At 51.1% G+C, this 57,671-nt stretch carries 53 protein-coding genes, 1 tRNA gene, 1 other RNA gene and 5 pseudogenes (1 of these 60 running past the window's edge); 41 read left to right on the plus strand and 19 right to left on the minus strand.

The genetic code is table 11. The features are described from left to right. Window positions 1–25: 25 nt before the first annotated feature. Both BS639_RS10590 and BS639_RS10595 read left to right on the plus strand, forming a co-directional pair. Window positions 26–577, plus strand: coding sequence for a GNAT family N-acetyltransferase (locus BS639_RS10590; protein ID WP_084983069.1), 552 nt, complete (start codon window positions 26–28; stop codon window positions 575–577). Window positions 578–1,067: 490 nt separating this feature from the next. Then, window positions 1,068–1,307, plus strand: a pseudogene (locus BS639_RS10595) (ArdC-like ssDNA-binding domain-containing protein); the annotation flags it as partial. A 16-nt stretch (window positions 1,308–1,323) separates the two neighbouring features. Here the strand turns inward: BS639_RS10595 and BS639_RS10600 are convergent. After that, a pseudogene (locus BS639_RS10600) lies at window positions 1,324–1,635 on the minus strand (Tn3 family transposase); the annotation flags it as partial. 119 nt (window positions 1,636–1,754) lie between these two features. Continuing rightward, a complete protein-coding gene (locus tag BS639_RS10605; protein ID WP_084983071.1) occupies window positions 1,755–3,380 on the minus strand; it encodes an ABC-F family ATP-binding cassette domain-containing protein in 1,626 nt (541 codons plus the stop codon). A gap of 205 nt (window positions 3,381–3,585) precedes the next feature. Here BS639_RS10605 and BS639_RS10610 point away from each other — a divergent pair. From BS639_RS10610 to BS639_RS10635, 6 genes and pseudogenes are all read left to right on the plus strand, one after another. Next, a pseudogene (locus tag BS639_RS10610) lies at window positions 3,586–4,266 on the plus strand (Tn3 family transposase); the annotation flags it as partial. A gap of 499 nt (window positions 4,267–4,765) precedes the next feature. Next, window positions 4,766–5,008 carry a type II toxin-antitoxin system ParD family antitoxin gene (locus tag BS639_RS10615; RefSeq protein ID WP_008815935.1) on the plus strand — a complete coding sequence of 81 codons (243 nt, stop codon included), beginning with the start codon at window positions 4,766–4,768 and terminating at the stop codon, window positions 5,006–5,008. Further along, window positions 5,001–5,285 carry a type II toxin-antitoxin system RelE/ParE family toxin gene (locus BS639_RS10620; RefSeq protein ID WP_040118335.1) on the plus strand — a complete coding sequence of 95 codons (285 nt, stop codon included), beginning with the start codon at window positions 5,001–5,003 and terminating at the stop codon, window positions 5,283–5,285. Before BS639_RS10615 ends, BS639_RS10620 begins: the two co-directional genes overlap by 8 nt. Window positions 5,286–5,682: 397 nt before the next feature. Then, window positions 5,683–6,336 carry a division plane positioning ATPase MipZ gene (locus tag BS639_RS10625; RefSeq protein ID WP_040118334.1) on the plus strand — a complete coding sequence of 218 codons (654 nt, stop codon included), beginning with the start codon at window positions 5,683–5,685 and terminating at the stop codon, window positions 6,334–6,336. 82 nt (window positions 6,337–6,418) lie between these two features. Then, the gene (locus BS639_RS10630) at window positions 6,419–6,664 is read left to right on the plus strand and encodes a hypothetical protein (RefSeq protein ID WP_040118333.1); all 246 of its coding nucleotides are present in this window, start codon (window positions 6,419–6,421) and stop codon (window positions 6,662–6,664) included. Window positions 6,665–6,848: 184 nt separating this feature from the next. Continuing rightward, a complete protein-coding gene (locus BS639_RS10635; protein ID WP_051918080.1) occupies window positions 6,849–7,721 on the plus strand; it encodes a restriction endonuclease in 873 nt (290 codons plus the stop codon). Between the two features lie 399 nt (window positions 7,722–8,120). Here BS639_RS10635 and BS639_RS10645 read toward each other — a convergent pair. Then, window positions 8,121–8,309, minus strand: a pseudogene (locus BS639_RS10645) (IS630 family transposase); the annotation flags it as partial. A gap of 300 nt (window positions 8,310–8,609) precedes the next feature. On the opposite strand from BS639_RS10645, the gene BS639_RS10650 reads away from it, so the two are divergent. From BS639_RS10650 to BS639_RS10660, 3 genes are read left to right on the plus strand one after another with little or no spacing between them, the layout of a single operon-like run. Then, on the plus strand, window positions 8,610–10,094 hold the full coding sequence (locus tag BS639_RS10650) for an efflux transporter outer membrane subunit (protein ID WP_084983073.1): 1,485 nt from the start codon (window positions 8,610–8,612) through the stop codon (window positions 10,092–10,094). Window positions 10,095–10,096: 2 nt separating this feature from the next. Further along, a complete protein-coding gene (locus BS639_RS10655) occupies window positions 10,097–11,215 on the plus strand; it encodes an HlyD family secretion protein (protein WP_084983074.1) in 1,119 nt (372 codons plus the stop codon). Then, a complete protein-coding gene (locus BS639_RS10660; RefSeq protein ID WP_084983075.1) occupies window positions 11,208–12,794 on the plus strand; it encodes a DHA2 family efflux MFS transporter permease subunit in 1,587 nt (528 codons plus the stop codon). Before BS639_RS10655 ends, BS639_RS10660 begins: the two co-directional genes overlap by 8 nt. 3 nt (window positions 12,795–12,797) lie before the next feature. Here BS639_RS10660 and BS639_RS10665 read toward each other — a convergent pair whose 3' ends face one another. The 7 genes and pseudogenes from BS639_RS10665 to BS639_RS10700 form a co-directional block, all read right to left on the minus strand. Beyond that, entirely contained in the window at window positions 12,798–13,565 is a 768-nt protein-coding gene (locus BS639_RS10665; RefSeq protein ID WP_084983076.1) for an AraC family transcriptional regulator, read from the minus strand. 404 nt (window positions 13,566–13,969) lie between these two features. Continuing rightward, window positions 13,970–14,332, minus strand: a complete 363-nt coding sequence (locus tag BS639_RS10675) for a cupin domain-containing protein (RefSeq protein ID WP_084983077.1) — start codon at window positions 14,330–14,332, stop codon at window positions 13,970–13,972. A gap of 78 nt (window positions 14,333–14,410) precedes the next feature. Next, window positions 14,411–15,226: an AraC family transcriptional regulator gene (locus BS639_RS10680; protein ID WP_084983078.1), complete on the minus strand. Its 816-nt coding sequence runs from the start codon at window positions 15,224–15,226 to the stop codon at window positions 14,411–14,413. 116 nt (window positions 15,227–15,342) lie between these two features. Next, window positions 15,343–16,230: pseudogene (locus BS639_RS10685) on the minus strand (transposase); the annotation flags it as partial. A gap of 122 nt (window positions 16,231–16,352) precedes the next feature. Further along, window positions 16,353–17,612 carry a tyrosine-type recombinase/integrase gene (locus BS639_RS10690; RefSeq protein WP_084983079.1) on the minus strand — a complete coding sequence of 420 codons (1,260 nt, stop codon included), beginning with the start codon at window positions 17,610–17,612 and terminating at the stop codon, window positions 16,353–16,355. Between the two features lie 198 nt (window positions 17,613–17,810). Continuing rightward, a tRNA-Leu gene (locus BS639_RS10695) sits at window positions 17,811–17,895 on the minus strand. A gap of 241 nt (window positions 17,896–18,136) precedes the next feature. Further along, window positions 18,137–19,276 carry a porin gene (locus tag BS639_RS10700; RefSeq protein ID WP_055774600.1) on the minus strand — a complete coding sequence of 380 codons (1,140 nt, stop codon included), beginning with the start codon at window positions 19,274–19,276 and terminating at the stop codon, window positions 18,137–18,139. 567 nt (window positions 19,277–19,843) lie between these two features. On the opposite strand from BS639_RS10700, the gene ampH reads away from it, so the two are divergent. Next, window positions 19,844–20,992, plus strand: coding sequence for a D-alanyl-D-alanine-carboxypeptidase/endopeptidase AmpH (ampH, locus tag BS639_RS10705; protein WP_055774596.1), 1,149 nt, complete (start codon window positions 19,844–19,846; stop codon window positions 20,990–20,992). A gap of 72 nt (window positions 20,993–21,064) precedes the next feature. On the opposite strand, the gene lptG is transcribed toward ampH, so the two are convergent. Together lptG and lptF are read right to left on the minus strand one after the other, a co-directional pair. Continuing rightward, window positions 21,065–22,135, minus strand: a complete 1,071-nt coding sequence (lptG, locus tag BS639_RS10710; RefSeq protein ID WP_055774593.1) for an LPS export ABC transporter permease LptG — start codon at window positions 22,133–22,135, stop codon at window positions 21,065–21,067. Continuing rightward, window positions 22,135–23,229 carry an LPS export ABC transporter permease LptF gene (lptF, locus tag BS639_RS10715; RefSeq protein WP_084983080.1) on the minus strand — a complete coding sequence of 365 codons (1,095 nt, stop codon included), beginning with the start codon at window positions 23,227–23,229 and terminating at the stop codon, window positions 22,135–22,137. Before lptF ends, lptG begins: the two co-directional genes overlap by 1 nt. A 278-nt stretch (window positions 23,230–23,507) precedes the next feature. Between lptF and pepA the strand changes: the two genes are divergently transcribed. From pepA to BS639_RS10735, 4 genes are all read left to right on the plus strand, one after another. Further along, window positions 23,508–25,019: a leucyl aminopeptidase gene (pepA, locus tag BS639_RS10720; RefSeq protein WP_055774588.1), complete on the plus strand. Its 1,512-nt coding sequence runs from the start codon at window positions 23,508–23,510 to the stop codon at window positions 25,017–25,019. 66 nt (window positions 25,020–25,085) lie between these two features. Further along, window positions 25,086–25,553 (plus strand): DNA polymerase III subunit chi, encoded by a 468-nt coding sequence (locus BS639_RS10725; protein WP_055774586.1) that lies wholly within the window; start codon window positions 25,086–25,088, stop codon window positions 25,551–25,553. Between the two features lie 9 nt (window positions 25,554–25,562). Continuing rightward, a complete protein-coding gene (locus tag BS639_RS10730) occupies window positions 25,563–28,418 on the plus strand; it encodes a valine--tRNA ligase (RefSeq protein WP_055774582.1) in 2,856 nt (951 codons plus the stop codon). A 162-nt stretch (window positions 28,419–28,580) separates the two neighbouring features. After that, window positions 28,581–29,096 carry a GNAT family N-acetyltransferase gene (locus tag BS639_RS10735; RefSeq protein ID WP_055774579.1) on the plus strand — a complete coding sequence of 172 codons (516 nt, stop codon included), beginning with the start codon at window positions 28,581–28,583 and terminating at the stop codon, window positions 29,094–29,096. 145 nt (window positions 29,097–29,241) lie between these two features. Here the strand turns inward: BS639_RS10735 and rraB are convergent, their stop codons facing one another. Further along, window positions 29,242–29,703 (minus strand): ribonuclease E inhibitor RraB, encoded by a 462-nt coding sequence (rraB, locus tag BS639_RS10740; protein ID WP_055774575.1) that lies wholly within the window; start codon window positions 29,701–29,703, stop codon window positions 29,242–29,244. 160 nt (window positions 29,704–29,863) lie between these two features. Here rraB and argF point away from each other — a divergent pair, with 160 nt between their 5' ends. The 10 genes from argF to BS639_RS10785 all read left to right on the plus strand — a co-directional run bounded on the left by argF (window position 29,864) and on the right by BS639_RS10785 (window position 39,191). Then, window positions 29,864–30,871 carry an ornithine carbamoyltransferase gene (gene argF / locus BS639_RS10745; protein WP_084983081.1) on the plus strand — a complete coding sequence of 336 codons (1,008 nt, stop codon included), beginning with the start codon at window positions 29,864–29,866 and terminating at the stop codon, window positions 30,869–30,871. 155 nt (window positions 30,872–31,026) lie between these two features. Further along, entirely contained in the window at window positions 31,027–32,847 is a 1,821-nt protein-coding gene (locus BS639_RS10750) for an alpha-amylase family glycosyl hydrolase (RefSeq protein WP_084983082.1), read from the plus strand. A 64-nt stretch (window positions 32,848–32,911) separates the two neighbouring features. Continuing rightward, window positions 32,912–33,055 carry a hypothetical protein gene (locus BS639_RS24920; RefSeq protein WP_158086933.1) on the plus strand — a complete coding sequence of 48 codons (144 nt, stop codon included), beginning with the start codon at window positions 32,912–32,914 and terminating at the stop codon, window positions 33,053–33,055. 39 nt (window positions 33,056–33,094) lie between these two features. Further along, complete coding sequence (gene pyrB / locus BS639_RS10755) at window positions 33,095–34,030, plus strand: aspartate carbamoyltransferase (protein ID WP_084983083.1); 936 nt, start codon at window positions 33,095–33,097, stop codon at window positions 34,028–34,030. A 10-nt stretch (window positions 34,031–34,040) separates the two neighbouring features. After that, window positions 34,041–34,505 (plus strand): aspartate carbamoyltransferase regulatory subunit, encoded by a 465-nt coding sequence (pyrI, locus tag BS639_RS10760; RefSeq protein ID WP_084983084.1) that lies wholly within the window; start codon window positions 34,041–34,043, stop codon window positions 34,503–34,505. Window positions 34,506–34,584: 79 nt separating this feature from the next. Beyond that, window positions 34,585–34,971 (plus strand): 2-iminobutanoate/2-iminopropanoate deaminase, encoded by a 387-nt coding sequence (ridA, locus tag BS639_RS10765; protein ID WP_055774547.1) that lies wholly within the window; start codon window positions 34,585–34,587, stop codon window positions 34,969–34,971. 313 nt (window positions 34,972–35,284) lie between these two features. After that, the gene (locus BS639_RS10770) at window positions 35,285–36,721 is read left to right on the plus strand and encodes a circularly permuted type 2 ATP-grasp protein (protein ID WP_084983085.1); all 1,437 of its coding nucleotides are present in this window, start codon (window positions 35,285–35,287) and stop codon (window positions 36,719–36,721) included. Then, window positions 36,715–37,641: an alpha-E domain-containing protein gene (locus BS639_RS10775; protein ID WP_055774541.1), complete on the plus strand. Its 927-nt coding sequence runs from the start codon at window positions 36,715–36,717 to the stop codon at window positions 37,639–37,641. Before BS639_RS10770 ends, BS639_RS10775 begins: the two co-directional genes overlap by 7 nt. Then, entirely contained in the window at window positions 37,638–38,432 is a 795-nt protein-coding gene (locus BS639_RS10780; protein WP_055774538.1) for a transglutaminase family protein, read from the plus strand. The genes BS639_RS10775 and BS639_RS10780 overlap by 4 nt, the downstream gene beginning before the upstream one ends. Before the next feature lie 27 nt (window positions 38,433–38,459). After that, a complete protein-coding gene (locus BS639_RS10785) occupies window positions 38,460–39,191 on the plus strand; it encodes a proteasome-type protease (RefSeq protein ID WP_055774535.1) in 732 nt (243 codons plus the stop codon). Between the two features lie 37 nt (window positions 39,192–39,228). Here the strand turns inward: BS639_RS10785 and BS639_RS10790 are convergent, their stop codons facing one another. The 3 genes from BS639_RS10790 to uxaC form a co-directional block, all read right to left on the minus strand. Further along, window positions 39,229–39,789, minus strand: coding sequence for a YgjV family protein (locus tag BS639_RS10790; protein ID WP_055774532.1), 561 nt, complete (start codon window positions 39,787–39,789; stop codon window positions 39,229–39,231). A gap of 127 nt (window positions 39,790–39,916) precedes the next feature. Beyond that, complete coding sequence (locus BS639_RS10795; RefSeq protein WP_084983086.1) at window positions 39,917–41,407, minus strand: UxaA family hydrolase; 1,491 nt, start codon at window positions 41,405–41,407, stop codon at window positions 39,917–39,919. An 89-nt stretch (window positions 41,408–41,496) separates the two neighbouring features. Next, entirely contained in the window at window positions 41,497–42,909 is a 1,413-nt protein-coding gene (uxaC, locus tag BS639_RS10800; protein ID WP_084983087.1) for a glucuronate isomerase, read from the minus strand. A gap of 425 nt (window positions 42,910–43,334) precedes the next feature. Here uxaC and BS639_RS10805 point away from each other — a divergent pair, with 425 nt between their 5' ends. From BS639_RS10805 to BS639_RS10850, 10 genes are all read left to right on the plus strand, one after another. Then, window positions 43,335–44,627, plus strand: coding sequence for an MFS transporter (locus tag BS639_RS10805; RefSeq protein ID WP_055774521.1), 1,293 nt, complete (start codon window positions 43,335–43,337; stop codon window positions 44,625–44,627). Window positions 44,628–44,794: 167 nt separating this feature from the next. After that, window positions 44,795–45,577 carry a transcriptional regulator ExuR gene (exuR, locus tag BS639_RS10810; protein WP_084983088.1) on the plus strand — a complete coding sequence of 261 codons (783 nt, stop codon included), beginning with the start codon at window positions 44,795–44,797 and terminating at the stop codon, window positions 45,575–45,577. 397 nt (window positions 45,578–45,974) lie between these two features. Then, a complete protein-coding gene (locus BS639_RS10815) occupies window positions 45,975–46,655 on the plus strand; it encodes a DedA family protein (protein WP_055774517.1) in 681 nt (226 codons plus the stop codon). Between the two features lie 28 nt (window positions 46,656–46,683). After that, window positions 46,684–47,076, plus strand: a complete 393-nt coding sequence (mzrA, locus tag BS639_RS10820; protein WP_055774514.1) for an EnvZ/OmpR regulon moderator MzrA — start codon at window positions 46,684–46,686, stop codon at window positions 47,074–47,076. Between the two features lie 175 nt (window positions 47,077–47,251). Further along, a complete protein-coding gene (locus tag BS639_RS10825) occupies window positions 47,252–47,629 on the plus strand; it encodes a DUF1090 domain-containing protein (RefSeq protein WP_084983089.1) in 378 nt (125 codons plus the stop codon). Window positions 47,630–47,730: 101 nt separating this feature from the next. Beyond that, window positions 47,731–48,036 (plus strand): DUF883 family protein, encoded by a 306-nt coding sequence (locus BS639_RS10830; RefSeq protein WP_055774509.1) that lies wholly within the window; start codon window positions 47,731–47,733, stop codon window positions 48,034–48,036. A 2-nt stretch (window positions 48,037–48,038) separates the two neighbouring features. After that, entirely contained in the window at window positions 48,039–48,446 is a 408-nt protein-coding gene (locus BS639_RS10835) for a phage holin family protein (protein WP_055774506.1), read from the plus strand. Further along, window positions 48,443–48,727, plus strand: coding sequence for a YqjK-like family protein (locus tag BS639_RS10840; RefSeq protein WP_055774503.1), 285 nt, complete (start codon window positions 48,443–48,445; stop codon window positions 48,725–48,727). The genes BS639_RS10835 and BS639_RS10840 overlap by 4 nt, the downstream gene beginning before the upstream one ends. 386 nt (window positions 48,728–49,113) lie before the next feature. Then, window positions 49,114–49,506, plus strand: coding sequence for a DoxX family protein (locus BS639_RS10845; protein ID WP_084983090.1), 393 nt, complete (start codon window positions 49,114–49,116; stop codon window positions 49,504–49,506). Window positions 49,507–49,689: 183 nt separating this feature from the next. After that, window positions 49,690–50,676 carry a glutathione S-transferase family protein gene (locus BS639_RS10850; protein ID WP_084983091.1) on the plus strand — a complete coding sequence of 329 codons (987 nt, stop codon included), beginning with the start codon at window positions 49,690–49,692 and terminating at the stop codon, window positions 50,674–50,676. 335 nt (window positions 50,677–51,011) lie between these two features. On the opposite strand, the gene BS639_RS10855 is transcribed toward BS639_RS10850, so the two are convergent. Continuing rightward, the gene (locus BS639_RS10855; RefSeq protein WP_055774495.1) at window positions 51,012–51,908 is read right to left on the minus strand and encodes a LysR family transcriptional regulator; all 897 of its coding nucleotides are present in this window, start codon (window positions 51,906–51,908) and stop codon (window positions 51,012–51,014) included. Between the two features lie 111 nt (window positions 51,909–52,019). Between BS639_RS10855 and BS639_RS10860 the strand changes: the two genes are divergently transcribed. Next, entirely contained in the window at window positions 52,020–52,724 is a 705-nt protein-coding gene (locus BS639_RS10860) for a pirin family protein (RefSeq protein WP_055774491.1), read from the plus strand. 231 nt (window positions 52,725–52,955) lie between these two features. On the opposite strand, the gene rnpB is transcribed toward BS639_RS10860, so the two are convergent. Together rnpB and rsmI are read right to left on the minus strand one after the other, a co-directional pair. Beyond that, window positions 52,956–53,334: RNase P RNA component class A (gene rnpB / locus BS639_RS10865), an RNA gene on the minus strand. Between the two features lie 74 nt (window positions 53,335–53,408). After that, window positions 53,409–54,296 carry a 16S rRNA (cytidine(1402)-2'-O)-methyltransferase gene (gene rsmI, locus BS639_RS10870; RefSeq protein WP_055774488.1) on the minus strand — a complete coding sequence of 296 codons (888 nt, stop codon included), beginning with the start codon at window positions 54,294–54,296 and terminating at the stop codon, window positions 53,409–53,411. Between the two features lie 62 nt (window positions 54,297–54,358). Here rsmI and BS639_RS10875 point away from each other — a divergent pair, with 62 nt between their 5' ends. The 4 genes from BS639_RS10875 to dolP form a co-directional block, all read left to right on the plus strand. Next, window positions 54,359–56,401: a penicillin-binding protein activator gene (locus BS639_RS10875; RefSeq protein WP_084983092.1), complete on the plus strand. Its 2,043-nt coding sequence runs from the start codon at window positions 54,359–54,361 to the stop codon at window positions 56,399–56,401. Window positions 56,402–56,443: 42 nt separating this feature from the next. After that, on the plus strand, window positions 56,444–56,815 hold the full coding sequence (locus BS639_RS10880) for a YraN family protein (RefSeq protein WP_084983093.1): 372 nt from the start codon (window positions 56,444–56,446) through the stop codon (window positions 56,813–56,815). Window positions 56,816–56,884: 69 nt separating this feature from the next. Then, window positions 56,885–57,475, plus strand: coding sequence for a DnaA initiator-associating protein DiaA (gene diaA / locus BS639_RS10885; protein ID WP_026110499.1), 591 nt, complete (start codon window positions 56,885–56,887; stop codon window positions 57,473–57,475). 9 nt (window positions 57,476–57,484) lie between these two features. Beyond that, window positions 57,485–57,671: the 5' end (the start) of a division/outer membrane stress-associated lipid-binding lipoprotein gene (gene dolP / locus BS639_RS10890; RefSeq protein ID WP_084983094.1), read on the plus strand. 389 nt of this gene lie beyond the right edge of the window; only the first 187 of its 576 coding nucleotides appear in the window; it begins with the start codon at window positions 57,485–57,487; its stop codon lies off the right edge, out of view.

The following is a 57,671-nucleotide window of genomic DNA, read 5'->3' on the forward strand; positions in this document are numbered from 1 at the left end:
ATATTTCATTTTGTAAGGATCTAACATGCTTTATCCGATGTTTGAGACTGAGCGACTGTTACTAAACCCGTTGAGATCTGAAGATGCCATACAAATCCAGCAGATATTGCCCCAATGGGAGATTGTTCAATTTCTTGCTGCAAGTTTCCCCTGGCCTTATCCAACAGATGGGGCAGCCTTTTATGTAGATAAAGTAGCTTTACCTGCAGTCTCTGCTGGTAGTGCCTGGTTCTGGACTTTGCGGGTTAAAAAAAGTCCTAATGATATTATTGGTATGATCTCATTGTCAGATGCACATTTAAATAATCGAGGTTTTTGGCTTTCACCTTTATGGCACCGTCAAGGATTGATGTCTGAAGCTTGTGAAGTTATAACAGAATATTGGTTCAATACCCTGCAAAGAAATGTTCTCCATGCTCCAAAAGCAGTCAGTAACGAGGCTTCCCGTAAGATGTCGATTAAAAGTGGGATGCGCCTCATTCGTCAAGAGAAGAAAGAATATGTGTCAGGATTCTTAGACTCTGAATTATGGGAGATCACCAGGGAAGAATGGAGTTCCAGGCATGCAAAACTCTAACAACCCTTGTGTGTATTAGCTCAGACCTGATCTGACAGTTACCGGTTATTTCTACAGGTGTCTGTCAGATTAGGGAGTGATCTGCTCCCCGTTGATGCGTACATCTGGATGTTAGTAATGTCTTCATAAGCCACATGAAGATATCTCCATAATAAGCGTTTTTCCGACCAACAGGTCATCAGTATTCTCCGCGAAGCGTTACTGCTCGTGAACTTTGTCGTAGATGTCTCACCTCATCAAAGCTTCCCTAGCTGACACAACAGCATTTCACCACTGCTGCATAAGGGGCGCTAAGCCCGGGTATGCTCGCCGTCATTTTCTCCTGTGAGCCTTTCTTCTTCATATCAGCTTCCGGTAATCGTTCCCCGCCACAACCTGGTCAGCAAGGTAATGCATAGCCGCTTCGCGCCCTTGCTGGCCAGAAAGACTCCGGGGAGGCCGAACCGTCAGGCGATACGAAGACGAAATTCACACTGACGGAGAAACAACCATGACTATGAACCTGCATACCCAAACAAGCGCCCCTAATACCCCACCGGCGACCAGCGTATCCCCGCTGGAGCAGTCAGGCTCCTCAAAAACGAAATTGTCTAAGGGGAAGACCAAACCAGATGTTTACCAGGTGGTGACTGACAGCATCATCGAAGCGTTAGAAATGGGTGTTAAACCGTGGGTGTGTCCGTGGAAGCCTAACGGAGCTGTTTCAGGTATTCCGTCAAACTTGGGGTCAGTTTGGATATCGAAAATTATTGTACGTTAAGGCTATTTTTTGACCTTTCGATTTTAGCTGGCCTTAGCCGACGAAACTTACCGGAAGCCGGTATCCGGTTGCTTTTCCATATATAATCGCCTGTCAGATTAATGTGTTCCCAGCCTAGCGGGGACAAATGCGACAGCAGTTGCTCGTTGATCTTCTCCCCTTTACGCTTCAGGGCATCGACCGCTCTTTCCATATAGACGGTATTCCACAGCGAGATAGCAGCCGTCAGCAGCGTCAGTCCACTGGCACGATAGCTCTGATTTTCCGGTTTTCTGTCCCTGATTTCACCCAGCCGGTGCAGGGGTCTGAAGCCCAACCGTACGAAAACGTACGCCAAGTACGTTTTTTAAGCAAAACTGACTGTGAAACCATCGCTACCTATAGCGACTTTCTTTTGAAATCGTATGGGTATTAAGGTCATACAAAATGTTGATTAGAAGAGAACTCCCAACCCTTCTTCCCCGCAACCAGCCAATGTGTTAACTCAATTTGGCTGAGAAACACCTCATCGTGTGACACCACTATCAAGGTTCCCTGATACTGATTGAGAAAAGATTCCAGCGTATGCAGGGACGGAATATCCAGATGATTACTCGGTTCATCGAGCAGCAAAAAGCTGGCGGGTGCGTCGGCATAAATTATCGTTGCCAGCGCGGCCTTAAGTTGTTCCCCGCCGCTGAGTTCGCCACAGGGTAATGACACCCGAGTTGCATCCAGCCCAAGCTGGGCAAGTTGCATACGCAGTTGGGATTCCCCCATCTGAGAGTTCACCGCCAGAAGTTGCTCAAGAACCGTTCTTTGTCGGTCCAGAATGGAAAGCTGCTGGTCAAGATAAGCTGTTTTAGCCCAGACCTCACGGTGACCGGACGCTAGCGGCAACAGACCCGCTAACGCTTTTAACAATGTCGATTTTCCACACCCGTTTGAACCGATAACACCGATCCGTTGGCCGCCGTTAATGGTCAGCGTTATCTGGCAGAAAGGCACAGGAACAAAGGGTAAAACGGCATCGGTAAGTTTGGCCACATTCTGCGGTAATGCCCTGAATGAGGAGGTTAAATGCATGACGATAGGTGTTGAGGCCTCAATTTGCTTAGCTGCCTGCTGCACCTGCTGGTTGAGCTGCATCCGCGTTTGGGCCTGTTGTTTTACTTGCTTGCCCGTTGAGGCCTCGCTACGGTTTTTTTGACGGCCCAACAAAATCTTTGCCTGATTTGCCTCTTTGCTCTGACGATTACCACGAGACTGACGCTTTTCGAGCCGTTCAAGCTGGTCTCGCAAAGCGTGCTTTTCTCGCTTGCGCTCGGTTTTGAGGCGATCAAGATTTTGCGCAACGGCGGCCGTCTCCTGCGCTTTCATCTGCTGATAAAAACCATAGTTGCCGCCGTAACTGCGTAAACCGAGCGACGATAATTCGACTGTCCGTTCCATCTGCTGCAATAGCCTTCGGTCATGGCTGATGACCAGCAGGCCACGGGACCATTGTTGCAGTTGCTGCATCAACGCTAATCGGCTGGCAGCATCCAGATGGTTGGTAGGTTCATCAAGAATAAGAAAATCGGCATCCGATAACGTCGCGCCGGTCAGTGCCACTCGCATCACTTCCCCGCCGCTCAGTCGATTGACCGCTGATTCTGGCGAAAGGTAGCCCAATCCCGCAAACTCAAGCTGTGTTTGCAGGCGTTGGCGAATGTCCCAACCCTCACCGACAAGTTCAAAATCAATCGGGTCGGCGCTTCCTGCTTCAATGCGCTTTAGCGCAGCTAGCTGGGTGTCGACTCCTGCCAGCATTGCAACGTTATAGTAGTGCTGGGGTAAGAGATGCTGTGCCAGATACCTGACGCGGCCAGAGCAACGGCACTGGCCGGAAGTCGGTGTAACCAGACCAGCCATCATCTTAGCCAACAGGCTCTTGCCCACACCATTGCTCCCCACTAGTCCAGTGTGGCGCTGGTCAAATTGTTCAGTGAGTTCTGAGAAAAGCGGCTTGCCGTCAGGCAATACAAAAGAAACGCGTTCTAGCGTTAGAATAGAATTCGTCATGCGATAACCCTGAAATTAATGCACCAGAACAACTTCCGAAAGAAGCTGCATGAAAGCCGTCAAGGGGGACGGTGGGCATTAATTGCGCATTGGACGAATACCTTTAATGAGATGCGAAAGCCGGCTGATTATAAAATTGCAGGATTTTGATTGTCAAATAACATCTTGCCGTTGCGGCGTTAACGGGAAGAGGTCTGATTAACAGGTCGGCTATCAGTTTTCTCCCCGTCTGGCTGATGCAGGAGCCTCTGTATTTTGGCGTGTGGATAAAGATGCAGATTATGGCGTGCTGAATGATATCGCCCGCAATGCTGCGAATGCCCGGAAGATAGAGCAACACTGGGATGACATGATGCGCATGGCCGGTTCCCTGACGCTGGGGACAATTCGGGCGTCAGTTTTGATTCGTTCGTTGCTGAGCAGTGATCGCCCTTCAGGATTAACACAGGCAATTATCGAAGCTGGGAAAATAAATAAGACACTGTACCTGCTGAATTATATTGATGATGAGGATTACCGACGTCGGATCCTGACCCAGCTTAACCGGGGAGAAAGCAGACATGCTGCCGCCAGAGCAATTTGTCACGGGCAGAAAGGCGAGATCAGAAAGCGCTATCAGGATGGGCAGGAGGAGCAACTGGGCGCTCTGGGGCTGGTGACTAATGCCGTCGTGCTCTGGAATACCATTTATATGCAGGCCGCACTGGCACATTTGCGTGATGATGGCGAAGTCATTAATGAAGAAGATGAAGTCCGGCTTTCGCCACTGCGGCATGCGCATATCAATATGCTGGGGCACTATACATTTACGCTTGCGGAACAGGTAACAAAAGGACAGCTAAGGCCACTTAAGCAAGCGGAAGAGAGCGATGAATGGCCTTTATAGTCGCCTTTGCCATGAGAATAAAAAACGCCACCCTGGTTAAAAAACGTACTTAGCGTACGTTTTCGTACGGTTGGGCTTCAGACCCCGCAAATAGGTAAATGGGACTATCTGCAATCAACCAATAGTTAGCTGCAAAACAATCAGGTCTTCGACCTACTTAACTTCATTAAAGATCTACTTATTCGCTGGATAAGTTCTGTGGATAACGGGGAAAACCGATAATGACCGCCCTTGCAGCGGCCAGACGGCCGCGCCGGTTCGGCATGGTCGCTATGCTCCCCAAAAGACTTTAAGTAGCACCTCCGGCCTTAGCCGGAGGCATGGAGTCAACGAGACGCAATGCAGCGAAAAGGCGCTTTTCGCCCTTACCTACTTCATCGCTAAAAGTAAGCTAAAAAACCAGTCTGGCAGGAAGGGGGCGAAATCCGTTTGGGTGTATTCGTTGACACCAGGAGCAAGTATTCCTATCATTGTGTTGATAGTTAACACAGGGGGCGTTATGGCCAGAACAACAAGCGTTACGATTGGCGAACAACTCGATTCGTTTATCAGTCGATTAATAGACAGTGGCCGTTACGGCTCTGCGAGTGAAGTTATGCGCTCTGCTCTTCGATTGCTGGAGCAACAGGAAACAAATGATGAAGTTGTTCGCCAGGCTGTCATTGCCGGGCTGGAAAGTGGTGAAAGCTCGCTATCACTGCGGGATATTGCAGCACAAAGAAAGCTGAGACATCGTGTATAAACTCACTGAACGGGCAGCAGACGACTTCGCCGGGATTTATGACTATACGCTCTTGAAATTTGGTGAAGCTCAGGCAGACCATTATACCGACGCACTTGAGGCATTTTTCGAGACACTGGCCGGAATGCCAGATATGGGACGTGATTACCATGCCGTTCCTGGTGTGATGCGCATTGAATTTCAGCGACATGCCATTTTTTATACGGTTCGTGATACGGATATTTTGATTGCGCGTATTTTGCACCAACAGATGAACCATAAACGCCATTTACTGTAAATCTAAACACGCTGCCGCGCTTTGCTTGGCCAACCCCGATCTGGCACATAAAAAATTTATGCACCAGATCGGGGTTCCGCGCCCATTGCCCCATAAGTTCCACCTTCTCAGTGAAATTATATATATATCAAAACTATATAATGAGATTCCGATACTCATTGCTGAAGCATCATTAAAAAATGTTGTTTATTTCACAATCTCCCCCAGTGTGAGCGAAGCTGCAAAATGCGACATCTGGCAGACCTAAACCTAGATGAAACTGCCTAACTAAAACAGGGTTTTCGTCACGTTGTTCAGGATACTCAAAGGAAATCCCAAGGATTTCCTAAAGAAATACTTTAAATCCCTTTAGGATGCATATAGTATACCGTTAAGGTTTACTTACAGGAGGAAGGAAATGCCAATATATGCAATATCTCATCATAAGGGTGGTGCCGGTAAAACTACATCTACAGTACATATCGTTGGTGAGCTAAAACCTGATATCACAATTGACCTAGATATCCATGAAGGGGTCAGCGTCATCAACCAGCTAAGACCCGATGACAAGAAATGGAATGTCCTGGCTATCAACAATAAAGAAAAGTTGATATCCGTCCTTCGGGAACTGGATGACCAAGGTAAAACGGTGGTCATCGACTGCGGCGGTTTCGACGCTGATATTAATCGTGTCGCGGTGGCAGTAGCAGACGTGGTGATCGTCCCGGCTAATGATACGGTCACGGAACAAATTGGTCTGGCGAAGTTCGACAAGGTGCTGGCAGAAATCAGCAAGCAAATGAATGTGGAGCTGAACGCAAAAATCATGTTCTGCAAAACAGAGCCAAACCAGAAACATTTCCCGGACATGGAAGATACCCTGAAAAAGGTGAAACACATGTCGTTGCTGAATAGTCGCCTTTCATATCGCCGTGGACGGTATGGGTTTACTCAATCTTTACGGCAGGGGATGGGGATAACTGAAATCAAGCATGGTCGCGCTTCGGCAGCCGGGAAAGAAGTTGTCGCGCTCGTCAAAGAATTACGGGAACTAGTCGAAAACGGTAAATGATGTACAATAGAAACCCAAAGGAAATCCAATGTAAACCCAACAGGTTTCCTTTATAACTACATAACATATCTGTGAGATCCCCATGAAAAATAAAAAATCCCTTTTTGATGTAGCATCCACTGTCGGCAATGACGCACTTTTGCAGGTAGCGGAGCAGCAACCAGAAGCAACTACTCGCGCCGTTCGCACCAAAACATTAAAAGCTATCCCTGAAACGTTTTTTGCTGCACACAAGAAGCTAAGAGATACAAACAAAACTAACCTGGATTTTTCTAATTACATCATGGAAGCGCTACGCGAAAAGCTGGAACGAGACGGGGCGATCTAATCAATCACAGCATCCAAAAGGAACACTTAGGAGTTATATAAGATACCTTATGGATTTCTAATGGATTCCCATAGGAACTATGTCAGGAATCTATTATGATGCTCGTCGTTTAGATACAGTCCTGTAACGAGAAGCTCTGAAAGCATCCCACATACTGGCAGGGCACAACCTCAGGTAATAGAGAATGAAATTTACACCGCTAGATCTGAAAAATTTTAACCAGCTTTTTGAAGACAAAATAAATGCAGGGTACGTATTAGATTTCTCCAACAAAACAATGCGTGAGTTTTTCGAATCTGAGCTTTCTATCGATATAGACAATGACATCTACCGAAAGGATGGTGACTCCAAACTTAAGAGATTGCGCAGCCTGATAAAACAAGCAGACAGGGAAACCGTTCTGAGAGTTGTCACCCGACTATGGGAATACCGGAAATCCATTCCTGACGGGATTATCACCGCACAGGATGATGCTGTCTATGGCAGTTTTGTTGCCAAAATTCAGGGGGCAGACAGTCAGACGGCATCAGGTATTGCACCTGCATTAATCGTCCCCACAGGCATCGATAATGATTATTTCCTCAAAGGTCTGGAAGCCCTCCATAACCAACAACCTCACCAACGCGGACATAGCTTTGAGTTATGGCTTAACGAACTGTTTGCCGCGTTCTATTTATCCCCTAAAGGCGCATTCCGGCTGAAGGGCGAACAGATAGACGGCAGTTTTCTACTCAATAACGATACCTATCTGGTCGAAGCAAAATGGCATAGCGCGAAAACAGGAAATGCCGATCTCCATGCATTTCATGGAAAACTGGATCAGAAAATCTCATGGGCTCGTGGTGTATTCATCAGTTGGGCAGGGTTTACCCGCAGCGGCTTAGATGCCTGGGGAAGGGGAAAGAAAGTTATCTGTGTCAGCGGTTATGATCTTGTTCTTATGCTAAAAAACAACATCAGTTTCAGAATGTTGATGGAAGAAAAAATACGACGAGCAGCCGAAACGGGCAACTTATACGTCAAGATTGACGAAATTTACCCGAATATCAACAAATAATAACGGTCATTAATCAGATGAGCTAATGATGAAAGTTAATATGGCCCAGTGGGAGCGGAGCTGCGATTTGACGACATTTGGCCACCATCACTGAAATTTATCAGGTGTGATTATAAAATCGCCAAATAAGGCACCTCATTTTTTTTGGTTAGACCTTTCGGGGTGTTGGTTCTAACTGCTACTAGGGGTCAGTTTGGATATCGAAAATTATTGTACGTTAAGGTGATTTTTTGTACCTCTGAGCTGTGGTAGAGCTTGACCATGTTGACAGGCAGCTTTGAGCGAGGAGCGGACATTCCAAATAGAATTCTGTGTGAGTTATTGAGCTGGTCAAAGCTGTTTAGCTCTGCCGGACCGTTATCATCGACGCTTATAGCTAAATAGCTGATCCTAATACCGCTACACTTTTGCCAGACCATGTTTCCCTCCGGGGAATGGGCTGGCGGTTTCCATAAAATGCCGTACCTTCTTCAGTAGTTGCCACATTGAACGGCATTGATGATTACGGGTTATCGTGTCATGCAGCGCCTGCCATAACCGCTCAACGTGGTTCACCCAGGGTGAGTAAACTGACTGATAAATTACCCTGATGTTAGTGTCAAAAATCACTGCGCCTTTAAGCTCTCTTTTGTTGCCACCGGCTCCAGTCCGTCTAAAGCGAAATGACTACCCGTGCTTCGATTGCTGTACATGGCAGCCTGTCCGGCTTGTTAGCTCTGAAGCAGTATTTACGCCAGGGACGGGCGACGACCAAAAATCATCGTTAAACATATTGCTGATTTGTTTACGTTGAAAATGACCATTTTGCGATAACGGAAGTCAATACCTCGACATAAAGACAACGTAACAATGGGTAATCTAGTCGCATTCTCATTAAGAGTGTGACACATGTTAATAATCAGAAGGCTAACCATTGCCTTAATTCCGTTGTTATCTGCCGGCTGCGCGGTGGGGCCAGATCAGCCTCCCCTCACGACTTTACCCATAAAATCAACCCTGTCTGACAATTCCCCCACACCTGATCAGTGGTGGGCTTTGTATCAGGATCCTGCGTTAAATCATGCCGTCGGGGAAGCGTTGCGCAATAATCGCGATCTTCGTGTCGCAGCAGCCAACCTTCTCGCAGTCCGTGCGCTTCTACGTGAAACCGATGCGCAAAAATTGCCCAGCACAAGTTTCTCTGCCAAAGGTGGATATGGCAGTTCGCTCGACGATCACATCGAGGCAGCATTAGGTCAAAGCGACAATATCCGCACCGGCAGCCGCTATAGCGCCGGGATCGATCTGCAATGGGAACTCGATCTGTTTGGCCGCCTGCGTTCACAGTCCAGCGCGGCACAGGCAGGCACGGAGTCTGCTCAGGCCGAAGAAGACGGCGTGCGCGTGTGGGTTGCCGCTGAAACGACCCGGGCCTGGCTCAGCGCCTGCAGCTACGGTCAACGGATCGGTATTGCTCAACGGGCTTTGGCGCAGGTTGAGCAAGGGCAGCAGATTACCGAAGCGCTGTATCAATCCGGGGCCGGCGTCGCGCTGGATGTGGTTCGTGCTCAAGGTTTGGTTTACCAAACTCGAGCCGACCTGCCGGTGTTGAAAGCCAAACGTCAGCACGTATTGGCTGAACTCGCGGTGTTAATGGGCCGCCTGCCTGCCAATCCCCCGGAACAGGCACTTGCCTGCCTGAAACCACCAACGCTGGCGTATCGCGGCTTGCCTGACAACGACGGTTTAGCCCTGTTACGCCGTCGCCCCGATGTGCGCGAGGCACAACAACAGCTTGCCGCCGCAACGGCCAATATTCGCGTAGCGACCACCGATCTCTATCCGCGTATTTCGCTGGGAGCCAATATGCTCAGCTCCGCTCACCAGCCTGAAGATTGGGGTAACAGCGGCACCACGGTCTGGAGCATCGGACCGCTGATCTCATGGTCCTTCCCTAACGTTACGCAGGCCCGCGCACGCATCGCGCAGGCTGGTGCCAAGGAAAGTGCGGCACTCGCGCATTTTGACGGCACGATTTTGGCTGCGCTGAAAGAGCTACAGGTGAGCCTGACAAGCTATGACTCGGCCCTGCAGCAGCAAAAACTCCTTCAGCAGGCTGCCGAAAACAGTCGACAAGCGCTGAAACTATCGACGCTTGCCTATCAGGACGGCGCGGCAACCGCCCTCGACTATCTCGATAACCAACGTAGCGACGTCGCCGTTCAGAGTGAGTTGGCGCGCGCAAACGCGCGGGTGATTGAGGCGCAGGTGACGTTATTTAAAGCCCTGGGTGGCGGGTGGCAGCAGGCTCCCTCTGTGGTTATCCCGGTACCTCAGCGGTCTAAAACCGCTTCCAGCATGTTATTTCTTCCTGTTTTTAAAAGAGAATCATAATAATGACCGAAAATACTTCGCCTGCTAAAACGCCGGTTTTTGCTGCCCGACGCGCAAAACCACGGCCCCGAACTCTGGCCGGCATCCTGTTGGTCACCCTGTTGGTGTTGGCCTGGGGAATTTACTGGTGGACCACGGGCCGCTGGATGATCGAGACCGATGACGCCTATGCACGCGCCGACATTGTCACGCTGGCCCCCCGCATCAACGGCTATCTGGTCGCCGTGGAGGTTCGGGACAATCAACAGGTAAAAGCCGGTCAGGTACTGGCCCTAATCGACTCCCGCGATTATCAGGCCAAGGTTGATCTGGCCGAGGCCGCAGTCGCGGCGGCGGTTGCCGAAAATGACGTGAAACAGGCGCGTATCGCCAACCTGGCCGCTCGCCAGAAGCAGCAAACCAGCCTGATTGCAGAAGCTCAAGCGGCCGTCCGCGCCGCCGTCGCAGAATCAAATCGCTCGGCATTGGAGGACCAGCGCCAGCATCGCCTGGTGCGCCAAAACATCAGCAGCGCCCAACAGGTAGAATCGGCTGACGCGGATGCCCGTAAAACCGCCGCACAGCTGGCGCAAGCCCAGGCGCGACTCGCCGGCCAACAACAGGCGCTGTCCGTTCTCGCCAGCAGCCAACAGGCTACCGAGGCAGAACGGGACAAGGCGAAAGCCATGCAGACACAAGCACAGGCCATGCTGGCGATCGCACGCATTAATCTGGCGAGCACCCGGATTGTCAGTCCGATCGACGGTACTGTGGGTCAGCATGCTTTGCGGGCCGGCCAATATGTCGAGACGGGTTCGCCACTGCTTGCCGTGGTTCCCGGCAATACTTACGTGATTGCCAACTTTAAGGAAACGCAAATTGACCCAATGCGGGTTGGCCAACCTACCGAGGTACGGGTAGATGCGTTTGATGGACAGGTTTTCAAGGGCAGGATCGAAAGCTTTTCCCCTGCGTCCGGAGCACAATTTGCGCTGCTTCCCCCGGATAACGCCACCGGAAACTTTACCAAAATCGTCCAGCGAATGCCGGTGCGAATTCGCCTTGATGCCGGCCAGCCAAGGGTTGAACAGGTCCGCCCTGGAATGTCGGTGATGGTGACGGTGGACACCCGCCATGAGTAGCCGTATCTCGACCCAGACCACGGTCATGCCCAACACAGACAAGATCTCGTTACGCACCTGGGTGGCCGTATTGGGCAGCGTCGTCGGCTGTTTTATGGCTGGCATGAATGTACATGTCACCAACGCCTCGTTACCCGACGTGCGGGGTTCGCTGGGGGCCACCTTTGAAGAAGGATCCTGGATCACCACCGCCTATCTGGTGGCCGAGATCATCATCATCCCGATAACCGGTTGGTTAGTCTCGATATTTTCCATGCGCCGCGTGCTGATGGTCGGAACCTCTGGATTTGTGCTCTTCTCCATGGCCTGCTCGCTGGCCCCCAATATTCAGACCATGATCCTCGCCCGTGCGCTGCAGGGCGCATTTGGCGGCGTGCTGATCCCCTTGTCGTTTCAGCTAATCGTCGGCGAATTGCCCTCTCACAAGCATTCTCTCGGCATGGCGCTGTTTGCGGTAGCTAACAATGTTGCGCAGGCGGCAGGCCCTTCACTGGGCGGTTGGTTAACCGATGCCTACTCATGGCGCTGGATATTTTATCTGCAAGTCCCTCCTGGGATAGTGCTGCTGGCCGCCATTGGCTGGTCGGTCAAACCGCAGCCCATGAGGCTTGAGAAACTCAAACAGGGTGACTGGTGGGGAATTATCACCATGGCGATGGGTCTTTCCTCTCTGCAAATCATGCTGGAGGAAGGCGGACGAGAGGACTGGTTTGCTTCGTCCTTTATCGTCAATTGCACCTTGCTGGCCGTGTTGGGCATTGCCGGTTTTATTTACGCGGAGCTTAAGAGCAAGACGCCGTTTATTAATTTGCGCTTGCTGGGCCGCTATAATTTCGGCCTCGCCAGTCTGATGCAGTTTTGCTTTGGCGCAGTGGTGTTTGGCGTGGTGTTTCTGGTGCCTAACTATTTCGCCGAAGTGCACGGTTACAACGCCAGCCAGATCGGGGCAATGATGATCCCTTACGGCATTATTCAATTTATCATGTCGTTCGCTACGCCTCGACTGATGCGCTGGACCAGCGCCCGCACCGCGATCGTGGCCGGATTCTTGATTACCGGCCTCGGTTGCCTGATGAACATTCACCTCAATCCCGATGCGGCTTATAACGTGATTGTTCCTTCGTTGATCGTGCGCGGCATCGGGCAATCGTTAGTGGTGGTGGCATTGGGAGTGATGGCTATTCAGGGCCTGGAAAAGGATCAGGTAGGCTCGGCATCAGGGCTTTTTTCGATGGTGCGCAACATAGGCGGAGCCATCGGTATCGCCCTTTCCAGCCAGATCGTGGTTGAGCGTGAAAAACTGCATGCGCAGCGCATTGGCGAATCGGTTACCTCTTTTGCTCAGGCAACGCAGGAACGGCTGGTCGAGACAGTCAACATGCTCACACACGTTCATCTCGATCACGCCACCGCTCTGTATAGCGCGGGGGCGGCAAGATTACGCCAGCAAGCTTTGGGATTGATTGATCAGATCGTGCGTCGTGACGCCCTGCTGCTGGCCTACAGTGATGCTTTTTACATTGCCGGCCTGGCAATGCTGACCTGCGTGCTGGCTGGGTTCTTTTTGCGCAAAACCTGATTGTTAGCGATAAAACTCAGAAGGCCGCAATCCAAACTGGCGTTTAAAGGCAGCGGCAAAAGCGCTTTGGCTTTCGTAACCGTGCTGCAGAGCCACCTGCACAATCGGCATGCCTTGAGCCAGGCTTTCGAGTGACAAAAGCAGGCGTGCCTGCTGCCGCCAGCGCCCGAACGTGATGCCGGTTTGCCGCTGAAACTGACGATGAAATGTCTTGGCGCTCATCGCTAAATCTGCGGCCCAGTCATCGGCGGCGCGGCTATTGGCGGGATCGTCGGACAATGTCTGGCAGACACGCAATATGCGCGCATCCGTTGGCCAGGGAAGATTGAAAGGCAACACCGGTAAAGAACATAGCTCATCGAGGATAAAACGCATCAAACGGCCATCGCGGCTTTCAAGGTCGTAATGGCCCGTGACTTTGGTCGCGGCAAGGATCAACTCACGCAGCAGAGGTGAAATCTCGATCACGCAGTCAACGTCAGGTAATCCGGGAATAGCATCCTGATTGACGAAAATACTGCGCATTCGCGCCACACCGCGCATACGCACGGTGTGGCTGACGCCCGCTATCAGCCACACGCCCCGGCTAGGCGGGACAACCCAACGGCCTACATCCGTTTCAATGACCAACACCCCTTCCACCGCATAAACCAGCTGCGAACGCTGATGACTATGCGCAGGGATCATATGACCGCTGGGATAATCGACAGCAACGCCAGTAACTGGTGTTGCTGTGGGGGTGTTTTCGTGTTCTGACACTAATTCAACCATTGCACACCTTATTCGAGCCCCTGGAATCGTGCTTATATTTAAACATTGTCTGTCCTTGAGGGCAGCGAGTGATTCAACATTTTTATGTCCGGATCCGGACAAAGTGTTCGTCTTCCTATGCCAGGTAAGGCTTCAGTATCTCTTCCATCCACTTCATGAATACGCGCACCCGACGCGACAGATTGCCCTGATGTGCAACGATGAGGGACACCGGAAGCGCCCGGCGACGAAAATTGATCTCCTCCCAATACCGGGATGGTTTAGATTTTCTTTGAGAAGTAATTAAAACCATCCGTTAATAGTTAATCAACTTGATTTGTCACTAAATTGTTTATAATTAAAATAAAACCAGCATTTAACTGCTGGTTTTAGATGACATAAGACAAAATAACTATATTAATTCGTTAGATCCAAATATCATTCTCCGCGGTTCGTTCGCCGCCTTCATGTCCGGTATTCAGTACACCACGAGGTTCTATCATCATCAGTTTTGCTTCCGACTCAGCAGAAGTTTTATGCTCAATACCTTTAGGAACTACATATATCTCCCCAGACTTAATCAGCACATGCCCATCACGAAAATCGATACGTAAAACCCCATCTACAACTATAAATGCTTCATCGGTTTCTGGATGTGAGTGCCAGACGAAATCCCCTTGTATTTTGACAATTTTGAATTGGTAATTGTTCATCTCAGCGATGACTTTAGGTTGCCAGTGCTCATCGAACTGAGAAAATTTATTTTCCAGATTAATAGGGCAATACATTTTTACTCTCCTTACGGTTAAGAAGAGCACAATGTAAAGCATTAAGGCTGAGACAGTCTTGAATGATTGTGCAACTCATTAACTGCCTTTATTGACAATTTTCAGCCACCGCCCCGGTGAAATCCCCAATGTTTTGATAAATTGGCGTGTCATATGACTTTGATCTGAAAATCCGGATTCAATAGCGACGTCTGCAAGAGATAGGCCCGTCACCATCCGGCGTCTGCAGTATTCCAGGCGGCGCATGGTGACATATCTATAGGGACTGGTGCCGAAAAGTGCACGAAAATCTCGGCTTAAACTCCAGCGATCTCTACCACTAATCATAGATAACTCCTCCAGCGTTATATTTTGGCTAAATGCGGAGTGTATATATTGGCGCGCTATTTCTGCCGCCTTATAATCGAATGTACGTTTGTGAAAATGTTGTCCTCCAACAGTGGCCAGAGTTTGGGCTAAATCATAGAGCGCATCATCTTCTTCCAACAATTCGAAAGATTCATCTACCGCTGTTAATAAGGGTTCTGTGGCAGAAAAAAGCCGTGGATCGGTTGTGATCCCGCCGACAATGAAAGGTAAAGGTCTACCGCCCAGTATTTTCTGAATTAATGCTGGCTCGATATAAATCATCCGATATTGGAACCCCTCCAGCGTTCCGGCTTCTCCATCGTGAATTTCATCTGGATGTAAAACCATGGTGTGTCCGGGTAAACTATGTTGTTTACTGCCGCGATAATTAAAGCTTTGCACTCCTGATAATGTCCTGCCGATAGCATAGGTGTCATGACGATGAGGTTCATAACCATGGCCGCTAAAATATGCTTCGATACGTTCAATTTTGGCAGAAGGTGGTGCAATTTTTACCCAGTCTTTTTTGACTTTTGCTCTCGCCATTTATGAAATCCGACTCTAGTTGATGGTGAATCGCAGCTATAAACTCATGAATTTTCGTTTGTATGGTTGCTCTGGTTGTTCGACCGCTTCACGCCCTGAGACATTCGACAAGCTTTCTATGACTTCAGTAAGGACGAGTGTCGCGCCTCGAGAGCCAGCAAATATTTCGCTTCGTCGTAGCGGGTTCTGGTCTTCCAGCAGCAATAAATTATCCGGATCCATTTGAATGCCAGTGCCCGGATCGCAGACTGGTGAGATTTACCCTTCTCTCTGAGGCTCTGATAATACAGTTTGGCCCAGTATGATGAGTTAACCGTCTTCGTAGTCCATTCCACGAATGTCTGCCGGACGAACTTTGCACACTGCCAACACCAATGTACCCAGGATTTCTGGCCACCTCGTTCAGTCACCGGTGCTATACCTGCGTAGTTTTGAATTTCTTCAGCGCTGTTAAACCGGCCACGGTTATCACCAGGTGCAGCAAGCATCCGTGGGCCCATACACGGTCCCATGCCCGGAAGTGATTTGAATAGCCCCGCATCTGGTAATGTGTCAAACAGCGTTTCGATTCGTTCGTCATAGGTTTTGCTGATTTCACTCGCGACTTTAATTTGTGTCGTCAGTACTGTTGCCATCAAGGCATTAGCCTCTATAACACTTGGGTCTGAAGTCAACGGGATCGCGTTATCAATACTCGCAACTCGTTGCTCAGTAAGGGCTGTTGCGCGGCCACCTTTAGCATTCAGAAAGTTACGGATCGTGTCGCGTCTGGCACGTTTCAGTTGTTGCAGAGTGGGCCAGCGTATAATCAGTTCACACAAAAGTAAACTGCCCCGATGTGAGAACCATTCCAGAGGCGGAGGATAATACTGCTTTAGCGTATTGATGAGCCGGTTCACAAAGCGGCGTTTGTCTTCGACCAGCAGTCGACGCTGTTCAACTAGCTGTTGAAGTAATCGAATATCCGCATTGTCGGGTTCTATGGCTTTTATCTTTTGGGGATATCCATAAAACTCATGAGGGCCTTTACATCTTGAGCATCGTTATACAACGAGATTTCACAGCCAAATCAGGGCTCGCAAGCAGGAAGCAGGCGCCCCTAACAACCTGCTCAATTATAATAATTTTAACCGGCCGTTAGTTTTTCAAAATCAAACGGACTAACCCCTTTCTCTCGATTTGCATCCAGAAAATCAGCCCACCACTGCAGCATTAGCCTGCGCTCATCCAAATGCTCCGCCTTATGAATGTAAGACGCACGCACAGAGTTACGTTCCTGATGGCTCATCTGTCGTTCTACTGCATCCTTAGACCACATCCCTGACTCGATTAAAGAACTACATGCCATTGTTCTAAAACCGTGACCACAGACTTCAACTTTCGTGTCATAGCCCATCACCCGGAGTGCATTGTTAACCGTGTTTTCACTCATCGGTTTACCTGGGTCATGATCGCCAACGAAAATTAGATCGCGATTACCATTTAGCCGTTTTATTTTCTCAAGGACTACAAGCGCCTGCCGAGATAAGGGTACCAGGTGCGGCGTTCGCATTTTTGACCCACGGTGAGAGTGCTTAACGCCTTCCAATGGTTCGCGGTCTGCAGGTATCGTCCACATTGATGTCTCGAAGTCTATTTCTGCCCAACGGGCGAAACGCAGTTCACTTGAACGGATAAATACCAGCAGCGTCATCTCTATTGCTAAACGAGTGAGCGGTCTGCCGGTGTAGGTATCGATACGGTGAAGTAGCTCAGAAGTACGGCTAAGTTCTAAGGCGGGGCGATGTTGTCGTTTTGCTGTAGCAACAGCTCCGGCCATTTCCTGGGCGGGGTTGTAGTCGGTCAAGCCGCTTTGTACGGCATAGCGCATGATTGCTGTTGTGCGCTGTTGCAGACGCGAAGCCACCTCAAGACGTCCAGACTTCTCCACGGCTTTGATAGGTGCCAGTAAATCTCGTGTCTTAAGTTCAGTGATGTTGTGTTTACCGATGGCAGGGAAAAGAAAGTCTTCCAGTGTTTTCAAAACACGAGAGCTATGATCTTTTGACCACTTCTTATTAGTCGCATGCCATTCTCTGGCAACCACTTCGAAGGTGAAGACTTCTTTAGCCAACTCTTCTTTTGCTGCACGTTTTTGTTCGCGGGGGTCAATGCCTGCCGCCACCAATTTTCTGGCAGCTTCTCTTTTATGTCTGGCAGCAGCCAGAGATGTCTCTGGGTAAACGCCAAAGGCCATCAGGTGTTGCTTGCCGCCAAAGCGAAAGCGGAAACGCCAGTATTTGGAGCCGTTAGGGTGTATCAGCAAAAACATGCCGTCACCATCGACGAGCGAGTATTCCTTTGCTTCAGGTTTTGCCGAGCGCACCTTGGTATCAGTCAGGGCCATGATGGTAATCCTTCCATATGCTGCCGTGAGTATATAAGCATTATCGAACCAGCATATATACTCGGTTCTATACTCACAAGCATGTTGATGTGGGGTAACTCAGATTGACGTCGGTTGACTGAAAAGCGGGGCAAAGCCTTGCGGGGGCTGGATTTTAGGCATAAAAAAGACCTCAGTTGAGGTCTATTTACATACTAATGGTGCCGAAGGCCGGAATCGAACCGGCACGCCTTGCGGCGGTTGATTTTGAATCAACTGCGTCTACCGATTTCGCCACTTCGGCACTGCTAAGTAGTATGCGGAAAACGGGTGCATTATACCTCTCCCGTCCACCCACGCAATACTTATCCCTGTATTCTGATGCTAAGTGCTGAAAAAATCGGCACAAATCGACTGTGTGATTGATATTTCGACAAAATAGCGGTCTTTTACGGGAAATTATTGCGCCATTAAGAGGGTAAAAAGCCAGTGCATCGCTGCTCTGGCCTGTGTCTTTTACTCACTCTATACGTCTACAGTGGCGATTAGAAATCGTAGAAAACGGTCACCCAAGTAGAATCGGATTCATTTGGTGCATTAGCCAGAGTACGTTCTACGTAAACAGACAAGCCGTGGCCGATGGTGACGGCTGAACCCAGATACACATGGTTAGCTTCATAGTTCTCGTTACCTTTAAGCTTCAGGGAATCTGCAGCAACATAAGGTTGGATAGATTTCAGGAAAGGCTTATCGATAGTAAAGGTATAACCGGCAAATCCTTCTACGCCGTAGCCAGCGCCTGCAAAGAAGTTATCCTGATTAATAGCATCATGATGGCTCGGCACGAAATTATCATAGTAGCTGCCAGTGGTGACCAAATACCAGTTGCCCGGTTGCCAGGTCAACGCGGTACCGGAAAGCTGTTGGTGGTATTGCTTTTGATTATTGTCGCTGTCTTTTATGTACGCATTCGTAACGCTATATGCCGTACTCCAGGTCAGCTCTTTGGTAATCGCATAATCAATACCTACCCCACCGCCGCCTGAACGACGATAATGCAGTTCGTCGGATACGGCAGTTTCGGTTTCCGGCAACAAATAGTTGGCTGTTAATTTAACCGGACCAAAGGTATTTTCGTATTTGATACTGTTTTTAGGACGGTTACTGCCGTCATAATCGCCGGAAACACCTACGCCTTCGCCTGCTGCGTGAGCATCGTTGTCCCACATGTCGCTTTTAATTCCAACAACGGAATAATAAAGGCCGAACTGTTGTCCGTAGGTCAATTTACCGTAACGGTCGTCCTGCACGCCGTAATAAAGCTGACGTTTTTTGTCACGGTTAGTGCCTTGGTCATAGCCAGATTTAATATCGAGCAGGTGATACATATTCACACCCAGCTCGTAGTAACCCACTACGGAGGTGTGATCGCTCAGGGCATAATTGCCGCTGAAGCGGAAACGGGTGCCGCCGTCATGACCGCTGGAATCGCCGTGCGTTTTATTTTTGGTATTTTCAAAAATCCACTCAGGACGAATACTGCCGCCAACCTGCAAACTTAATGGTGCAAGTAAGGAATCACTTTGCTTATTCTTTTCTAAAACGGTTATTTCAGCCTGAGCACTGGCTGAAAGCACCGATAAAATAACGCCGCCAACGATGATTGGCGCTTTTAAATTACGCATTACCCTGTCTCCAACAATATTATTTTTGTTATTTAGTGAAATATGGTGTTGCACCACGCATAAATATTTAACATAGCCGTGATAGGGGGAAAAGCATTTAATGTGACGACAGAGGCATTTTAAGTCGAATTATCAGATTGTTTTTTAATCGAATTGATTTAAAACTGTAATTATCAGCAACCGAAAATATTTTATTGTGCGAAATAAAAGCAATTTGTTTTAAGAGCCGTCAATTCGGTCAGGCAAATAAGTTCACGGTCGACATAATTAATTACAAAGTTAAGCAGGGCATTTCTGTAAATCAATTCACCCCCTACTCTTGCACCTCAATAATTAGCCAATAATTGATCGTCATAAACGCGGCTAATAATTAACTGACAAACACAGTGGCTGTATGAATAACGTTCATCCACTGTGTCGTGGTGTCATTAATGGCCAGAAGGACGCCGTTTTGAGACGATAATCGACGCCGCAACTGTAAATTTTTGCTCAAGCCGCGATTTCCTCATGCGGTTCTTCGCGTATGACATTAAGATAAATTTACTCTTACCCTTAACTGCTTTTAGAATGGATACGCGTTCGTTGAAAAAATTATCCTTTTCACTGTTAGCCATAGCCTTTGCCAGCATGCCAATGCTGAGTCAGGCACAGACTCAACGTCTTGCTGCTCAGGTGGTTGATGACCACGCAGAACATATCTTTTACGGCAGCGCCGCGATGGGCATGGCCATCGTCGTCGTCGATAACAATCAGCAGGTTTTTCGCAGTTTTGGTGAAATTAAACCGGATTCTGGCATTCGTCCACGCGAAGACTCGCTGATTCGGATCGCCTCGCTGACCAAGCTAATGACCAGTGAAGTGCTGGTTAAGCTGGCGCAGCAGGGTACGGTTAAAATCACCGATCCGCTGCGAAAATATGCGCCAGCCAACGCCTTTGTTCCCTATTACAGTCCCACCACGCCCATCACGCTGTTGAATCTGGCGACTCATACCAGCGGTCTACCTCGCGAACAGCCGGGTGGCGCAGCGCATCGTGCCGTGTTTACCTGGCCGAATCGCACCGAGCGTTGGAACTGGCTGCAAACGGCGAAAATGACTGTTCCGCCGAGTGCCTATGCGTCTTACTCCAATCTAGGCTTTGATCTGCTTTCCGATGCATTGTCGAATGCGTCCCGTAAGCCCTATCCGCAGCTGTTCCGTGAGTTGATTACCCAGCCCAACGGCATGGTGGATACTACCTATACGCCGACTCAGTCACAGTGTGCGCGTCTGATGGAAGGCCTGCGCCCGAGTCCTTGCATAAATACCACGGCGGCGGCCGGCAGTGGCGGCGTTTACTCAACGCCTGCCGATATGGGACGCTGGATGAAGCAGTTCCTGCCTACAGCCTCCGGACAGCAAAACGCGACCGCAGCATTGGCGCAGAAGATGTATTTCCGCCGTACCGATCTGGTGTCGTTAAAAGGCATGGACGTTCCCGGTCAGGCTTACGAGCTGGGCATGGGGTGGGTCACCATGGCACCGTCTCCACTGTGGCCAAGGATTATTCAGAAAACCGGCGGCGGGGGCGGATTTATCACTTATATGGCGATGGTCCCACAGCGCGGCGTGGGCGTCTTTATCGTGGTGACACGGTCAGAGTTAACCAAGTTTAAAAATATGAGCGACGGCGTAAACGATTTGGTCGCGGATTTAGTGCGTAATAACGAAATATAGCGGCACGATTTTGGAACGCAAAAAGTAAAAAAGCAGCTCAATGAGCTGCTTTTTTATTGCGACTACGCCTGTCTAACTGCGTTTTAACAACAGGTAAATACTGATCACCATGAACAGGCCGCTCGGTAACACGGCGCCCAGCAGCGGTGGAATATTATAAACCAGGCTTAGCGGACCGAAAATCTGGTCAAGCACGTAGAATAAGAACCCGAAGCAAATACCGGTCACCACCCTCACGCCCATCGGCACGCTGCGCAGCGGGCCAAAAATAAACGACAGCGCCATCAGCATCATCACCGCAACCGACAACGGAGCAAATATTTTACGCCACATGTTCAACTGGTAGCGCTTGGCTTCCTGTCCACTCTGCTTAAGGTATTTAACGTAGTTATACAGGCCGCTAATTGAGAGTGAGTCAGGGTCGAGAGCCACTACGCCAAGCTTGTCAGGCGTCAGATTGGTCTTCCATTCACCGCTTAAAGTCTGTGAACCAGTTATCTGCGTTGGGCTGCCTAACACGGATTCATCAACCTGCGATAATTGCCAGCCGCCGTTCTCATACTGGGCAGAGGTGGCGTAGCGAACCGACAGCAGTTTGTTTTTATCATCGAAATGATAAATATTCACGCCGCTGATTTCGTTATCGCCGGTGACGTGCTCGATAAAGATAAAATCGTGGCCGTCTTTCGCCCACAGGCCATTTTGCGTGGAAAGAAGCGAGCCGCCAAACATCTGCTGCGCACGGTAATTGCGCGCCATCTGTTCACCCTGGGGAGACACCCATTCGCCAATTGCCATCGTCAGCAGCACCAGCGGAATAGCCGTTTTCATTACTGAGGTTGCCACCTGCATGCGGGTGAAACCTGAGGCCTGCATTACCACCAGTTCACTGCGTGTTGCCAACGTACCCAGCCCCAATAGCGCACCAAGCAGCGCGGCCATCGGGAAGAAAATCTCGATATCTTTTGGCACACTGAGCAGCGTATACAGTCCGGCATCAAGTGCCGAATAGCTGCCCTGACCCACTTTACGCAGCTGATCGACAAACTTGATAATCCCTGAGAGGGAAACCAGCATGAATAACGTCATCATGATGGTGTTGAAGATAGTGCGTCCGATATATCGGTCTAAAACGCCAAACATCAGGCCGCTCCTCTAAAACGTGCACGTATCCTGCGGACCGGAAGGGTATCCCATACATTGAGCACCACTGCCAGCGCGAGGTAGGCTAGATTGGCTACCCACATCCAGATCATCGGGTCCAGTTTTCCTTTCTCTGCGTTGGACCTCAGCGAGCTCTGCAACAGGAAGAAAATCAAATAGAGGAAAATGGCCGGCAACATACTTAACACGCGGCCCTGACGCGGATTCACCACCGAGAGCGGTACCACCATCAGCGCCATAATAAAGACTGAAACCACCAGCGTCAGACGCCAATGGAACTCGGCGCGCGCCTCTTTAGCGGTGGAATGCCACAGCGAGGTCATGCTCATTTGCTCGGCGTCGCTGCTGTCTAGTTCAACCGTTCGATGACCGATAACCGCCAAATAGTCAGTAAAGTCTGTAATGCGGAAGTCACGCAACAGCGCGGTGCCTTCGTAGCGCGTGCCGGTATCAAGCGTGACCTGCTGAGAGCCGTCTGGGCGCTGGTCCATGTGGCCTTTAGCCGCCACCACCACGGAAGGACGCTGATTGCCGTTTGGCCGCAGCTGCGCCAGAAACACGTTATGGAACTCTTTACCGCGCACATTGCCCACAAACAGCACCGAATTGCCGTCCTGTGAAGGCGTAAACTGCCCGGCTACCATCGCCGCCATGCTCGGATTGGCTTTCGCTTCAGCCATCACTTCATCTTGGTGTTTTGAGGACCAAGGCCCCGCCCAAAATGAGTTGATACCCGCAAAAACAGAGGTAAACAGCGCCAAAAGCATGGCAGCAACGATTAATGACCTTTTACCGAGCCCGCAGGCGTGCATAACAGTGATTTCACTGTCAGTATAGAGCTTGCCTAAAGTCATCAACAGACCTAAGAAAAGACTCAGCGGCAGGATGAGTTGAGCCATCTCGGGTATACCTAACCCAAGCAGCTGAATGACTAAATTTGTCGGGATATCGCCATCGACTGCCGCACCCAGTATCCTGACCAGCTTCTGACAAAAGAAGATGAGCAGCAGAATAAACAGGATCGCAATTTGGCTCTTGAAGGTTTCCCTAACCAGATATCTAATGATGATCACGCTGAATACGCCTGTGAAAACTTGTCTTTTTGCAGGAAAATCGATAGTTTCATCGCTAATCCGTCATTTTTTCTCATCATATGGCAACCTTCACAGCTAAAATAGTATTACAACACCGTAAAATTAGGTGACCTATAGGAAGATGCTTATAGCCGCCAAAATAAAATTTCTACGCCGTATAGGTTAACACAGGTCATTATATCAATGACGGGAGAGTGTAACGGAAGCGCTATTCTATCCGTACCCCCCGCCTTTGTCTTTAAGATTCAGGAGAGTGCATGGAGTTCAGTGTAAAAAGCGGTAGCCCGGAAAAACAGCGCAGTGCCTGTATTGTAGTCGGCGTTTTCGAACCTCGCCGCCTGTCACCTATGGCTGAACAGCTCGACAAGATCAGCAACGGGTACATCAGCGCCCTGCTCCGCCGCGGTGAACTGGAAGGAAAAGTGGGACAGACCCTGTTCCTGCACCATGTTCCAAACATTCTGTCCGAGCGTATCTTGCTGGTAGGCTGCGGTAAAGAACGTGAACTCGACGAGCGCCAGTATAAGCAGGTTATTCAGAAAACAATCAACGCCCTTAATGAAACGGGTTCTATGGAAGCCGTTTGCTTCCTCACCGAGCTTCACGTTAAAGGACGTAATACGTACTGGAAAGTCCGTCAGGCGGTAGAGACGTCAAAAGAGTCGCTCTATACCTTTGACCAACTTAAAACCAATCGCGTTGAGCCACGCCGACCGCTGCGTAAAATGGTCTTTAATGTGCCGACTCGCCGCGAGCTTAACAGCGGTGACCGCGCCATTGCGCACGGACTGGCAATCTCTTACGGCGTTAAAGCAGCGAAAGATTTGGGCAACATGCCGCCTAACATCTGTAATGCGGCTTACCTCGCCTCACAGGCGCGCCAGTTGGCCGACGCATTCAGCTCCAACATCACCACGCGCGTCATCGGCGAACAGCAGATGAAAGAACTGGGCATGAACGCCTATCTCGCCGTGGGTCAGGGTTCGCAAAACGAATCGTTGATGTCGGTGATGGAATATAAAGGTAATCCTAACGCCGACGCTAAGCCGATCGTGCTGGTGGGTAAAGGACTGACCTTCGATTCCGGCGGTATCTCCATTAAGCCAGCGGCCGACATGGACGAAATGAAGTACGACATGTGTGGTGCAGCCACGGTCTACGGCGTGATGCGCGTAGTGGCCGAGCTGAAATTGCCGTTAAACGTGGTGGGCGTGTTGGCCGGTTGTGAAAACATGCCAGGCAGCCGCGCATTCCGTCCGGGCGACATTTTAACGACCATGTCAGGAAAAACCGTTGAAGTGCTGAATACCGACGCCGAAGGCCGTCTGGTTCTGTGCGACGCGTTGACCTACGTTGAGCGTTTCGACCCTGAGCTGGTCATCGACGTCGCCACGCTGACCGGTGCCTGCGTGATTGCGCTGGGTCATCACATCACTGGCCTGCTGTCTAACCATAATCCGCTGGCCCACGAGCTTATCACTGCCTCCGAACAGGCCGGTGACCGCGCGTGGCGTCTGCCGATGGGCGACGAGTATGACGAACAGCTTCAGTCCAACTTTGCCGATATGGCTAACATCGGCGGCCGTCCGGGCGGTGCGATTACCGCCGGTGTGTTCTTGTCGCACTTTGCAGAAAAGTACAACTGGGCACATCTCGACATCGCCGGTACCGCATGGCGTTCAGGCAAAAACAAGGGAGCAACGGGTCGCCCTGTTTCTCTGCTGTCCCAGTTCCTGTTAAACCGTGCTGGTCTTAACGGCGACGATTAATCGCCCACTGCTGTAAACCCATCCTTCACCGCCTTGTGCGCGGGAGGATGGCGTTAGGAAGACACCATGAAACAGGCTACATTTTTTCTTCTCGACTCACCCGACGCCGCAGACGGGCTCAGCAGCCACGAGGCGCTGGCGTGCCAGATTGCCGCGTTGCGCTACCGTGCGGGTCAACGCGTGCTTATCGCCTGCGAAGACCAATCGCAGGCAGAGCGCTTGGATGAGGCGCTGTGGAAACGTGATGCCGACCAGTTTGTGCCACACAATCTGGCGGGAGAAGGCCCGAGATTTGGCGCCCCCGTCGAGCTTTGCTGGCCCGGAAAACGTGGAAATGCCCCGCGAGATTTGCTGATTAGCCTGCTTGGACAATTTGCAGATTTTGCCACCGCTTTCCATGAAGTGGTAGACTTCGTTCCTTACGAAGATTCTTTAAAGCAGCTGGCGCGCGATCGCTACAAAGCCTATCGCAGCGTCGGCTTCAATTTGACCACGGCGACACCGCCTGCGGCCAATACAACGACTACAGACTAACGAAGCGAAATGGATAAGACATATAACCCGCAAGATATCGAGCAACCGCTTTACGAGCACTGGGAAGAACAGGGCTATTTCAAGCCTAACGGTGATACCAGTAAGGAAAGCTTCTGCATCATGATCCCGCCGCCGAATGTTACCGGTAGCTTGCATATGGGTCATGCTTTCCAGCAAACCATCATGGACGCCATGATCCGCTATCAGCGCATGCAGGGTAAAAATACCCTGTGGCAGGCGGGGACCGACCATGCCGGTATTGCCACTCAGATGGTAGTTGAGCGCAAAATTGCCGCAGAAGAAGGCAAGACGCGTAAAGATTACGGTCGTGAAGCCTTTATCGACAAAATCTGGGAGTGGAAATCAGAATCGGGCGGCACCATCACGCGCCAGATGCGCCGTCTCGGCGACTCCGTCGACTGGGAGCGCGAGCGCTTCACCATGGACGAAGGCCTGTCTAACGCCGTTCGAGAAGTGTTTGTTCGCCTGTATAAAGAGGACCTGATTTACCGTGGCAAACGCCTGGTAAACTGGGACCCGAAACTGCGCACCGCGATCTCTGACCTCGAAGTTGAAAACCGCGAATCGAAAGGATCCATCTGGCACCTGCGTTATCCACTGGCTGACGGCGTCAAAACGGCCGACGGTAAAGACTATCTGGTGGTAGCCACCACCCGCCCGGAAACCGAACTCGGCGATGCCGGCGTGGCGGTTAACCCGGAAGATCCGCGCTATAAAGACTTGATCGGTAAAGAAGTTATTCTGCCGCTGGTAGGTCGCCGTATTCCTATCCTCGGTGACGAACACGCCGACATGGAAAAAGGCACCGGCTGCGTAAAAATCACCCCTGCCCATGACTTTAACGACTATGAAGTTGGTAAACGTCACGGCCTGCCGATGATTAACATCCTGACTTTCGACGGCGACATTCGCCAGACCGCTGAAGTGTTCGACACCAAAGGCGAAGAAAGCGACGCGTGCAGCAACGAAATTCCTGAGCAGTTCCGTGGCCTTGAGCGCTTTGCCGCGCGTAAAGCCGTCGTGGCCGCATTTGACGAGCTGGGCCTGCTGGAAGAGATTAAACCTCACGACCTGACTATCCCTTATGGCGATCGCGGCGGCGTGGTCATTGAGCCGATGCTGACCGACCAGTGGTATGTGCGAACTGCACCATTGGCAAAAGTGGCGGTTGAGGCGGTTGAGCAAGGCGAGATCCAGTTCGTACCTAAACAGTACGAAAACATGTATTTCAGCTGGATGCGCGACATTCAGGACTGGTGTATCTCTCGCCAGTTGTGGTGGGGTCACCGCATCCCGGCCTGGTACGACGCCGAAGGCAATGTTTTTGTCGGCCGTGACGAAGAAGAAGTGCGCCGCGAGAACAACCTTGCCGCAGACGTGGTGCTGAGCCAGGACGAAGACGTGCTCGATACCTGGTTCTCCTCCGGCCTGTGGACCTTCTCGACGCTGGGCTGGCCAAACGAGACGCCGGATCTGAAAGCCTTCCACCCGTCAAGTGTGGTAGTGAGCGGCTTCGACATCATCTTCTTCTGGATTGCCCGCATGATCATGATGACCATGCATTTCGTGAAAGACGAAAACGGCAAACCACAGGTTCCGTTCAATACCGTTTATATGACTGGCCTGATCCGCGACGACGAAGGACAGAAAATGTCCAAGTCAAAAGGTAACGTTATCGATCCCCTGGATATGATCGACGGTATCTCACTGGAAGACCTGCTGGAAAAACGCACCGGCAACATGATGCAGCCGCAGCTGGCGGAAAAAATTCGCAAGCGCACCGAGAAGCAGTTCCCGAACGGGATTGAACCGCACGGCACCGACGCCCTGCGCTTTACCCTGGCGGCGCTGGCCTCAACCGGTCGCGACATCAACTGGGACATGAAGCGTCTTGAAGGCTACCGCAACTTCTGTAACAAACTTTGGAACGCCAGCCGTTTTGTGCTGATGAATACCGAAGACCAGGACTGTGGCCTGAACGGCGGCGAACTCCAGCTGTCTCTGGCGGACCGTTGGATCCTTGCCGAATACAACCGCACGGTGAAAATCTACCGTGAAGCGTTGGACAGCTATCGCTTCGACCTGGCGGCCAGCATTCTGTATGAATTCACCTGGAACCAGTTCTGCGACTGGTATCTGGAGCTGACCAAGCCGGTCATGAACGGCGGCACTGAAGCACAGCTGCGCGGCACACGTAATACACTGGTTGAAGTACTCGAAGGCCTGCTGCGCCTGGCGCACCCAATTATTCCGTTCATTACAGAAACCATCTGGCAGAGCGTTAAACCGCTGAAAGGCATCACCGCAGACACCATTATGCTGCAACCTTTCCCAGAGTTTTCGGCCGACAAAGCTGATGAAAGCGCATTGGTCGATCTCGAATGGATCAAGCAGGCAATCATTGCTATTCGTAACGTGCGTGCCGAAATGAACATCGCGCCGGGTAAACCTCTCGAGCTGCTGCTGCGCGGCGCCAGCGCTGATGCACAGCGTCGTGTAGAGCAGAACCTGAGCTTTATCAAATCACTGGCACGTCTGGAATCAATTACTGTGCTGGCGGCGGGCGATAAAGGACCGGTTTCTGTGACTAAGCTAGTTGAGGGCGCAGAGCTGCTGATCCCGATGGCAGGTTTGGTAGATAAAGAGGCCGAGCTTGAGCGCTTGACCAAAGAGATAGCCAAGCTGGATGCAGAAGTTGAACGTATCGAAGCCAAACTGTCGAATGAAGGCTTTGTGGCGCGTGCGCCAGAAGCGGTGGTTGCCAAAGAGCGTGAAAGACTGCAGGCCTGTGCAGAAGCCAAGATAAAGATTCAGGAACAACAAGTTACCATTGCCGCGCTGTAAGCAACGCTGAGTCGGTAATGTCTAACAACGGTGGAGTGAAAGCTCCGCCGTTTTTTTTAGAATTGCAAAAAGCAGCGCCACGCGGTATTAAATGCGAGTGATTAAAAAAACGACGCTGCCATTCCCTGAAAGTTCATTCCATGAAAATTTTGAGTTATTGATATGACTACAGCTGTGATCGACTCAACACAACAAGATGTCGTAGTGCGACGCATCACCTGTGATGACAATGCCGCGATCGCCCAGGTTATTCGTCAAGTATCCGCCGAGTTTGGTCTAACCGCCGACAAGGGCTATACGGTTGCCGACCCCAATCTGGATATTCTTTGCGAAATCTACAGTCAGCCGCGCAGTGCCTATTGGGTCGTAGAACTCAACGGCAAGATAGCGGGCGGCGGCGGCGTTGCTCCCTTAATCGGTGAAGGCGAGGATATCTGCGAACTGCAGAAGATGTATTTTATGTCCAGCCTGCGCGGCAAGGGCCTGGCCAAGCGACTGGCACTGCAGGCCATGGCCTACGCGAAAGAGCAAGGTTTTACCCGCTGTTATCTCGAAACCACCGCCAGCCTGACCCAAGCCATAGCGCTGTATGAGCATCTCGGCTTTGAACACATTGACGGCGCGCTCGGCAGCACCGGTCACGTTGACTGTGAAGTCACCATGCTTAAATCACTTTAATACGCTGTTTATGCAATAAAAAAGCCGGCTAAGCCGGCTTTTTTATTTCTACTTCATGCCCTTAACTCGGTTTGTAATCTCGCGAGCTAAGGTGAACCTGCTTCCAACGCCTTATCGCCGACGCGCAGCAGATTAATTTAAAGACTTAGTGGCGTTTGCCGTCGTCGTCTTTATCAACAATGTTTTTAGGCGCAGCGTGTTCGTCTTCTTCTTCGTCGTCTTCATCATCTTCATCGTCGCCGTCTTCGCCGTTCGGGTCTTCAAAGTAAGTGCCCCAACCGTCGTAGTTCACGCCGTTGGCTTCTGCCAGTGCTACCAGCTGCTCAACCTGCGTGTCGATGAGTTCTGCATTAAGCGCCACTTCGCTTATCACATCACAGCACATCACCACCGAGCCGTCTTCAATTTCTAGCTCTTCTGCGTCTGTCACTTCATAGCCCAGCTTGAAGGCCTCTACCGCTGCTCGCTCCAGAACGTCGAATTTCTCACAGGAGAAATGATGCTCAATAGTGTAAAGCGCGTCAGGATCGCTACCGTCTTCCAACAGCTCTTCGATGATTAAGCGGGTCTCATTACGTTGTTCGTCTAGCAATTCACGGTTTGCCATGCCTCTGTCCTCAATCAATATGACGTTTAGACGCTATTTTCACACAGCAGAGGGCTTGCCTCCACTATAAACGACAAAGTTTTTATTTGGGGGTTGTAATTGCATATTCATACATATAAATTGAATTTTAATTCATTGGATAAGTTTCGGAGATAGACACATGAGTCTGTTAAGTAAACGCCATTTTCTTAGGCTACTGGATTTTACCCCGTCAGAAATTGACACCCTGTTATCGCTCTCCGCCGAGTTGAAAACTGCCAAGAAAAACGGCAGCGAGAAGCCTTACCTTAAAGGGAAGAACATAGCGCTCATCTTCGAAAAAGACTCTACCCGCACTCGATGCTCTTTCGAAGTTGCCGCTTATGATCAGGGCGCTCAGGTCACCTACCTCGGCCCAAGCGGCAGCCAGATTGGCCATAAAGAGTCGATGAAAGACACCGCGCGCGTGTTGGGCAGAATGTACGACGGTATCCAATATCGCGGTTTTGGCCAGGAAATTGTCGAAACGCTGGCCGAACATGCGGGCGTACCGGTATGGAACGGACTGACCAATGAATTTCATCCTACCCAGCTTTTGGCCGACCTGTTGACCATGCAAGAGCATCTGCCGAGCAAAACCTTGTCGCAAATGTCGCTGGCGTATTTGGGCGATGCGCGCAACAACATGGGCAACTCACTGCTTGAAGCAGCAGCGTTGTGTGGCCTGGACCTGCGTCTGGTTGCGCCCTCAGCCTGCTGGCCTGACGCCGACCTGGTCGCAAGCTGTCAGCAATTGGCTCAGCAAAACGGGGGGTCTATAACCCTTACTGAAGATATCGATGCTGGCGTCAAGGGCGCGGACTTCCTCTACACCGACGTATGGGTCTCGATGGGCGAACCCAAAGAAGTGTGGAAAGAGCGTATTAATCTGCTGCGCCCTTATCAAGTGAATATGGCGATGGTGGCGAAAACCGGCAATCCTGCGGTTAAATTCCTGCACTGCCTGCCGGCTTTCCACGATGACCAAACCACCCTTGGCCGCCAGATGGCAGAAGAGTACGATTTGAAAGGCGGTATGGAAGTGTCCGACGAAGTGTTTGAGTCGCCGCTCAGCGTGGTCTTCGATCAGGCTGAAAACCGCATGCACACCATCAAAGCCGTGATGGTTGCTACCTTAGGCACAATGTGATCAAACCCGCTTTCCAGCCTGTTGGCACTGGCCAACGGGCTGCCGCAGCCCCTTAATATTGCACTTTTACTTTCCTTTACCCCTCGCCCCCCTGTTTATCAACTAACCTTTTATAGAGTTAATCTTTTATCATGTGAATAATAAAGGAAACGGTTATGGGTGCAGTGAATCCTGAGTTCGTGCTTCGCTTGGAAAGCTTGCTGAGCAGGGTCTATCCCAAAGAACACATTGGCGATCTGATAAAAAAAATCCTGCATCTTGGTGAGAAATGGAACTACGGTGCGCATCGTTCGCAGCAATGGGTGGACGGCACCAATATCTATCTCATCACCTATGGCGACACGATTTCGCAACCGGACAAACCGCCGCTCGCTACGCTCAATCACTTTGCCCATCAGCACTTAAACGACACCATCAGCGATATTCATATTCTCCCGATGTATCCTTACAGCTCCGATGATGGATTCAGCGTCATTGACTACCGGCGCATCGACGACCACCTCGGCGGCTGGAGTGATATTCACCACCTCGCCGCCAACTTTAATCTGATGTTTGACTGCGTTATCAACCACATATCACGCTCAAGCGACTGGCTGAAAGGCTATATTAACGACGAGCCTTATTACCGCGACTATTTCATCGATGCCAATCCAGAGCTGGACTACAGCCGCGTCGTGCGCCCCCGCGCCTCACCGCTGTTGACGCCGTTTATCAAAGCTGACGGCACCGAACTGTATTTGTGGACCACATTTAGCGAAGATCAAATCGACATCAATTTCAAAAATCCACAGGTGCTGCTCGAAAGCATCGATGTCATATTGCAATATGCGGCAAGCGGCGGGCAGTCGATTCGCCTTGATGCCATTGGCTACATTTGGAAGGAGATGGGTACCCCCTGTATTCATCGGCCGCAGGCGCACAATATCATCAAGCTGTGGCGCACCATCCTCGACGAGGTGATCCCCGGCACGCGCATCATTACTGAAACCAACGTGCCCCACCATGAGAATATCAGCTACTTTGGTGAAGGCGATGAAGCGCACATGGTTTATCAATTCGCCCTTCCGCCGCTAACGCTGCACGCCTTCCTGCGCCAAGATACACGCACGCTGACCCAGTGGGCGCAGGGACTGAACGCCGAGGCACACTATCCCAAGACCACCTATTTTAACTTTCTCTCCAGCCACGACGGCATTGGTTTACGCCCTACCGAGACGTTCCTTGATGACAACGAACGAAAATATTTGGCGCAGGAAACACAGCGCAAAGAGGGGCGAGTCTCCTATAAAGACAACGGTGACGGCACCCATTCACCCTATGAGCTGAATATTAACTATCTCAGCGCTATCACCGAAGTGGACGACAGCATCGAGCTTAAGGCGAATAAGTTTCTGGCGGCTCAGGCTTTACTGCTGTCGTTTATGGGCGTTCCGGCGATTTATATTCACAGCCTGCTCGGCAGTGAAAATGACCTTGAAGGTATGCATCAGTCCGGTCTAAGTCGACGAATAAGCCGCAAGAAACTCCAGCTCGACGACGTTGAAAAAGAGCTCACGCAGCCGGGATCTCTGCGGTCTAGGGTGTTTAACGGCATAAAGAAACTGATCGCTATTCGGCGTACACGCCCGGCTTTTTCTCCTCAGGCCGGTCAGCGAGTATTTGAACTGGGTGACAAACTGTTTGCCCTAGAGCGTTATGACCCCAAATCGGAGAACCGCATCAGCTGTATTTTCAACATCAGTGGCCAATCGCAAACCTTTAAACTGGCCGTTGAAGGTAAAGACTTGATTGCCGGCGAACAGTTTACCGGCCAGATGCGCCTCCAGCCGTGGCAGGTGGTGTGGATAGAGCACAAACTTAAAGCGCCAGAGCGACTGGGCAGACTGCGCCGCTGGCGGAAAAAGATTTTTATCTCGCTGAAAAGATCTGAAGCCAACCGATTGCTTACTGGCCGTCCCCGTAAAGCAAAAAGGTGAAGCAACCCTCTTGCAGGCAGAATTCGTGCGCGTATAATGCGCCACAATTTGCCGGGAGACTGACATGAAAAACGACATCACACTGCGCTTCGATGCTTCACCGAACCCTGTGCCTGTAGGCGGCGTTCAGCCGTTGTCTCTCCCAATGATTTTGCAAATGCCGGTAGTATTGCAAATAAAGAATCGATCGCTGAAAGCCCCTCATTGAGGGGCTTTTTTTTGTCTGTCATCGTAAAGGAGAGCGACAATGGCTAATCCGCTGTACCAAAAACACATTATTTCAATTAACGATCTCAGCCGTGAAGAACTGGAGCTGGTGTTAGACACGGCCGCCAGTTTAAAAGCCAATCCACAGCCTGAGCTGTTGAAACATAAGGTGATAGCGAGTTGCTTTTTTGAAGCGTCCACCCGTACCCGCCTGTCGTTTGAGAGCGCGGTCCATCGCCTTGGTGCCTCTGTCGTAGGTTTTGCCGACGGAAGCAACACCTCGGCAGGCAAGAAAGGCGAGACACTGGCAGACACGACTTCGGTTATCAGCACCTATGTCGATGCGATTATCATGCGCCATCCGCAGGAAGGCGCAGCGCGTCTGGCCACAGAATTCTCCGGCAGCATTCCTATCCTCAACGCCGGTGACGGTGCTAACCAGCATCCGACTCAGACCCTGCTCGACCTGTTCACTATTCAGGAAACCCAGGGCCGTCTCGACAACATCAAAATCGCGATGGTCGGTGACTTGAAGTACGGCCGCACCGTGCACAGCCTGGCGCAGGCACTGGCCAAATTTAACGGTAACCGTTTCTATTTCATTGCGCCGGACGCGCTGGCCATGCCGGAGTACATTCTCAATCTGCTCAAAGAGAAAGGCATTGAATACAGCCTGCATGAAACCATTGAAGAAGTGGTGCCAGAGCTGGATATTCTGTACATGACGCGCGTACAGAAAGAGCGCCTGGACCCGTCGGAGTACGCCAACGTCAAGGCGCAGTTTATTTTGCGCGCTGCCGATTTAGCCCATGCCCAATCCAACCTGAAAGTGCTACACCCGCTGCCGCGCGTTGACGAAATCACCACCGACGTTGACAGCACACCCTACGCTTTCTATTTCCAGCAGGCCGGTAACGGGATTTATGCCCGTCAGGCACTGTTAGCACTGGTTTTAAACGCCGACACCGCACAATAAGGAGCACACCATGACGCAAGATAACAAACTCCAGGTAGAAGCCATCAAATGCGGCACGGTTATCGACCATATTCCGGCGCAAATTGGTTTTAAGCTGCTGTCATTGTTTAAACTGACCGAAACCGATCAGCGCATTACGATTGGCCTGAACCTGCCCTCTAACGAGCTTGGCCGCAAAGACATTATCAAAATTGAAAACACCTTTCTCACCGAGCAGCAGGTTAACCAGCTGGCGGTGTATGCGCCCCATGCCACAGTAAACCGCATTGACGATTATGTGGTAGTGAAGAAGCTACAGCCAAGCCTGCCCGACCGCATCGAGGGTGTGCTGCGTTGTCCTAACAGTAACTGCATCAGTCGCTTTGAGGCGGTCACCTCCAGCTTTGCGGTGAAAAATCGCCACGGCGAAGTCCATTTGCAGTGTAAATACTGTGAGAAAGAGTTCGAACATCAAGTTGTTTTGAACAACGAATAGAAGGAGATTTTGGGGATGCTTTCTCCCTCCCCGCTCCCTATACTGTCAGGACAATTTTTCATCTCATCAAGGAAACATTATGTCTCGCGAAATCAGCACAGAAAACGCACCAGCGGCAATTGGTCCTTACGTTCAGGGCGTCGATCTCGGCAGCATGATCATCACTTCCGGCCAGATCCCTGTTGATCCAAAAACCGGCAACGTAGCCGAAGACATCGCCGCTCAGGCGCGCCAGTCACTTGAAAACGTGCAGGCCATTGTCGAAGCAGCAGGTCTGAAAGTCTCCGACATCGTGAAAACCACCGTTTTCGTTAAAGATCTCAACGACTTCGCCACCGTTAATGCGACCTATGAAGCGTTCTTTACCGAGCACAGTGCTCCTTTCCCAGCGCGCTCATGCGTTGAAGTTGCTCGTCTGCCTAAAGACGTTAAAATCGAGATTGAAGCTATCGCCATTCGTCGCTAAGCCCCCCTCTTCGATATTAAACAGGTCAGCCTCGGTGCTGGCCTTTTTTATGCCACATCCCCCTCTCTACCACCCCTCGCGGTACCCGCACTTGTGAATGCTTCATCAGCGACCATACTGATAAATGACGCACTTTTTTGGCTCATTTTTAGCTAATACGCGCCTCGTTTCGCACTATAAAAGCGCGACATCCCCTCTATTTATGCGTTTTCTACAGACTTTTGCACGCTGGCACAGTTTGTGCGTGTTGATTTAGGCGTAGTCAGAATTTTGTTATGCACGAACCCTAGCCTGTTATGTCAGTGAGGTGATGATGATCAATATTGACCTACTCGATTCACCCTTTTTTGATGAAATGTTAATGGCTGAAGGGAAGCACCGCAGCCATTATCAAGCCTACTGGCAATGGTTACAGCAGGCCGATCAACAGGCCGTTCAGCGCAAGAAAGAGGAAGCTGCGCTGTTGTTTCATCGGGTGGGGATTACTTTTAACGTGTACGGGGATGACGACGGCGCCGAGCGTCTTATCCCTTTTGACAGCGTGCCGCGCATTATTCCGGCCAGAGAGTGGCAAATGCTCGACCGCGGGATCCGCCAGCGGGTACAGGCCCTTAACTGTTTCCTGCACGATATTTATCATGACCAAAAAATACTTAAGGCAGGAATTGTTCCGGCCGAGCAAGTGTTAGCCAATGAACAGTATCAACCCTGCATGCAGGGCGTTAATTTGCACCGAGACACCTACGCGCATATTGCTGGAACCGACATGGTTCGCAGCGGCGACGGTGAATATTACGTGCTTGAGGACAATCTGCGCACTCCGTCCGGCGTTTCTTACATGATGGAAAACCGCAAAATGATGATGCGGCTTTATCCAGAACTGTTTAGTGAACAACGTATTGCCCCGGTTTCTCGCTACCCTTCTTATCTGCTGCAAACTCTGCGTGAAAGCACCCCGGTGAACGACCCTACGGTGGTGGTGTTAACGCCGGGACGTTTCAACAGCGCCTACTTCGAACACAGCTTCTTGGCCCAACAAATGGGCGTTGAACTGGTTGAAAGCGTTGATTTATTTGTGAAAGAAGGCGCTGTATTTATGCGTACTACCGCCGGTCCCTGCAAGGTTGACGTCATTTATCGCCGCCTCGACGATGCGTTCCTAGACCCGCTGGCTTTTCGTGCTGACTCGATGCTCGGCGTACCGGGGCTGCTTTCAGTCTACCGCACCGGCGGCGTGGTGCTGGCGAACGCCATCGGCACCGGCGTGGCCGACGACAAGTCTATCTACCCTTATGTACCGGACATGATCCGCTTCTATTTGTCGGAAGATCCCATACTGAATAATGTGCCAACCTGGCAGTGCCGCAAAGAACAGGACCTCTCCTACGTGCTTGCTAATCTAGAAAAAATGGTCGTAAAAGAGGTTCACGGTGCGGGCGGCTACGGCATGCTGATTGGTCCAAAAGCCAGTCAGGCAGAGATTGCTCACTTCCGCGACCTGCTCAAGGCACGTCCGGAAAACTATATTGCTCAGGACACACTGGCGCTTTCAACCTGTCCCACGTTTGTTGAAGAAGGCTTGGCACCGCGCCACATTGACCTGCGCCCCTTTGCATTAACCGGTGCCGAGATACGCCTGGTGCCGGGCGGACTAACCCGCGTGGCGCTGGAAGAAGGCTCGCTGGTGGTTAACTCTTCTCAGGGCGGCGGCACTAAGGACACCTGGGTTTTGGAGGATGACGCATGCTAAGCAGAACGGCCAGTGAACTCTATTGGATGGCCCGCTATCTTGAACGGGCTGAAAACATGGCTCGCCTGATGGACGTCACCAACAAACTGTCGATGATGTCTATCCGCGATAATAATCATGACCTGCTGGTTCCTTTACTGCTTACCGGCACTCAGACACTTTTTAATGAGACCTATCAGCAAGTTACGATGAATAACCTGCTGAATTTCTTTGCACTCGACCCCAATAATCCCAGCAGCATTTACAGCTGCCTGCAAATGGCCTGGAACAACGCCCATGCGGTGCGCGGCAGTCTGTCCTCGGAAGTCTGGGAAAGCATTAACGCCTCGTGGATTGAGATGAAAATAATCCGCCGTCAGGGCGTAGGCACGGCGGGTGCAGACAGCTTCTTCGACTGGGTGAAAGAGCGTTCACACCTGTTCCGCGGTGCCATGTTTGGGACGTTGCTGCGCAGCGATGCGCTGTATTTTATCCGTCTCGGCACCATGCTCGAGCGCGCAGACAGCACCGCGCGCCTGCTCGAAGCCAAAAATCAGTTGCTCGACGCTGACGAAGATCCGGTTCGCGAATATTACCGCATGGACACGCTGCTGCGTGCGGTCAGCGCCCGCGAAGCCTTCCACACCTTATATAAACAACAGCTCAGCCGCGAAACCATCGCCGATCTGCTGATTCTACGCCGCGAACTGCCGCGCTCTTTACTGGCCTGCGTCGAGGTCATGACCGAACAGCTTGAATTGATTGGTGGCACCGTCGGGAATCTGCCGCGCCGCCGCGCCCACACGCTGCATGCCCAGCTGCGCTTCTCGACGCTGGCCGAAATCCAGGAAGTGGGCCTGAGTGACTGGCTCAATGACTTCCTCAACCAAACCAGCGCGATTGCAGATAGCATTCATCAAACTTATCTGGAGGCACAATGAAACTTAACGTCAGTCATCAGACGCACTATACCTATGCGCAGCAGGTTAAACGCAGCACCCAATATCTACGCCTGACGCCGCAGAACTCCAGCCACCAGAAAATCCTGACCTGGGATCTCAGCCTGCCGGAATATGCCACCCGCACCATCGACGCCTACGGCAACGTGCTGCACGTGCTGACCCTCGACCAGCCACATCAGGCGATCACCATCGAGGCTAACGGGGTGGTTGAAATAGAAGACAACGTAGAGGACGACAACTGCGGGCACCTGTCACCGCTAGTGTTTCTGCGTACCAGCCAACTGACCCATGCGGATCCGGCAATCCGCGACTTTGCCTCGCGCTATTATCGTCCACAGGCCCAGCATGAAAGCCTGTGCAAACTGATGGGCGAGCTGCTGCTTAAAATGCCCTACAGTCCTGGCACCACGACGGTAAAAGACAGTGCAGCGCAGGCATTTAGTGCACAGCAGGGCGTGTGTCAGGATCATACTCACGTGTTTCTGGCCTGCTGTCGCAGTCTTGGCATTCCGGCGCGTTACGTAAGCGGTTATTTATACAGTGAAGATAGCGCGCACGTTGCCACCCATGCTTGGGCAGAAGCCTGGCTTGATGATCGTTGGCAAAGTTTTGACGTAACAAATAATACTTGCCAGCCCAATCAACATTTGAAACTCGCTATCGGTATAGATTATCTTGATGCCTGCCCGGTACGCGGCATCCGGTTAGGGGGCGGATGTGAAGATATGCACACCGTCGCTGCGGTACAAATACTCGATATTCCCCAATAATTCTGACTGAATATATAGGTAACTGGTATGACTTACTGTGTGGCCATGCGATTGTCCTCTGGCCTGGTGTTTGTTTCGGACTCGCGAACCAATGCTGGGGTGGACCATATTTCCACTTTCCGCAAACTGCATGTTTTTCATCAGAGCGATGAGCGGATGCTGGTGATTCAGAGTGCCGGCAATTTGGCGACCACACAGAGCATTCTCAGCCTGTTGCACAAGCGCTGTCTTGACCCGGATCGCCCCAATATGCTCAACGTGGCGTCAATGTACGACGCAGCGAGCCTGTTGGGTGAAACGGTGCGGGAAGTGATTGCCCGCGACAGTGGCGCGAATCAGGGCGGAATGACCGATTTCAGCTGCAATCTGCTGCTTGGTGGGCAAATTGAGGGTGAAGGAATGCGCCTGTTCCACGTTTATCCGCAGGGCAATTTTATTGAAGCCACTCACGATACGCCGTATTTTCAGGTGGGTGAAAGCAAGTACGGTAAGCCGATTATCGACCGCGTGTTGACCTACAACACCGCGCTGGATCAGGCGATGCAGTGTGCGCTTATTTCGATGGACTCTACCCTGCGCAGCAATCTGTCGGTTGGACTGCCGCTCGACGTTATGATCTATCCAAAAGACAGTTTCAGTAAGGCTCAGCAGTATCGGATAACCGAAGATCATCCGTATTTTCAGATGATCCGCACCGGATGGGGAGAGGGACTATTGAGTATTTTTGCCCAGCTACCCACGTTGAAACTGGAAAAATGATTTACCGCCGCGGCCTTCCATCAAGAAGGCCGTTTTATTATGCCGTGTCTGCCTGAGCTTCTTTCTTCTCAAGCTGCGTTTCGACGGCAAAAGGATCGATGCCACGCTGCTGTAACCGATAAAACCGAATAATGTTGAACCCGTTCATGACGAGGAAACTGCCCTCGATCAGGGTACCGCCTATCGATCCAAGCCAAATGTTGTGCGCGACCCAGCCGCAGGTTGAACACCACATAATGCAGCGCGTTTTCATACCGCAGGTGCGAAACAGCGCCCAAGTGCTGACTACGGTGCCAATAACCGGCAACAGCTCCATGAGATGTTTAGCCTTGCCCAGCCCGAAAATTAGCGTCAGGGTGATGAAAACCAGCATCACCCACTGGCTGCGCGTGCGTAAGGCAAGCTGAGTACGAACGGCATTGAGCAGCGCCGTGCTGCCTGCCGCATTGGCCCCCATTAACAGAAAGTGGATGCCGATAATGGCGCTGTAGGCCGACAGTTGCTGTTTAAATCGGCGATCGCTGCGATTGAAAAACATCGTGATGCCAACGCAAAAAGCCAGTAGACCCACCCCCTGCGCAAACCAGTAAAGCGTCATGTCATTACATCCACGTGATACTCGAAAAGCACCTTCTCTTCGCGTCCCGTGACTGGGGGCGCAAGGCAGAAAGGGGCGGCGTTTTATGAGAAAAATGCCGCCGTATGCTAGCCCGATTTAACATGGCTTACAATGTGACTCCGCTCTTAAAAATCGCCAATTCGCGAAAATCGTTAAGTTCATTTTTACTGGGTTTTCCGTTAGCGATATCCACAATAAGACTGACGAACTCACTTAATAACTGATCCATCGGCGTGTCGTGAATAAGCTTACCGGCGTCGAAATCTATCCAGTGCGGCTTCTTGTTTGCCAGCTCGCTGTTGGTCGCCAGCTTAATAGTCGGCACAAAACCGCCGTAGGGCGTGCCGCGACCGGTGCTGAACAACACCATGTGGCAACCGGCACCCGCCAGCGCGCTGGTGGCGACCGCGTCATTGCCCGGCGCACTCAACAGATTGAGGCCGGGGCGCTGCAAACGCTCGCCGTATTTCAGCACGTCCACTACGGGACTCTGACCGGCTTTTTGCGTGCAGCCCAGCGACTTTTCTTCCAGCGTGGTAATTCCGCCCGCCTTGTTGCCCGGCGACGGGTTTTCATAGATTGGCTGCTGATGGGCAATAAAATATCGTTTGAAATCATTGACCATGTTCACCGTTTTGTCGAATGTGTCTTCATCGCGACAGCGGCTCATCAAAATACGTTCAGCACCAAACATTTCAGGCACTTCTGTTAACACCGACGTCCCGCCGTTGGCTATCACATAGTCAGAAAATCTTCCGAGCAAAGGATTGGCGGTGATCCCGGATAATCCATCGGATCCCCCGCATTCGAGGCCAAACTTGAGCTCGCTCAGCTTGCCTTCCGTGCGCCTGTCGGCCAGCATTGCCTGATAGAGCTCGTGAAGACGTTCAACGCCCGCCTCGACTTCATCGTCAAATTTCTGGCAGATCATAAACCGAACACGCCGATCGTCTATCTCACCCAGCGTTTCGCGGAACACGTCGACCTGATTATTCTCACAGCCCAGACCTATCACCAATACCGCACCCGCGTTGGGATGCCGCACCATGTTCTGAAGCATGACGCGGGTGTTATCGTGATCTTTACCCAACTGTGAACAGCCAAACGGGTGAGTAAACAGGTGTACGCCGTCGATTCCTGCCGCCTGCTGCGTTTCTTTAAGGAAACGCTGCTGGATCATCTTGGCAATTCCGTTAACGCAGCCGACGGTAGGCACGATCCACAATTCATTGCGAATGCCAATCAGACCGTTTTCACGCCGATAGACCGAGACCGGTCTATCGGCCATTTGTGCCGACACGTCGCTGAATTCGGGTTGATACTGATATTCATCCAAATCGCTAAGGTTGGTTTTGGCATTCTGCGAGTGAATATGTTCACCCAGGGCGACGGCGGTGAGTGCATGTCCGATAGGCAGCCCATATTTAATGATATTTTGCCCGCTTTCGAGGGGCTGAAGGGCAAACTTGTGGCCTCGCACCACCGGCTGGGGCAGTGTAATAATCTGGCCCGCAATCTCAACCTGCTCACCTTCGGCCAAATCGCGCAGCGCAACGGCAACATTATCGGTGGAATGAATTTGAATCATACTTTTCATAAACTACCTCTTACCCTACGCCGTGATTGCTGCGCGCATTCCACGCTCTACAGTGTGCTGAATCTGCCGCTCGTTTCGTCACTCACGGCTTAATGCAGTTCAATGCCAAAATACTCTTTGGCATTGTCGAAACAGATGTTTTTGACCATTTCGCCCAACAGATTAATGTCGTTCGGCGCCTCACCTTCGGCTACCCAGCGGCCAATCATCTGGCACAAAATGCGACGGAAGTATTCGTGGCGCGTATAAGACAGGAAGCTGCGACTGTCGGTGAGCATGCCAACGAACCGACTCAGCAGGCCCATATTGGCCAGCTGCAACATCTGCCGCTGCATACCGTCTTTTTGATCGTTAAACCACCAGGCCGATCCGTACTGCATTTTTCCGCGCACGCCTTCACCCTGAAAATTACCGGCCATGGTGGCAAGCACTTCGTTGTCGCGCGGATTAAGGCCGTAAAGGATCGTTTTTGGCAGACCGCCGTTTTTGCCCTGTGCGCCCAACAGACGTGATAAAGGCTCAGCCAGAGGCCGATCATTGATTGAATCAAATCCAACGTCAGGGCCAAGGATATCCAGCATGCGGGTATTATTATTACGCAGTGCGCCGATGTGGTACTGCTGCGCCCATTCACGGCGGTGATATTCCGAAGCCAGGAACAGCAATACTGCGGTCTTAAACTGGGCACTTTCTTGTTCGGAAGGCAGCTTACCGGCCAGACGGCGAGACAGAATGGCGTCAAGCGTCGCGTCGTCGGCTTCGGCATACACCACCACGTCAAGCGCGTGATCCGACACTTTACAGCCGTGTGCTGCAAAATGATCCATGCGTTTTTTCAGCGCGTCACACAGCGCGCTGAAACGTGAAATTTCCGTGTCGGCGGCCTGCGCCAAACGCTGCATGTAGTCATTAAAGCCCGGAGCATCAATATTGAACGCCTTATCCGGACGCCAACTCGGCAGCACTTTTATTTTGAATGAAGCATCGGCGGCAATGGTTTTATGGTGCTCGAGGGTGTCAAGCGGATCGTCGGTTGTGCCGACCATCTTGACGTTCATCTGTTCCATGATCCCGCGTGCAGAAAAGGTGTCCTGTGCCAAAAGATCGTTAGTTTGGTGCCAGATTTCATTCGCTGTCGCGGGGGAAAGCAGCTTACCGGTAATACCAAACGGTCGGCGCAGCTCAAGATGGGTCCAGATATACAGCGGATTACCGATAGTGTGCGGCACCGTGGCCGCCCAAGCATCAAATTTTTGCCGATCGCTGCCGTCCCCGGTACATAAAGACTCTGCCACGCCATTGGCACGCATTGCCCGCCACTTGTAGTGATCGCCTTTCAACCAGATGTCGTACAAGTTTTTGAAACGATAATTTTGGGCAATTTGCTCCGGTGGCAAATGGCAGTGGTAATCGAATATCGGCTGATCCTTCGCGTACTCATTATATAAGCGGCGGGCTATTTCGGTATCCAGCAGAAAATCTTCCGGTAAAAACTGCGACATATGGGGTTCCTCTTCTTCCATTCCAGTCTGATTAAGACCTGATTGAGATCTGATTGAGATCTGAGCTGTCACTCGATTACACAAAGTTATCACACCAATTAATCGTGCCGTCCAGTAAAACATACGGTCTCATTCCGCTTAATAAATGCGATATACGTCACGAAATATTGAATAACTGGCTGATTTTGATATTTTTGTCACATAAGTCATCATGAGTACCATTATCCACACTATTTAAAAGTGATTTTGTGATGTCACTCAAATTTTAAATCTGTATGACAAGTTATCGTGATTTCGCCTTGTGAGGATCAAGTTGTGATCGCCTGCCACAACATCCTGCTGTCCATACGGCATGGTTGTCCCCTTGACGACGAGACCCGCAGACGTGCAATTCACAGCTTGTTTCTTTTATTGGAGAGATTTGAATGCGTAAGATCAAAGGGTTACGCTGGTACATGATCGCCCTCGTGACGGTTGGTACCATTCTGGGTTATCTGACTCGCAACGCGATTGCCGTTGCGGCACCGACATTGCAAGACCAACTCCACATTACTACCCAACAATATTCATACATTATTGCCGCCTATTCCGCCTGCTACACCATCATGCAGCCCGTTGCCGGTTATGTGCTCGACGTGATGGGCACCAAGGTGGGCTATGCAATGTTTGCCATTATGTGGGCGCTGTTCTGTGCCGCTACGGCGCTGGCCAGTAGCTGGGGCGGACTCGCTATTGCGCGTGGTGCAGTCGGTATGGCCGAAGCGGCGATGATTCCGGCCGGACTTAAAGCCAGCAGCGAGTGGTTTCCTGCCAAGGAGCGCTCAATTGCCGTCGGCTATTTCAACGTTGGCTCATCGATTGGTGGCATGATTGCGCCTCCGCTGGTGGTGTGGGCTATTGTGATGCACAGCTGGCAGTTGGCGTTTGTTATTACCGGGGTACTTAGCCTGATTTGGGCGGTGTGCTGGTTAATCTTCTATAAACATCCTAAAGATCAGAAAAAACTCAGTGAAGATGAGCGTGAGTACATTCTAGGCGGCCAAGAAGCACAGCATCTGACCACTAATCAGAAAAAGATGTCTGCCTGGGAAATCCTGCGCAATCGTCAATTCTGGGGCATTGCTCTGCCGCGCTTTTTGGCGGAACCAGCCTGGGGCACCTTTAATGCCTGGATCCCGCTGTTTATGTTTAAGGTCTATGGCTTTAATTTAAAAGAGATCGCCATGTTTGCCTGGATGCCTATGCTCTTTGCCGACCTTGGCTGCATTCTGGGCGGCTATCTGCCTCCTTTCTTCCAGAAACATTTCAAAGTAAACCTGATCGTTTCGCGCAAACTGGTGGTTACCATGGGCGCGCTGCTAATGATTGGTCCAGGCCTGATTGGTCTGTTTACCAGCCCGTATGTGGCCATCGCCCTGCTGTGCGTAGGCGGCTTTGCTCATCAGTCCCTTTCGGGTGCATTGATCACGCTCTCCTCCGATGTGTTTGGTAGAAACGAGGTCGCCACGGCTAATGGCCTGACTGGCATGGCGGCATGGACGGCAAGTACGCTGTTTGCCCTGGTGGTCGGTGCGCTGGCCGACACTATTGGGTTCAGCCCGCTGTTTGCCGCGCTGTCGGTGTTTGATCTGTTGGGCGCGATTATCATCTGGACGGTGCTGCAAAACCGCTCGGCCGTTAATCCGCTTGTTGCCCCCATGCAGGCCGCTAAAGCCTAGGCCCTTAATTCCCTCCGGCGTTGACGACTGTTTACCCTCGTCACACAGTTTGCCAATGCCGGGCATTCCCCTTCCCTCAGCCCCACTGTTGCTCGTATACTGGTATAACAACTGGACAAAACTGTTACTTACTCCGTTTTTGACGTTAACTTAAAGAGCCTTAAACCATGGAACCGACCGAATCCAGACGTCTCTACCAACAGCTTGCCGCCACGCTCAAAGACCGTGTCGAAAACGGCATGTATTTAGTCGGTGAAAAACTGCCTGCCGAACGCCTGATTTCAGAGGAGATGAACGTGAGCCGCACCGTAGTGCGTGAGGCGATCATCATGCTGGAAGTTGAAGGTTATGTCGAAGTGCGCAAAGGCTCGGGCATTCATGTGATGTCAAGCGTGCAAAAAAATCTGGTGGTTCCCGAATCCGAAGGAGAGTTTGCCGCGGCAGGTCCGTTCGAACTGCTCCAGGCACGCCAACTGATCGAAAGTAATATTGCCGAGTTTGCCGCGACCCAAGTCACCAAACAGGACATTGTGCGACTGATGGAAATTCAGGAGCACGCAAAGCAAGAGGACCGCTTCCGTGACTCGCAGTGGGACCTGCAGTTTCATATCCAAGTGGCACAGTCGACGCAAAACAGTGCGTTGGCGATTATTGTCGAAAAAATGTGGAGTCAGCGTTTGCATAACCCTTATTGGCGCAAGCTGCATGAACACATTGACGAGAAATCAATTGAAAGCTGGTGTGAGGACCACGACCTGATCCTGAAAGCGCTTATCCGCCGCGATCCGCACGCCGCCAAGCTGGCTATGTGGCAGCATCTTGAAAATACCAAGCAGATGCTGTTTCGCGCGACCAGTGACGATTTTGAGTTTAACGTTGACCGCTATCTGTATACCGAAAATCCTGTGGTTCATCTCGACTCCTCGGCCCTCAGTCACAAAAAGGCCTGATGGCCGTTTCAGCTTTAAACGGCGGCTTTAGCTTTACAGAAAGCCGCTTTTTTAATCATTTCGTAAAATGAACCCGCTAAAATCCTCCGTTATGCTGCAAACTTTTGCCTTAATGCTGTCAAACCAGCTCGAGTATTGTCAGGCAGTGTAAAAAGCCCCTCTAAGTTAAACCAAAGACCACTAAAAAGTAGATTTGGCTGTTTCGACGATTGATACTTTGTTACAGTTAGACCAGTTTTCTTACGGCCTTTTTGCGAAAGCAACATTCTTCCTTCGCAGGCTTTGTGCATGATGCACAACGGGAAACTCACAACATCCGGTAAGTGTAAGGCGTCGAGTTAACATCTCCGCCAATCTGTTTCTTACCAAATGAAATCTATGGAGTTTCTGACGCCGCATGGAAATAATCAGTTCACTTATGCATGCCCTTTGGCAGCAGGATTACGAGACATTGGCCAATCCTTCGCTGATTTGGACTTTGTATATTGTGCTTTTCATGATCATTTTCCTGGAAAACGGATTGCTACCGGCTGCGTTTTTACCCGGCGATAGCCTGCTGATTCTGGTCGGCGTTTTGATAGCAAAAGGCGCGATGAATTTTCCGCTCACTATTGTGTTACTGACCACAGCTGCCAGCCTAGGCTGCTGGTTGAGTTACATTCAGGGTAAATGGCTGGGCAATACTCGAATCGTTCAAGGATGGCTGGGGCATTTGCCCGTGCAGTATCATGAACGCGCACACGCACTTTTTCACCGCCACGGGCTCTCGGCCCTGCTGGTGGGTCGGTTCCTGGCTTTTGTACGGACATTACTGCCGACAATCGCCGGTTTATCAGGCCTGAGCAACGCTCGTTTTCAATTTTTCAACTGGGTCAGCGGCTTCCTGTGGATAGTCATCCTGACCAGCCTGGGCTACGTGCTGGGCAAAACGCCGTTGTTTAGAAAGTACGAAGATCAACTGATGCTTTGCCTGATGCTGCTTCCGCTGCTGCTGTTGGTTGTCGGTCTGGTCGGTTCAGTGATCGTACTTTGGAAAAAGAAAAAAGCCGACCGCTTGGCGAAAGGTAAAAACGCATGAAGCTTCATTCAATTTCAGGATTCTTTTCATGTTGAAAATTCCGTTTTCACGCAGCTATATTCTCTGGCCTGCGACCTTTTTGGTGCTGCTCATGCTGACAACCGTCGGCGTGGTCGCGTTTCCAAAAATGCCTACCGAAAGCGGTGATGCCTTAAAAATCAGCCCTATTCAATCAGGTGAAGACTTGCCGGACGGTTTTACGCTCTATCAGGGTCTTAGCCAGCACGGTATAGAAATTGAAAGTATTACGCCGGCGAGCGGCAGCTTAGTCGTTAAACTTCATTCACCACGTCAGCAGCATCTCGCGCAGGAAACCCTGAAAACATTACTCCCAGGGGGATACAGTATTCAGCCTTTTAACTCGGCGCATTCTCAGAGTTGGGCCAGTAAAGTCACCCGAGATCAGTCTAAAGTCGGCTAATGGTTACCCGCCCCGCTTTCAGAGTTTGCTTAATAGCCAATTTTCACCCCCGTCACTATAGTTACCTCACTCAGCTTTTTTCAGGGTCATTGGATCAATGCGTCAAACTTCAGTGAACCTGGCCAGCAAGGACATAACGCCACTCGGCGCTTAATTGATTAATAGGATAATCATCATGAGAAAGTCTTTATCAACGCTGTTTATTGTTCCCGCAGTGCTGCTGGGTTCTTCGGCTTTTGCCGCCTCTCAGCCTGAAACTTGCGCCACTAAGCAGCAAGAAATTAAGCAGCAGCTTGAGTATGCCCACCAGCACAACAATAAAGAGCAAATTGCCGGTCTACAAAAGGCACTTGGCGAAAGTCAGGCACACTGCACTGAAGCGGGTTTAAAGGCCGACAAACAGCAAAAAATTGCCGAGAAACAGGAAAAGGTAAACGAACGTACCCGTGAGTTAAAAAAAGCGCAGGCCGCCGGCAATAAAGAAAAAATTGCTAAGCAACAGAAGAAATTGGACGAAGCGCTGCATGAGTTAAATGAAGTTTCTACCCATTAATCAGCCTCTTTGCGCAGTGTAAACAGAGTAATCGCATTTGCACTGCCGTGAAAATCCGCTATGTTTAATATTCTTATCATAAAGTTATGGAGTGACGAATTATGGCTAGTAACTCAACGTCTGACAATCTGCGTGCTGAACTGAAATCATTGGCAGATACGCTTGAAGAAGTACTCCAGAGCTCAACGGATAAACCTAAAGCCGAAATTGACAAATTGCGCAGCAAAGCCGAAGGCCTGTTGAAAGAAACTCGCTCACGTCTGGGCGATACTGGGGAGAAAATTGCCAGTCAAACCAAAGAAATTGCGGGCAAAGCTGACGATTATATTCATGACAAACCGTGGACCGGCGTAGGTATCGGTGCTGCAGTGGGTGTTGTCATTGGCGTTCTTTTAGCTCGTCGATAATTATGGCTGAGATTCCAAGAACTCCACCACAGGGACCGGGTAAGGGTATTTTCGACAGTGCTCAGCGCATCGTGACCATTTTGGTCGGCATGATTGAGACACGCTTGAGGCTGGTCGTCGTAGAACTTGAAGAAGAGAAAGCCAATCTTTTTCAACTGTTACTGATGGCCTGCATTACCCTGATTTTCACTGCATTTGGTTTAATGAGCCTGCTGGTTGTACTGTTTTTCGCCATCGACCCGGCTTACCGATTGATGGCGATGGCAACAACAACGGCAGTATTACTGCTGCTGGCCGTCATCCTGGGTGTTTGGACTATCAGTAAAGCACGTCGCTCGACTCTGCTGAACGCCTCGCGCAGGCAGTTAAAGATTGATCGCGCCTTACTGGAAAAGGAAGACCAGGAATGAGCAGACCTGCACCGGTAATTGAAAAAGCCAGGTTGCTGCGCAAGATCGAGCGCGAACGCGCCGATCTTGCGGTCGCTTCTGAAGATTGGCTAGCGGCAACAACCAAAGTTGACCATGCTTGGGTCAAGATTGTGGATATGCGCAAGTATCTGGTTGTTGCTTCAAGCGCCATGGCGATTTATAGCATTCGACACCCTAGCAAACTGATGCGTTGGTCAAAACGTGCCTTCAGCATTTGGGGAACCGTTAGACTTTTCCGCAAGACGTTTTCTAAAGATTGATTAAAAGAGGGTTTTTGGCTTTCTAAAGCCACTCTTTTCCTGCTCCTCCCCCTCCTGATCATTTTCTCGACATCAATTTTTCTCACAGATCGTCATTATACTAAGGGCAGTTTGGCTTAAAAGCTAACTGCCCTAAATTATTTCCAATGTTTATTAGTGAGTTATAAATAAAGTGTTTTCATCTTTGCTTGGCATCTCGTGCTTAATTCAATTATTTTGATGTATATAGACAGTTTTACTAGCTAACAAACTCCCTTTTTTCCCCCTATTATCAGCTCCATCAACACAGATAAGGTTACGGCAGGGACACAAACCCACTGGGCCTTTTAATTAAACGTGAAATTTAAGCCAAATTTTTTGGCGTTATTCAATCGGAGTCGATGATAATGAACAAAGTACATAACATAGCGTTGCTGGTTGCCCGCATCCTGATGCCAATCCTCTTCATCGTGGCTGGCTGGGGCAAAATGCACGCTTACGCAGCAACCGCGGGCTATATGGCTTCTGCAGGCGTGCCAAGCTTCTTGTTGCCACTGACCATTTTGTTGGAATTTGGCGGCGGCCTGGCGATTTTATTCGGCTTCTTGACCCGTACTACAGCGATTATCACGGCAATTTTCACCATTCTGACCGCACTGCTGTTCCACATTGATTTCTCGGTGCCAGTGAATCAGATGATGTTCATGAAAAACTTGTCAATCGCCGGTGGCTTCTTGGTGCTGTTCGCTTCAGGTCCGGGTGCATACAGCATCGACCGTCTGCTGAAAAAGAACTGGTAAGCTCTGCGTTGACCGAAATCCGGTTAACGTGATGACGCGCTATAATTAAATAAGTGAATCATCGGCAAATATCCCTGTGGGCGATGTGATTTATCACCTCGCCCTTTTTTACATCTCATTTTTGTCGTTTTAAAAACAATAACCTCAAACCCTTCAGGTTTCGGGGCTAAAAGGAGAGTCACCATGGGACAGCTGGTCGAAGGTCAATGGCAAGATACCTGGTACGATACCAAGTCAACCGGCGGGCGCTTTAAACGCACAGCCTCTCAGTTCCGTAACTGGATAACTCACGACGGTCAACCGGGTCCGCACGGCGTTGGTGGCTTTACTGCCGAAAGAGACCGCTATCACCTTTACGTTTCACTGGCCTGTCCGTGGGCACACCGCACGCTGGTGATGCGAACGTTAAAAGGGCTAGAAAGCATCATCCCCGTGTCTGTCGTTCATCCATTAATGTTGGAGAACGGTTGGACATTCGATACCGACTTCCCCGGCACGACCGGCGATACGCTTTATCATCTGAACTACGCCTACGAAATTTATCTGCGTGCGCAGAATGACTATACCGGCCGCGTAACGGTGCCGATTTTGTGGGATAAAAAACTACAGACCATCGTTAGCAATGAGTCCGCCGATATTATGCGCATCTTCAACAGTGCTTTTGATGCAGTCGGGGCCCGCGCGGGTGATTTTTACCCTGAAGCTCTGCGCTCAAAAATTGATGATGTAAATGAATGGATTTATCCAGAAATAAACAACGGCGTTTATAAATCCGGATTTGCCACCAGTCAGGAAGCCTATGATGAGGCGGTTGAAGGGGTGTTTGCGGCGCTGAGCAAGGCAGAGTCAATCCTTGAAAAGCAGCGTTATCTCACGGGAAACCAACTTACCGAAGCCGATCTTCGGCTGTGGACCACGCTGATCCGCTTTGATCCGGTGTACGTCACTCACTTCAAATGCGATCGCTACCGCATCAGTGACTATCCAAACCTGTACGGATTCCTGCGCGATATTTATCAGATGCCGGGCGTGGCTGAAACCGTCGATTTGCCACACATCCGTAATCACTACTACCGCAGCCATGCCACCATCAACCCTTATGGCATTATCTCGACCGGTCCGGCTCAGGACCTTGAATCTGCGCACGGACGAGACCTCAGATTTAGCTAATATTCATGCGTTGATACGTCGCTGCTCCCCCATCCCAACCTTCCCCCGCTGAAAAAAGCGGAGGAAGGGGCAAACTACAACACATTCACCCGTAGAGAGAAGCGGCTGGCAGACGACGATGCAAAACAAGATCCCTTCCCCTTCAGGGAAGCGGCTGGCCGACGACGATGCAAAACAAGATCCCTTCCCCTTCGGGAGAAATGGCTGGCCGACGACGATGTAAAACAAGATCCCTTCCCCTTCGGGGGAAGTGGCTGGCCGACGACGATGTAAAACAAGATCCCTTCCCCTTCGGGGGAAGGTTAGGATGGGGGAAAGCGATGAAGAACTTACCGTTATCGCGTGGCCAGCAGACGGGGGATTTCGCGTAAGAACCACGCTTTGGCCTCGCCCATGCTGTCACGACGCCAAGCCATGATAATATCGGATTCTCGATTGTATTCCGCACTCACCACCCGCAAACGCCCTTCCGCGATATCCTGCTCTACCAGCGCATAAGGCATGGTGGCAACACCCAGGCCGGCTATCAGGGCAAGACGTTTTTCCTGCAGGCTACTCACCGTCAAGCGCTGCTGCTTGTCGAGTAACTGAACCGTTAACACAGGGCGTTCACGCGCGGTATCCGCCATAGCAATCCCGCGATATTTCACTCGACTGACTTCAGAAAGCGGCTCGGCTTCCAGATGAATGGGGTGATCAGGCGCGGCAACGTAAACGCTCATCAGCTTGTAAAGCTTTCGGCTGTTAATCTCTGAAGAGGAACGAAAATGTAAGTCAGGGGCGATAACAATATCCGCACGGCCATTCTCAAGCCTTTCCCAAGTACCGGCCAACACTTCCGTTATCAATGAAACCTGCGTGTTGGCTTTTAAAGCCAATTTCTCGATCAACGGAAAGAGCTGAACGGCAGGCACCAGCGCTTCACAAACGATGGTAATGTGCGTTTCCCAACCGCGCGCGAGGGCTTCGGCGTCTACTGTTAATTTATCGGCAGCCTCTAACAGTACGCGACCGCGCTCAAGCAGCATGCGGCCAACGTTGGTGAATTTTGTACGGTGTCCAGAGCGGTCAAACAGCACCACATCCAACTCTTCCTCCAGCTTCTGCATGGTATAACTTAGCGCAGAAGGAACGCGACCGAGCTCATCGGCGGCGGCAGCAAAGCTTCCACGACGGTCAATCGCATCCATAACTCTCAGTGCTTCAAGAGTTAACGCTCGATCCTTGGCCATTATCTTTCTCTGTCAGGAAATTTGAATATGCCGACCAGATTAACTGGCTAACAATCGTGCGTCCAGACGCTTACCATTTATCTATCGATTTTTTTAACTGAGCCAGCGGCCATGATTAAGTGCAGAACAGCGCAAGAGTGCGGAAAAGCCGACTTTGGTTGGCTTCAGGCCAGATACACCTTCTCCTTTGGACACTATTTTGACCCTAAACTAATGGGTTATGCCTCGCTGCGCGTGCTTAACCAGGAAATACTGGCGCCGGGCGCGAGCTTCCAGCCGCGCACCTATCCACGCGTGGACGTGCTCAACCTGGTGCTGCAAGGGGAAGTTGAATATCGCGACAGCGTGGGTAACAGCACACGAATACATGCGGGACAAGCCGCCCTGCTGTCTACCCAGCCAAATGTCAGCTACAGCGAGCACAATATTAGCAACAGTAAGCCTTTAACGCGGATGCAACTGTGGCTGGATGCCTGCCCAGCGCAGGAAAATCCCCTGGTGCAGAAAATTGATTTAGGCGATCACAAACACTTCTTGCTGGCGTCACCGAGCGGCGAAGAAAATAGCCTACAGCTCCGTCAGCAGGTGTGGATCCATCACATTAATTTGCAGCCTGGTGAGCAGCAGAATTTCTCGATAAACGGACCTCGCGCCTACTTACAGTCGATCCACGGTCAGGTTGACGTTCAAGGCGGCGATAAGCACGCCAAACAGACTCTTGTTTGCGGAGACGGTGCGTTTATTCATCAAGAGCAGACGCTGACTGTAAAAGCCATCACCCCGCTGCAGGCGCTGCTGATTGATTTACCGGTCTGATATAACAGCCTAAACAAACCAAGCCGCTTTCTTTTTATAGAGAGCGTCGTGGACAGTTATTCACTTTCCAAACCTCAGAAATGACAAAACCCCGCCGAAGCGGGGTTTTATTAGATGAGTTGGCGTTGACCGTTAAGCCGCTTTCTTTTTATAGAGAGCGTCGTGGACAGTCATTCACTTTCCAAGCATCAGAAATGATAAAACCCCGCCGAAGCGGGGTTTTATTAGATGAGTTGGAGTTGACCGTTAAGCCGGGTTCTGTCGTGGACAGTCATTCATCTAGGCCAGCAATCGCTCACTGGCTCAAGCAGCCTACCCGGGTTCAGTACGGGCCGTACCATGTGAACCCCTATTTGGCCTTGCTCCGGGTGGAGTTTACCGTGCCACGGACTGTTACCAGCCGCGCGGTGCGCTCTTACCGCACCCTTTCACCCTTACCTGATCCCACTTGCGTGGGCCATCGGCGGTTTGCTCTCTGTTGCACTAGTCGTAGGCTTGCGCCTCCCAGGCGTTACCTGGCACCCTGCCCTATGGAGCCCGGACTTTCCTCCCCTCCATCTGTCTCCCCCGAAAGGGACGGCAACGAAGCGGCGACTGTCTGGTCAACTCCGGCGCGGATTATAGGGGGTTAGCGCGCCGATGTATAGGGCCGATGTGACGATAAGCCAACCTATCGTTCAATCCTTACTCTTCTTCATCTTCTGCGGCATCCTCGCCCTGCTGGTCCAGCGCATAACGATAAAGCTGATTCTTCTTCACGCCGTGGATTTCTGCGGCAAGCGCTGCGGCCTTCTTCAGCGGCAACTCTTTTTGCAACAGCGCCAGCGTACGCAAAGCCTCGGCGGGAAGCGCTTCGGCATCCGGCGTGTGACCTTCAACAATCAGCACCATTTCACCGCGCTTACGCACTTCATCTTCTAAAACCCAGGCCAGAAGTTCTCCCACCGGTGCGCCGTGAATAGATTCCCAGGTTTTGGTTAGCTCACGAGCCAGCACCACATAGCGCTCAGGCCCCCAAACGGTGACCATATCTTGCAGACTTTCGAGCAGCCGATGGGTTGATTCGTAAAAAATCAGCGTGCGTGGCTCTTCAATAAGCGCCTGAAGCGTGTCTTTACGTGATTTTGTTTTCGCTGGCAGGAAACCCTCATAGCAAAAACGATCGGAGGGCAGACCGGCGGCGCTGAGTGCGGCAATCGCGGCACAGGCACCAGGCAATGGCACGACGCGAATACCGGCTTCACGGCAGCGGCGAACCAGATGATAACCTGGGTCATTGATAAGCGGCGTTCCTGCATCTGACACTAACGCAATGCTTTGACCTTCTTGAAGTTTTGATATGAGATGGTCGGCTTTTTGCTGCTCGTTATGGTCGTGCAAAGGGTACATTTTTGCACTGATTGCAAAGTGTTGAAGCAGCAATCCTGTGTGTCGAGTGTCCTCAGCGGCAATCAAATCTACACTGCTCAGCACGGCTAAAGCACGCTGCGTGATGTCTCCCAAATTGCCGATTGGAGTCGGTACCACATACAGCGTTGATGCAGAAATATCTGCTCGATCGTGTTGATTCATTGTTTCATCCGGATTGCCGATTTAATATTGAACATCTTGAAAAAAACATCACTGGAAACAGCATGCCTTCCTCAACTACTTTTCGTACCCGCACGGGGCGTTTGATCCCTGCAATTATCGTGGCGATGTTACTTGCCAGCTGTTCTAGCCAGGCTCCGCAGACGCCGAAAGAAAGCGTGCAGGATGCGGGCACCGGCAGCGCCGATTACTATTTGAAACAGGCGCAGCAGAGCAGTGATGATAACAAGGCTAACTGGCAATTACTTGCGATTCATGCCCTGTTACGTGAAAACCGCGTTCCTGAAGCGGCCACTCAACTCGGTCAATTGCCTCAGCAAGGCTTGAATAACGCTCAACTCATTGAACAACAGTTGCTCAGCGCCGAGCTGCTGGTGGCCCAGAAAAACGGCCCAGCGGCCAGTGCAGCACTGGGCAAAATCGATGCCGATAACTTAACGGCCGATCAGAAATCCCGCTATTACCAAGCATTTATTACCGCAGGTCAGGGTCGCGCTAGCCTGCCACTGCTGCGTGCCTATATCGCACAAGAACCCCTGCTACAGGGCAAAGCGCATCAGGCAAATCTGGATGCCACCTGGCTGGCACTCACTCAGCTTTCCGCGCAGGATGTGAATGCTGTGGTTATCAATGCCAATGAAAACGTGTTGCAGGGCTGGCTTGACCTGTTAAACGTTTGGCAAACCAACAAGCAAGACTCGGCTCAGTTAAAGGCGGCGATTCAGGACTGGCAGAAACGCTATCCCTATAATCCCGGGGCAAAAACACTGCCTACGGCGCTCAATAACGTGGTCAATTTCAAGCCTGGCTCAACAGAAAGAGTTGCTCTGCTGCTGCCCCTGAGTGGTCCGGCTAAAATTTACGGTGATGCGATTCAAAAAGGGTTTATGGCCGCAGTAAATGGCCAGGCAAACCCGTCAACACCTTCACAACCCGCGGCTCCGCCAGCAACACAGGCAACGCCAGCTACCGATCCTAATGCTGCGGTCAGTACTTCCGCCACCGACGTGACCGCCGCCGAGGGAACGCCGACAGCAGCCCCAGCCGCTGCCCCCACGGTTGCTCCTGTGGCACCGTCCCCTGCGCCTTCTACCCCTTCGGCTACCGTTAAGGTTTACGACACCAGCACGCAACCTCTGCCCGCTCTGCTCGCGCAGGCCAAGCAGGACGGCGCGACGGTTATCGTCGGCCCGTTGTTGAAAGATCAGGTGAGTTCACTGACCTCGGCGCAAACGTCGCTCAACGTGCTGGCACTTAACCAGCCTGAAACCGAAGCCAACAGTCCGAACATTTGTTATTTCGCACTCTCTCCAGAAGATGAGGCTCGCGATGCGGCACGTCATATCTGGTCTCAGCACAAGCAACTCCCGCTGCTGATGGTGCCAGGCGGTGATTTTGGCGAGCGAATTGCGCAAGCCTTTGCCAATGAATGGCAGAAACAGGGCGGCCAAACCGTGCTAAGACAAACAATCGGCTCTTACGCCGACCTCAAGCAGCAGGTCAGCCGAGGTGGCGGGCTACGTCTTAGCGGTACACCGATCACTCCCGCTGCACCAGCACAGCCAACCGGCGTGACCATTGGTGGCATTACTATTCCTTCGCCGCCAACGGATGCACAGGTAACCGCCGGCTCTGCCGACAGTTCGGGCAATGTCGACGCTATCTATATAGTGGGTTCACAGGATCAGCTGACGCTGATAAAGCCGATGATTGATTTATCTATCAATACGCGTGTGAAACCGTCACTCTATGCCAGCTCTCGCAGCTATCAGGCAGGCGCGGGTCCGGATTATCGTCTAGAAATGGAAGGCATGCAGTTTAGCGATATCCCGCTGCTGGCGGGTTCTAATCCTGCGCTGATGCAGCAGGCTAGCAGCCAATTGGGTAACGATTACTCGCAGGTACGCCTCTACGCGATGGGCATCGATGCCTATAATCTGGCGAATCACTTTACACAAATTCGTCAAACGCCCGGCTACCAGCTTTCTGGCACAACCGGGAATCTGTCTGCCAACGGCAATTGTGTGATACATCGCCAGCTACCTTGGTTACAATACCGTAAGGGTACCTTAGTTCCTGTATCATGATATTTCTCTGAAGGAGAAGTATCTGAAGTACAAGGACGTACAATGGGTTTGATAAAACCGACGCACCGCCAGATTGGCGCACACTACGAAAATCTGGCCAGGCGCCATCTTGAACGCGCTGGGTTGGTGTTTGTAACTGCAAATGCAGCCTGTCGTGGCGGTGAACTAGACCTTGTCATGCGCGATAAACAAACCTGGGTGTTTGTTGAAGTGCGATACCGGCGCAATGCCAATTTCGGCGGCGCAGCGGCGAGTGTGACATACCTTAAACAGCAGCGCCTATTGCGCGCCGCAGCCTTCTGGCTTGCGCAACATGATGCAAGCTTTGACACATCATCTTGCCGTTTTGATGTTTTAGCCATCACTGGCAGCCAGATAGAATGGTTGCCAGATGCATTCAATGCGCAAGGATAGTATCAAAACTGATGGACGCGCAGCGGAGCTTTCCTGCGTGCCAACACCTTTGACTGACGAGAAAACAACGTGCTGGAAAGAATCAAAGCCTGCTTTACCGAAAGTATCCAAACTCAGATAGCAGCAGCGGAAGCCTTGCCTGATGCTATATCGAGAGCCGCGATGACGCTGGTCCAATCGCTGCTCAACGGCAATAAGATCCTTTGCTGTGGGAACGGAACCTCGGCTGCAAACGCTCAGCATTTTGCCGCTTGTCTGATAAATCGCTTTGAGACTGAACGTCCGAGCCTTCCTGCAATCTCACTCTCTGCAGATAACGTTGTTTTGACCGCCATCGCGAACGATCGCCTGCATGAAGAGATTTATGCCAAGCAGGTTCGTGCTTTAGGCCAGGCAGGTGACGTTTTGCTGGCCATTTCGACTCGTGGTAACAGTCGTGATATTGTCAAAGCGGTAGAAGCAGCAGTGACACGGGATATGACTATCGTTGCTCTTACCGGCTATGACGGCGGCGAGCTGGCAGGACTTTTGGGCACGCATGACGTGGAGATCCGCATCCCTTCTCACCGCAGCGCGCGCATTCAAGAAATGCATATGCTTACCGTTAATTGCCTCTGTGACTTGATAGATAACACGCTATTCCCACACCAGGACGATTAAGGAGATCCAATGAAGGCAAGTTACCTCTTTGCTGTAGTGCTTAGCGCCCTCTTGTTACAAGGCTGTGTGGCCGCCGCAGTAGTCGGTGCCGCAGGTGTAGCCACCAAGACGGGCACAGACCCACGCACCGTGGGGACTCAGGTTGATGACACCACGCTAGAGGCGCGCGTTTCAAACGCCATCAGTGCCAACAAGG

The sequence above is a fragment of the Rouxiella silvae genome, from assembly GCF_002093625.1.
Lineage (GTDB): Bacteria > Pseudomonadota > Gammaproteobacteria > Enterobacterales > Enterobacteriaceae > Rouxiella > Rouxiella silvae.

Coding starts and splice junctions, on each gene's coding strand:
- BS639_RS10590 (WP_084983069.1), top strand. CDS start 26: ATGCTTTATCCGATGTTTGAGACTGAGCGACTGTTACTAAACCCGTTG.
- BS639_RS10605 (WP_084983071.1), bottom strand. CDS start 3,380: ATGACGAATTCTATTCTAACGCTAGAACGCGTTTCTTTTGTATTGCCT.
- BS639_RS10615 (WP_008815935.1), top strand. CDS start 4,766: ATGGCCAGAACAACAAGCGTTACGATTGGCGAACAACTCGATTCGTTT.
- BS639_RS10625 (WP_040118334.1), top strand. CDS start 5,683: ATGCCAATATATGCAATATCTCATCATAAGGGTGGTGCCGGTAAAACT.
- BS639_RS10630 (WP_040118333.1), top strand. CDS start 6,419: ATGAAAAATAAAAAATCCCTTTTTGATGTAGCATCCACTGTCGGCAAT.
- BS639_RS10635 (WP_051918080.1), top strand. CDS start 6,849: ATGAAATTTACACCGCTAGATCTGAAAAATTTTAACCAGCTTTTTGAA.
- BS639_RS10650 (WP_084983073.1), top strand. CDS start 8,610: ATGTTAATAATCAGAAGGCTAACCATTGCCTTAATTCCGTTGTTATCT.
- BS639_RS10655 (WP_084983074.1), top strand. CDS start 10,097: ATGACCGAAAATACTTCGCCTGCTAAAACGCCGGTTTTTGCTGCCCGA.
- BS639_RS10660 (WP_084983075.1), top strand. CDS start 11,208: ATGAGTAGCCGTATCTCGACCCAGACCACGGTCATGCCCAACACAGAC.
- BS639_RS10665 (WP_084983076.1), bottom strand. CDS start 13,565: ATGGTTGAATTAGTGTCAGAACACGAAAACACCCCCACAGCAACACCA.
- BS639_RS10675 (WP_084983077.1), bottom strand. CDS start 14,332: ATGTATTGCCCTATTAATCTGGAAAATAAATTTTCTCAGTTCGATGAG.
- BS639_RS10680 (WP_084983078.1), bottom strand. CDS start 15,226: ATGGCGAGAGCAAAAGTCAAAAAAGACTGGGTAAAAATTGCACCACCT.
- BS639_RS10690 (WP_084983079.1), bottom strand. CDS start 17,612: ATGGCCCTGACTGATACCAAGGTGCGCTCGGCAAAACCTGAAGCAAAG.
- BS639_RS10700 (WP_055774600.1), bottom strand. CDS start 19,276: ATGCGTAATTTAAAAGCGCCAATCATCGTTGGCGGCGTTATTTTATCG.
- ampH (WP_055774596.1), top strand. CDS start 19,844: ATGGATACGCGTTCGTTGAAAAAATTATCCTTTTCACTGTTAGCCATA.
- lptG (WP_055774593.1), bottom strand. CDS start 22,135: ATGTTTGGCGTTTTAGACCGATATATCGGACGCACTATCTTCAACACC.
- pepA (WP_055774588.1), top strand. CDS start 23,508: ATGGAGTTCAGTGTAAAAAGCGGTAGCCCGGAAAAACAGCGCAGTGCC.
- BS639_RS10725 (WP_055774586.1), top strand. CDS start 25,086: ATGAAACAGGCTACATTTTTTCTTCTCGACTCACCCGACGCCGCAGAC.
- BS639_RS10730 (WP_055774582.1), top strand. CDS start 25,563: ATGGATAAGACATATAACCCGCAAGATATCGAGCAACCGCTTTACGAG.
- BS639_RS10735 (WP_055774579.1), top strand. CDS start 28,581: ATGACTACAGCTGTGATCGACTCAACACAACAAGATGTCGTAGTGCGA.
- rraB (WP_055774575.1), bottom strand. CDS start 29,703: ATGGCAAACCGTGAATTGCTAGACGAACAACGTAATGAGACCCGCTTA.
- argF (WP_084983081.1), top strand. CDS start 29,864: ATGAGTCTGTTAAGTAAACGCCATTTTCTTAGGCTACTGGATTTTACC.
- BS639_RS10750 (WP_084983082.1), top strand. CDS start 31,027: ATGGGTGCAGTGAATCCTGAGTTCGTGCTTCGCTTGGAAAGCTTGCTG.
- BS639_RS24920 (WP_158086933.1), top strand. CDS start 32,912: ATGAAAAACGACATCACACTGCGCTTCGATGCTTCACCGAACCCTGTG.
- pyrB (WP_084983083.1), top strand. CDS start 33,095: ATGGCTAATCCGCTGTACCAAAAACACATTATTTCAATTAACGATCTC.
- pyrI (WP_084983084.1), top strand. CDS start 34,041: ATGACGCAAGATAACAAACTCCAGGTAGAAGCCATCAAATGCGGCACG.
- ridA (WP_055774547.1), top strand. CDS start 34,585: ATGTCTCGCGAAATCAGCACAGAAAACGCACCAGCGGCAATTGGTCCT.
- BS639_RS10770 (WP_084983085.1), top strand. CDS start 35,285: ATGATCAATATTGACCTACTCGATTCACCCTTTTTTGATGAAATGTTA.
- BS639_RS10775 (WP_055774541.1), top strand. CDS start 36,715: ATGCTAAGCAGAACGGCCAGTGAACTCTATTGGATGGCCCGCTATCTT.
- BS639_RS10780 (WP_055774538.1), top strand. CDS start 37,638: ATGAAACTTAACGTCAGTCATCAGACGCACTATACCTATGCGCAGCAG.
- BS639_RS10785 (WP_055774535.1), top strand. CDS start 38,460: ATGACTTACTGTGTGGCCATGCGATTGTCCTCTGGCCTGGTGTTTGTT.
- BS639_RS10790 (WP_055774532.1), bottom strand. CDS start 39,789: ATGACGCTTTACTGGTTTGCGCAGGGGGTGGGTCTACTGGCTTTTTGC.
- BS639_RS10795 (WP_084983086.1), bottom strand. CDS start 41,407: ATGAAAAGTATGATTCAAATTCATTCCACCGATAATGTTGCCGTTGCG.
- uxaC (WP_084983087.1), bottom strand. CDS start 42,909: ATGTCGCAGTTTTTACCGGAAGATTTTCTGCTGGATACCGAAATAGCC.
- BS639_RS10805 (WP_055774521.1), top strand. CDS start 43,335: ATGCGTAAGATCAAAGGGTTACGCTGGTACATGATCGCCCTCGTGACG.
- exuR (WP_084983088.1), top strand. CDS start 44,795: ATGGAACCGACCGAATCCAGACGTCTCTACCAACAGCTTGCCGCCACG.
- BS639_RS10815 (WP_055774517.1), top strand. CDS start 45,975: ATGGAAATAATCAGTTCACTTATGCATGCCCTTTGGCAGCAGGATTAC.
- mzrA (WP_055774514.1), top strand. CDS start 46,684: ATGTTGAAAATTCCGTTTTCACGCAGCTATATTCTCTGGCCTGCGACC.
- BS639_RS10825 (WP_084983089.1), top strand. CDS start 47,252: ATGAGAAAGTCTTTATCAACGCTGTTTATTGTTCCCGCAGTGCTGCTG.
- BS639_RS10830 (WP_055774509.1), top strand. CDS start 47,731: ATGGCTAGTAACTCAACGTCTGACAATCTGCGTGCTGAACTGAAATCA.
- BS639_RS10835 (WP_055774506.1), top strand. CDS start 48,039: ATGGCTGAGATTCCAAGAACTCCACCACAGGGACCGGGTAAGGGTATT.
- BS639_RS10840 (WP_055774503.1), top strand. CDS start 48,443: ATGAGCAGACCTGCACCGGTAATTGAAAAAGCCAGGTTGCTGCGCAAG.
- BS639_RS10845 (WP_084983090.1), top strand. CDS start 49,114: ATGAACAAAGTACATAACATAGCGTTGCTGGTTGCCCGCATCCTGATG.
- BS639_RS10850 (WP_084983091.1), top strand. CDS start 49,690: ATGGGACAGCTGGTCGAAGGTCAATGGCAAGATACCTGGTACGATACC.
- BS639_RS10855 (WP_055774495.1), bottom strand. CDS start 51,908: ATGGCCAAGGATCGAGCGTTAACTCTTGAAGCACTGAGAGTTATGGAT.
- BS639_RS10860 (WP_055774491.1), top strand. CDS start 52,020: ATGATTAAGTGCAGAACAGCGCAAGAGTGCGGAAAAGCCGACTTTGGT.
- rsmI (WP_055774488.1), bottom strand. CDS start 54,296: ATGAATCAACACGATCGAGCAGATATTTCTGCATCAACGCTGTATGTG.
- BS639_RS10875 (WP_084983092.1), top strand. CDS start 54,359: ATGCCTTCCTCAACTACTTTTCGTACCCGCACGGGGCGTTTGATCCCT.
- BS639_RS10880 (WP_084983093.1), top strand. CDS start 56,444: ATGGGTTTGATAAAACCGACGCACCGCCAGATTGGCGCACACTACGAA.